The organism is Streptococcus oralis, from assembly GCF_004127215.1.
GTDB classification, from domain to species: domain Bacteria; phylum Bacillota; class Bacilli; order Lactobacillales; family Streptococcaceae; genus Streptococcus; species Streptococcus oralis_BD.
Genome location: NZ_QEWJ01000010.1, coordinates 1 through 57,671, shown reverse-complemented (window position 1 = coordinate 57,671; position 57,671 = coordinate 1). Strand labels below are relative to the sequence as shown.

Genomic DNA, 57,671 nt, shown 5'->3' with positions numbered 1-57,671 from the left:
CCAATATGACCATTCTCTTTTTGCCGCCAGCAGTGGGTATCATGGAAAAGTTTGATGTGATTGCCCCCTATCTCTTGCCCATCGTCTTAATTGTCTTTTTTGCAGCTGTCATCAATATTATCCTCATCGCCCTAGTGGTTCAGTTCATCAAGAGACGATTTGAGGGAGATTATGAGAAAGGAGACGCCAAATGAGTGAATTTGTTTCCAATCCCCTGTTTGGGATTGCTCTGTCTATCCTAGCTTATCTAGTGGGAATGTTGATTTACAGGCGTTTCCCCCATCCATTGACAACACCCTTGCTGTTGTCGGCTATTTTTATCATTATTTTCCTTAAGGTGACGGGTATTTCTTATCAAGATTACTACCAAGGTGGGGTTTATTTGAACAACTTGATCGTCCCATCGACGGTAGCTCTAGGGATTCCGCTTTATAAGAGTTTTCATCTGATGAAGCACCATGCTCGGAGTATTCTCTTTGGTAGTCTGTTAGCAGTAGTTGTCAATACTAGCTTCACTGCCATAGTGGCGAAAATCTTTGGCATGGACTTCTTCCTAGCCATTTCTCTCTTTCCAAAGTCAGTGACAACCGCTATGGCAGTGGGGATCACAGAAAAATTGCAAGGCTTGACGACAGTAACCTTGGTCGTCGTAGTGGCGACTGGGATCTTGACTAGTGTTATCGGACCAACACTTTTGAAGTGGTTGAAGATAGATGATCCGGTAGCTGTTGGACTTTCTCTTGGAGGGACAGGGCATGCTGTCGGAACGGGTACAGCCTTTCGATACGGTTCTGTCGCGGGAGCCATGGGCGGTTTGGCTATCGGTGTCACTGGTATTCTCTATGTCTTTGTCAGTCCTATTGTAGCCAGTTTGATATTGAGTTAAATCAAAACCCAGCTTTTGTACTGACCCCAAAAAGTTAGACGGTTAATTTATCCGAAGGATTTAGTTCTGTATTGCACAGGACTGAGTCCTTTTAGTTTGACTTTAATTCGTTTATTGTTGTAGTAATCAATATAGTCTACAATAACTTGTTCCAATTGCTTAAGCGACTGAAACGACTTCTCATAACCATAAAACATTTCGGATTTCAAAATACCGAAGAAGGACTCCATCATACCATTGTCTGGGCTGTTGCCCTTGCGTGACATGGATGCTTGAATTCCCTTACTCTCTAGGAACCGATGATAAGAATCGTGTTGGTATTGCCAGCCTTGGTCGCTGTGTAAAATAGTATTCTCATAATGTTTCTCTGTGAAGGCCTGTTCCAACATGACTTTTACTTGTTCTAAATTAGGAGAACAAGAAAGATTAAAAGCAATAATTTCACTGTTAAATCCATCTAAAACAGGCGATAAATAGAGTTTCTGTGTGCTATTTGGAATGGCAAACTCTGTCACATCCGTATAGCACTTTTCCATTGGCCTTGATGCTTCAAACTGGCGTTGAATGAGATTCTCTGCTTTCTTGCCAATCTCTCCTTGGTATGAAGAATACTTTCGTTTCCGATGAATTCGGGTACTTAAACCAAGTATCTTCATCAGACGTTGGACCTTCTTATGATTCACTACAAAACCGCGATTTCTTAGTTCAAGATTAACTCTCCGATAGCCATAATTTCCTTTATGGTCATTATAAATGGCCTGAATTTCGGTTTTAAGCTCTTTATCTTTATCAAGCCCATCCAGTTGCTTCAACTGATAATAGTAAGTCGAGCGAGCTAAACGAGCTGTTTCAAGAAGTAAATCTAATCGAAATCCTCCTGCAACCATTTCTCTAACTGTCTCTGCCTTTCTCTCTCTAAGGCTTCGTCCCTTTCCTCTAACTCTTTTAACTTTTTTAGGTAGGCCACCTCAGTCCGTAAGCGTTCATTCTCCTCTTGAAGTCGTTCTAATTCTGTCATCTCTTCCCAAGTTTTCTTCCGTTTACGTCCCATTTTAGCAGGTCTCCCTCTTGTTTTCTCAACAATAGTATACCCGTTTTTCTTGTATTGCGCCAGCCAATTTGTCAACAGCGAACGGTCGGGTAAAGCCTTATCTAAAGCTACACTTCTTTGCGAACGACCTTCCAGCAGAACTTTATCAATCATTTCTTGTTTTAGTTCTGGAGAATAATAACGATTCTTCCCTTTTTTAACGATTTCTATTCCATAACGGTCAATTAATGTCACCATGTACTTTAGACCGGCAACATCCACTCCAAATCTTTTGAAATCTTTTTGAAATCTGTTTGAAGCTTTGTCCTTGCTTTCTTAGTTCATAGATTTGAACTTTATCTTCATAACTCAATTTCATAATAAAACACCCCAAAAGTTAGATTTTTTCTGTCTAACTTTTGGGGTGCAGGCCATTTCTAGCTGGGAATTTTTTATTGCAAATTAACCTTGTTTTTCAAAATGTAGTAGGTACCAAGATAGTAGATAGCTGATAAAAAGAGATCGCGAAGAATTTCTGTACCAGCCATCACGTTAAAGTCATTGTCAACTCTTAAGAAGAGAGAAACATAACCAATAACGATTGAAATGACAATATAGGCTAAAATTCCCATTGCTGTTCGATACTCGTTAAAGAGTTGTCCGATAGAGATGGAGAGGTAAATGGATAAAATCCATGCGATTGAACCGACAAATAGTGATAGGGCATACAGCCAGCCGTAGCTGATGTAATTGGAAATGAAGTCATAGAGGATAGTGAAGTCTTTTTTAACTGGTGTTAAGAAGAAGATAATCAATATACTCAAGATAAAGACGACACAACCTAAGATGTACCAGACAAGGGCACTGAAGAGTTTTGCGGTGATGATTTGGTGCTCAGAGACAGGCAAGGTCAAGGTCAAGTACCCTTGGCGGTCATAAACACTACCCTTGAATCTTCGGATGATTAAAAAGATCGTCGCAATCAAAAGAGTAACGCTGAGCCCACCAAAAACTAGTACTAAAAAGAAGATGAAATAAGCAGCATTGTTAGGATTGTAACTCTGGCTAAGACTGCTAATAAAAGCTCCAATCAAAACTGAAATTGCAAGTACAGCACCGTAGAGTGCCAGATACCATTTATTGACATTTTTAAATTCATAACGAACTAGATTCCAAAACATAATAATCTCCTTTGCTTAGGCTTTAAATTCCTGGCGGAAGAGCTGGTCAATTGATTCGCCTGACTCGTAACGAATATCATCAACATTTCCTTGGCGGACGACTTTTCCGTCTTTGAGGAAGATAATCTCATCCAAGATTGGCTCAATATCTGAAATCAAGTGGGTTGAAATCAGTACCGTAGAAGTTGGTGAGTAGTTATTGATGATGGTATTGAGGATATAATCACGGGCAGCTGGATCCACGCCTCCGATTGGTTCGTCAAGAACGTAGAGGCGGGCTTCACGGCTCATAACCAGAATGAGTTGGACCTTTTCCTTGTTCCCTTTTGATAGTTTCTTGAGGCGACTGTTTTCATCAATACCGAGATCGGCTAAAAGGTGTTGGGCTTTTTCGAGATTGAAATCCTGATAGAAGGTTTTAAAATAGGTTAGAGCATCCTTTACCTTCATTTGCTCATTCAGATAAGTCGTGTCTGGTAGATAAGAGACAATCGCCTTGGTAGCAGGACTTGGCTCCATGCTGTTAATGAGGACACGACCTTGGTCTGGTTGGAGAAGTCCATTGATTAGTTTGATCAAGGTTGTTTTTCCAGAACCGTTTGGTCCAAGGAGACCGACGATTTTCCCAGCGGGAATCTCAAGGGAAATATTGTTGAGGGCTGCTGTAGAACCATAAGATTTGGATACATTTTCAAATGCTAGTAATGTCATACTTTTAAACTCCTTTAATATAACCGCTTAATACAGAGGGTAAGTCTTCACGATTGTAACCGAATTGAAGCATGCCAGTTACAAAATCTTGTAGTTGCTCCTCAGATAGTTGCTTGCGAGTTTGGACAATTAAGTCCCGATCCTCTGTCACAAAGCGTCCGGTTGTACGCTTGCTGTAGACCAAGCCTTCACGTTCAAGATCAGACAAGGCACGTTGGATAGTATTGGGATTGACCCCAGCCTCACTTGCCAGCTCTCTCACGGTTGGGAGCTGTTGGTTGGGTTCCAGTTTATGGGAAACAATATCTAGTTTGATTTTTTCCATAATCTGCAAATAGATTGGTTTTGTATTATCAAAAATCCAGGACATCATAGTCTCCTTTCTTTACCTTTATTGTTCTAATAAAATAATACAATAAAACAAAAAACTTGTCAAGTAAAAATAAGAATTGTTTTGGGAATTGCTCAAAAAATGGTATAATGAAAAGAAAACGACAAGGAGGAAAATGCATGCGTTGTCCAAAATGTGGGGCTAGCAAGTCTAGTGTTGTGGATAGTCGACAAGCCGAAGAAGGAAATACCATCCGTCGAAGACGTGAGTGCGATGAGTGTCAGCATCGTTTTACGACCTATGAACGAGTAGAAGAAAGAACGCTGGTTGTCGTCAAGAAAGACGGTACACGAGAACAATTTTCGAGAGATAAAATCTTTAATGGGATTATCCGTTCAGCCCAGAAGCGTCCTGTGTCAAGTGATGAAATCAACATGGTGGTCAATCGCATCGAGCAAAAACTCCGTAGTCGCAGTGAGAATGAAATCCAAAGTGAATATATTGGGGCTTTAGTCATGGAAGAATTGGCGGAGCTTGATGAGATTACCTATGTTCGTTTTGCCAGTGTTTACCGTAGCTTTAAGGATGTGAGTGAGTTGGAGAGTCTGCTCCAGCAAATCACCCAGTCCTCTAAAAAGAAAAAGGAAAAGTAAATGAAGCCAAATGACCATTTTTCTTTTCTAAAGAATAATCGGGTGTCGCAAGATACCTTTTCTCTGGTGCAGTGCTACCTCCCGATTATCGGTCAGGAGGCGCTGAGCCTCTATCTATATGCCATTACCTTTTGGGATGGCGGGCAAAAGGAACACCTTTTTGCTAACATTCTTAATCATTTAAACTTCGGGATGAATACGCTCCTCCAGTCCTTTAAAATCTTATCTGCTTTGGACTTGTTGACTCTTTATCAAAAGGGAGAGACCTATGAATTGCTAATATATTCTCCCCTCTCCAGTCAGGAATTTCTAAGTCATTCTGTCTATAGCAGGCTATTGGAGAGAAAGATTGGGGATACTGCGTTTGCTTCCCTGAAACAGATTCCAAGCGAGGGAGAAGCACTCTCCGTTTCTTTGAGCCAAGTCTTTCCAAACCTGACCGAAGAAGTGACTCCAACCGAGTCTAAAATCAAGATGAAAAATGATTTTGACTTGGAACATTTTCAGAAGCTGATGGCTCGAGATGGTCTGCGTTTTGAAAATGAGCAGGCAGATGTTTTGGAATTGTTTGCCATTGCAGATGAAAAAAAATGGACCTGGTTTGAAACCTATCAATTAGCCAAGGCGACTACAGTGGCTCAGGTAATTTCAGTCAAACGCATGCGTGAAAAGATAGCACAAAAACCAGTGTCTTCTGACTTTAGCCCCAAAGAAATAACCATTATCAGAGAAGCAAAGAATAAAACTCCCTTGCAATTCTTAGCGGAAATCAAGCAAACACGTAAGGGAAACATCACCCAGAGTGAAAGAGAACTCCTTCACCAGATGGCGTCTTTAGGCTTGCTGGACGAAGTTATCAATATCGTCTTACTTTTAACCTTTAACAAGGTTGATTCGGCCAATGTCAATGAAAAATACGCCATGAAGGTCGCCAACGACTATGCCTATCGTAAGATTCGGACAGCAGAGGAAGCCGTGCTTCGGATTCGAGAACACCAGCAAAAAGGGCAAGAAGAACAGAAAAACAAGGCCAGCTCAACTAAGACAAATGTTCCCAAGTGGAGCAATCCAGAATATAAAAATCAAACCAGCGAGGAAACTCGTTTGGAGCTAGAACGCAAAAAACAAGAAATGTTAGCCCGATTAGAAGAAGGAGGAGACTAGATGGAAAGTGTTGGTGACGTAATCAAACGTCAGTCAAGTCGTTTTCAGTATCAGGACCTAGTCCAGCAGATCATGAAGGACCCCGATGTAGCGGCTTTTATCCAGAAAGAATCCCTCAGCCAAGAGGAGTTAAATCGTAGCATCTCCAAGTTCAACCAATACATCACAGAACGAGATAAGTTTCTTCGTGGGGATACTGACTATATAGCGCGTGGCTACAAGCCTATCTTGGTCATGAATCATGGTTATGCAGATGTATCTTATGAAGAAACACCAGAACTAATCGCGGCTGAAAAAGAGGCAGCAATCAAGAATCGTCTCAAATTGATCAATCTACCAGCAAGTCTCAAGAAAGCGAAATTGGCTCAGATTGATCTGGATGACTTAGGACGTTTGCCTATTTTTGAGAGACTCTATGCCTTTGTTGACCTTTACCCTAGTATCCGAAAAGGTCTTTATCTTTATGGTGATTTTGGTGTCGGTAAGAGTTTCATGATGGCGGCCCTGGCCCATGACCTATCTGAAAAACGAGGTGCTTCAACAACCATTCTCCACTATCCAAGTTTTGTCATTGATGTGAAAAATGCTATTGGTGAAGGATCTGTGAAGACCTTGGTGGATGAGATCAAGTTAGCAGAAGTCTTGGTCTTGGATGATATTGGTGCAGAGCAATCCACCCCTTGGGTGCGTGATGAGATTCTCCAAGTCATTCTCCAGTATCGCATGCAGGAAGATTTGCCGACCTTCTTTACTTCCAACTTTAATTTCCAAGATTTGGAAAAACATTTTGCCAAAGGAAAAAATGGAAATGATGAAACTTGGGAAGCTAGACGGGTCATGGAACGGATTCGTTATTTAGCTGAGGAAACGAGACTAGAAGGAGAAAATCGCCGATGACAGAAACCATTAAACTGATGAAAGCTCATACTTCAGTTCGTCGCTTTAAGGAGCAAGAGATTTCTCAAGAACACTTAAATGAAATCTTGACTGCTGCTCAAATGGCGTCTTCTTGGAAAAATTTCCAATCTTATTCTGTGATTCTTGTACGTAGTCAAGAGAAGAAAGATGCCTTATATGAACTGGTTCCTCAGGAAGCCATTCGCCAGTCAGCTGCTTTCTTGCTTTTTGTCGGTGACTTGAACCGAGCTGAAAAGGGAGCAAACCTTCATACGGATGTTTTCCAACCTCAAGGAGTGGAAGGTCTCCTCATCACGTCTGTGGACGCGGCTCTTGCGGGGCAAAATACCTTGCTTGCAGCAGAGAGTCTGGGATATGGTGGCGTGATTATCGGTTTGGTCCGTTATAAGTCAGAAGAAGTGGCAGCGCTTTTTAACCTGCCTGACTATACCTACCCTGTTTTTGGGATTGCCCTCGGTGTGCCAAATCAACAACATGATGTCAAACCAAGACTGCCTTTGAACCAAGTGGTATTTGAAGAAGAATACCAAGAACAGCCAGTTGAAGCGATTTTGGACTATGACCAAGTACAGGCAGACTATGCTGGTGCGCGTGCGACGACCTCTTGGAGTCAGCGTTTGGCAGAGCAGTTTGGTCAAGCCGAACCTAGTTCAACTCGTAAGAATCTAGAACAGAAAAAGTTATTGTAGAAAGTGAGAAAACATGGCCTTACCAACTGTTGCCATTGTAGGACGTCCCAATGTTGGGAAATCAACCCTATTTAACCGAATCGCTGGCGAGCGAATCTCAATCGTAGAAGATGTCGAGGGTGTGACACGTGACCGTATCTATGCAACGGGGGAGTGGCTCAACCGTTCTTTCAGTATGATTGATACTGGAGGGATTGACGACGTCGATGCTCCTTTCATGGAGCAAATCAAACACCAGGCAGAAATCGCTATGGAAGAGGCAGATGTCATCGTCTTTGTGGTGTCTGGGAAAGAAGGAATCACGGATGCAGACGAGTACGTAGCTCGCAAACTCTATAAAACCCATAAACCTGTTATCCTAGCAGTTAACAAGGTTGATAATCCTGAGATGCGAAATGATATCTTTGATTTCTACGCGCTAGGTTTGGGAGAACCGCTGCCGATTTCGTCTGTCCACGGTATCGGTACGGGTGATGTACTGGATGCCATCGTGGAAAATCTACCACATGAAGTCGAAGAAGAAAATCCAGACGTGATTAAATTTAGCTTGATTGGCCGTCCTAACGTTGGAAAATCAAGTTTGATCAACGCCATTTTGGGAGAAGACCGTGTGATTGCTAGTCCAGTAGCTGGAACAACGCGCGATGCCATTGATACCCATTTTACAGATGCGGATGGACAAGAGTTTACCATGATTGATACAGCTGGTATGCGTAAGTCTGGTAAAGTCTACGAAAATACAGAAAAATACTCTGTCATGCGTGCCATGCGTGCCATTGACCGTTCAGATGTGGTCTTGATGGTCCTCAATGCCGAAGAAGGGATTCGTGAGTACGACAAGCGTATCGCAGGTTTCGCCCACGAAGCTGGTAAAGGAATGATCATCGTGGTCAACAAGTGGGATACTCTTGAGAAAGACAACCATACCATGAAGAACTGGGAAGAAGATATCCGTGAGCAGTTCCAATACCTGCCTTACGCACCGATTGTCTTTGTTTCAGCTCTTACCAAGCAACGACTTCACAAATTGCCTGAGATGATTAAGCAAATCAGCGAAAGTCAAAACACCCGTATCCCATCAGCTGTCTTGAACGATGTGATTATGGATGCCATTGCTATCAATCCAACACCGACAGACAAAGGAAAACGCCTCAAAATCTTCTACGCAACCCAAGTGGCAACCAAGCCACCAACCTTTGTCATCTTTGTCAACGAAGAAGAACTCATGCACTTCTCTTACCTGCGTTTCTTGGAAAATCAAATCCGAAAGGCCTTTGTCTTTGAAGGAACCCCGATTCATTTGATCGCAAGAAAACGTAAATAAAATGATAAAAAGGATTAAGTCCTAGTAATCAGTGATGAAAGAGTAATTGTATATGATTGCTCTTTTTTACTAAACAATATTGAGTATTTAAATAATTTTTAAATTTTTATAGAGGTGGTGACTTTATTGAAAATCATTCTAAAAGAGGACATTGAACTATATCGTTATTTGATTGCAAAGGTAACATTCTTACAGACGCATAAAGAATACCATTTGGTGGAGTCCTATCTCGATAGTAATTGTTTTTTAATTGCTAACCGGGCAACAGAAGAGAAAGTGTTTGTGGCGCTCTTTAAACAACCGACTAGGAAAACGGTAGAGGTAGAGTGTAAGAAGATTATGTTTATTCAAACCAGGAATACTAGGATTCCTGAAGGATTTGATGTAGAAAAGGCGGATAAAGGATTTAATGACCAGCTTGCCGAGAATATTCGACTGGGCTTTTTAGCACCAGATCAGTTAGTCGAGCAGTTTCAAGGAGTATTTAAAGAAGACGTTGAGAGGTATTTTAAAAAGGCAGAAGCAAGGATTCAAGCTGAGCGACAAGTTTTTGTGAAGTACTATGCCAAGGAAACGATTGAGAAGAATCCCTATCATGTGGTGGAAGGGAATGTGTCATTTAGCCATCCGAAGCATTTCAACGACCCGTTTGATTGTAATTGCTACTATGCGGATGGTCATTCGATGATGGATTTCTTCCGTGTGTTTTGTTTTACGCATGCTGCAGATAATATTTTAATGTGGTCCTATTACGCCAATAGCCACGCAGGTTATGCGCTTGAGTATTCGTATGCGAGTCTTTTGGATAAAATTCATTCCTTGAAGGTAGACGGACTCTGTGTATACGGCCCGGTGGAGTATATCGATAAACGTCCTAATACGAGAAGCAATAGCAACCAATTCTCTTATTCGAATCTGAATTTTTATATTAAGGCGACCTTTGCAAAATTCAAAGAGTGGCAACACGAGAGAGAATACCGCTTTGTGTGCATTCTGGATGAAAAAGCGGAAGCCGCGCAAGAAGTTCTTGGAGATTGGGTGCTCATTCCACAAGTGGATGTCGTGCAAGGATACGCTGGCTGTAACAATACAAAAATAAAAGTGAAGGCGCAGTACCCTATCCAAAAATTAGAAAAAGATATTTTAAATTACCAGTTAAAATCTTAATAGAAAAGTAAGTTCAATAAGAAAAAGAAAACACAAGGTCTTCTTTCTCTTATTGGGGTCGAGTTTTGGAAGACTTGTCATTAAATTAACATCAATTTCAGGGTTGCTGTCACAGTTTTGTAATGAAAATGCACTTTCTTTGTAAAAATCAAAATGCTATAATTCCTTAAATCAATTTTCCTTTATCAGGGAGGTTATTATGAAAAGAAGCAGATTATTTAAAAATAGTTTGTTGGTTCGCTTGCTTGGATTGCTGATGGTCTTTCTCTTCTTATCAGCATTCACTGCACCTGAAAAACCTGAGTACGGGATATATGATCCAAATCACTATTTGACTGACGCGACAATTAGTCAGATTCGAGAATTGAATAATGTCAATAGTCAAAAAGCGGAAACATTCCAAATAGGCGTTTATGTTGTGAAAAGCCTAGATGGAGAAACAATCGAAACAGTTGCCAATGAAACAGCTAGAGCTTGGAAGATTGGCTATTCGGGAGATAATCACGGTGTCTTGATTGTGCTTGCAGTTCAAGATAGAAAATCACGGATTGAAACCAGCAATAATGTGGCCAGTAAGATCACAGATTATCAGACTCACAGGTTCTTGACAACAGCACGCCCCTACTTTCAAAATGGTGACTACAACAAGGGAGTTCTCTCTATAGTAAACAATCTCAACTACATGTTCTATAGTGGTTCGAGTACACCTTCTTCAAGTTCTAAAAGTAGTTACGACTATGCTACTAATTCTAGTCGTCTAAGAGAAATTGAAAAGTATACCAGTGAGAGCCAATCTTCGAAACGGCATCGAAAAAGCAGTTCGAGCGACGGAGTTATCGGATTTGGAGCTCTGATTTACTTCATCGTCATGATTATTGGATTTATATTTGGAGGTCGTGGTGGTTCACGTGGAGATGATTCTGGCGGAGGCTGGTGGGGCGGTGACTCATCAGATTCAGGATCTTCTTGGTCAGACTCGGGCTCAGACTCATCTGGAGGCTGGGACGGCGGTGGCTTTGATGGTGGCGGTTCGTCTGATGACTGGTGAGTGACCCTATATAAATCTTAAACCGATTCCTCAAAGCAGTAAGGCAACTCCTTTGCAAAAGTTTACTCCTTAATTTAGAATAAAAAAACAAAGATTGGGAAATTGATTTAAAATCTGAGTCCTATCTCAGAAAAGTTGATAAAAGAAAGTGTTAAGGTTTTGATATGAAACAAAATAAAGTAATTCTCTCTATAGTGGCGATTTTCTTTGGACTACTAGTTTTGGGAAGTTGTTCCGCAGTGACGACCTATAATGGTCTGGTTGGTGAACAGACTAAAGTGGAGCAGGCTCAGGCCGATGTCTCAACAGCCCTCCAACGTCGTTCAGACTTGATTGGTAATTTGGTGGAGTCCGTTAAAGGACAAATGAATCATGAAACCGAAGTCTTTACCAAGATTGCGGATGCTAGAGCTAAAATCGGTAGTAGCTCAGTAACTTCGGAAGAAAACCAAAAGGCTCAGGGAGAATTGAGCTCTGCTCTTTCCCGCTTGATTTCCTTGACGGAGAATTATCCAGAACTCAAGAGCAATCAAAATGTTGAGCAACTGATGGTGGAACTTTCAGGAAGTGAAAATCGTATCTTTGTAGCACGTAAGGATTATAACAAGATCGCAGCCGAGTACAATCAAAAGTTGAGAAGTTTTCCAACCGTGCTTTTTGCAAATATGATGAACTTTAAAGAAGCTGAAACCTTCAAAGAAACAGAAGAAGCCAAGACAGTTCCTAAGGTCGATTTCGGAACATCTTCATCAAGTCAATAAAGTGAATCGACTATGAATAAAGGGATTTCTCTAGTATGACTAGTGATTTTAAACTCAAACCTGGAAAGCCTTTTCCAGGTTTTTTTTTGGTATAATAAAATAAAAAGAAATCTTGGAGAAAGCTATGCTAGGAAGACTTTTTCAACTCTTGGTCTTGTCACCATACTTTTATTTTTTTCATTGGATTGAGAAGGCAGATAAAGATAGTAAATATTTCGTGTTTTTCTATTACTTTTATTGGATTTATCTCCCTTTTTGGGCTTTATTCAGTATCGCTTTTACAATTTTTTCTTTGTTGATTTTCAATTTTATCTTGAAAAATCCCATGGATCTAACAAGATGGGGGATATGGATTATTTTAGTCTTCTTGTCTCTTGTGAATGACTGGAAAGTCTATGTCTGCCTGAAGAGAATGTTCAAGCTGAGACAGATCAATAACAGAGGCTCATCACAGAATAGCTAATTTTTAGAGGAGGTTTAAGATGTCAAAGGTAAGGCAGTTTATGTATAGCTATTACAAAATCTATATTCTTACGATTTGCTTTCTCTGGTTCCTCATGTTCTTTCTTCCTTGGGATTGGCAAATAGGAGGAGTTTCAATTTATTATTTCGTTATGAAAAAACTATTTGTTGTCTTTGGTGTATTGGCAATCTTTTTCTCAGTACTGACTAAAAAGATGAGTCTCTTCCTCTTTGGAGTGATCTTTTGTATGGCCTTCTGGATCAATCTCTTTTTGTACTTTGGCTTATTACCAGTATTTTTAGGAAATTAAACATTAAAAATTGTTGGACTAGATTTGCTTCTAGTCCTTTTTGCTTTCTTGTTAAAATAGTTGGAGATGTAAAAATGATTTTGTTGACGGACTATCTGTATGATATAATAAGTCCCGTAAACAGAAGATTAAGGGATTTGAAAATGGCGAAAAAAGTAAAGGATTATTATGACTTGTCTTATGCTAGGGATTTGAGTCGACGCTTGAAAGAAGCGTCCGTTGCCTTTGATGGACAAAAGTTTAGGCTGTTGTTAGAAAAAGACTTGGAAAATTTGGAGTTTAGCCAGCGTCAAGAACTCTTGGCTAAAAGTATCAAAGATTGCCTCCCCCTATCTTATCAGGACTCTCTCAAGGTTTTTGAGAAAATCTTAGGTCCTGAGTTAGAGGGTGGTTTAGGTATGTTCTCAGAAGGATATTGGCTTTGGCCAATTGGCAAATATATAGAGCTATATGGAGACAAGGAATTTGAATTGAGCGCGGCCTTTAGTAAGGAACTCACCAAGCGATTTACGGGAGAATTTTCCATGAGGCCCTTACTGGCTCGCTATCCTAAGGATACAATGGCTTTGCTGATAGAATGGAGTCAGGATGAAAACTTGCGCGTTCGTAGACTTGCCAGCGAGTGTATGCGTATCCGTCTGCCTTGGGCTAAGAGACAAACCGTGGTGTTAGATTATCTTGAGGATTTCACCACTATTCTGACCAATCTAAAGGAAGATAAAGACAAGTCCATTCAAAAAAGCGTAGCCAATAATCTAAATGATTTATACAAGGAAGACCCCGATAAGTTCGAAAGGATTCTTCAAATCTGGCAGAAGGAGGATCTAAGTCCCAGTTGTGCCTGGATTATCAAGCATGCATCACGAACAAAAAACAAAAAAATGCCGACAGAAGATTAAAAAAAGTGGATTTTAGAGATGTCTTTTTCCTTTGTAAAGTAAGGATTCTTTCTTGAAAAATGAGAGTAAATATGCTACAATTAAAAGAACATTCTAAAATCTTCAGAATTAAAAGTAAGGAAAATAATGGCTAATATTTTAAAAAAAATCATCGAAAATGATAAAGGTGAGATAAGAAAATTAGAAAAAATGGCAGACAAGGTCATGTCCTATGAAGAACAAATGGCAGCCTTGACCGATGAAGAACTGCAAGCAAAAACGGTTGAATTTAAGGAACGCTATGCAAATGGTGAAACGCTAGATCAACTCTTGTATGAAGCATTTGCGGTTGTCCGTGAAGGGGCTAAACGTGTTCTTGGACTCTTCCCTTATAAGGTCCAGGTCATGGGAGGGATCGTTCTTCACCACGGAGATGTACCTGAGATGCGTACAGGGGAAGGAAAAACCCTGACAGCGACTATGCCGGTATATCTGAATGCCTTGTCTGGAAAAGGAGTTCACGTAGTAACGGTCAATGAATACCTGTCTGAGCGTGATGCGACTGAAATGGGTGAACTCTATTCATGGCTTGGTTTATCAGTAGGGATTAACTTAGCAGCTAAGTCTCCGATGGAAAAAAGAGAAGCTTATGCATGTGATATCACCTACTCAACCAACTCAGAGATTGGATTTGACTACCTTCGTGATAACATGGTCGTTCGAGCTGAAAATATGGTACAACGTCCGCTTAACTATGCCTTAGTTGACGAGGTAGACTCGATTTTGATTGACGAAGCGCGTACGCCTTTGATCGTTTCAGGAGCCAATGCTGTCGAAACAAGTCAGCTGTATCATATGGCGGATCACTTTGTCAAATCTTTGGACAAAGATGATTATATCATTGACATTCAGTCTAAGACTATTGGTTTATCTGATTCAGGGATTGACAAGGCTGAAGACTACTTCAAACTGGAAAATCTCTACGATATTGAAAACGTGGCCTTGACCCACTTCATTGATAATGCCCTTCGTGCTAACTATATCATGCTTCTTGATATTGACTATGTGGTCAGCGAAGAGCAGGAAATCTTGATTGTCGATCAATTTACAGGTCGTACTATGGAAGGTCGTCGTTATTCTGATGGCTTGCACCAAGCCATCGAAGCCAAGGAAGGCGTGCCGATTCAAGACGAAACCAAGACTTCAGCTTCTATCACCTACCAAAATCTCTTCCGTATGTATAAGAAGTTGTCTGGTATGACGGGTACTGGTAAGACAGAGGAAGAAGAATTCCGTGAAATCTATAACATTCGTGTCATCCCAATCCCAACTAACCGTCCTGTTCAACGTATTGACCACTCTGACCTTCTTTATGCAAGTATTGAAGCAAAATTTAATGCTGTTGTTGAAGATGTCAAGGTTCGTTACCAAAAAGGACAACCTGTCTTGGTTGGTACTGTTGCCGTTGAAACCAGTGATTATATTTCTCAGAAATTGGTTGCAGCAGGAATTCCCCACGAAGTTTTAAATGCGAAGAACCACTACAAAGAAGCGCAAATCATTATGAACGCTGGTCAACGTGGTGCGGTTACCATCGCAACTAACATGGCCGGTCGTGGTACTGACATCAAGCTCGGTGAAGGTGTTCGTGAATTGGGTGGACTTTGTGTCATCGGTACAGAACGCCATGAGAGCCGTCGTATTGATAACCAGCTTCGTGGACGTTCAGGAAGACAAGGAGATCCAGGTGAGTCTCAATTCTACCTATCTCTTGAGGATGACTTGATGAAACGCTTCGGTTCAGACCGCTTGAAAGGTGTCTTTGAACGCCTCAATATGTCAGAAGAAGCTATTGAGTCCCGTATGTTGACCCGTCAGGTTGAAGCAGCTCAAAAACGCGTTGAGGGGAATAACTACGATACACGTAAACAAGTTCTTCAATACGATGATGTCATGCGCGAACAACGTGAGATTATCTATGCTCAGCGTTATGATGTTATCACTGCTGACCGTGACTTGGCTCCTGAGATTCACGCTATGATTAAACGTACGATCGGACGAGTTGTGGATGCTCATTCACGTTCTAAGGAAGAAGAAAAAATCAAAGCTATCTTGAACTTTGCTAAGTACAATCTGCTACCAGAGGGTTCTATTTCTGAGGAAGATTTGGCTGGTTTGTCAGATCGTGATATCAAAGATGAACTCTTCCAACGTGCCTTAAAGGTCTACGATAGTCAAATCTCAAAATTACGAGACGAGGACGCAGTCAAGGAATTCCAAAAAGTCTTGATTCTGCGTGTTGTGGATAACAAGTGGACAGACCATATTGATGCTCTTGACCAGTTGCGAAATGCTGTTGGACTTCGTGGCTATGCGCAAAACAACCCAGTTGTTGAGTACCAGGCAGAAGGTTTCCGCATGTTTAACGACATGATTGGGTCAATTGAATTTGACGTCACTCGTTTGATGATGAAAGCGCAAATCCATGAACAAGAAAGACCACAGACGGAGATTAATATTAGCACAACGGCTACTCGTAATATCGCAGCCCAGCGTGCAAATCTTCCAGCAGATGTGGACTTGAGCCAAATTGGGCGTAATGAACTTTGTCCATGTGGTTCAGGTAAGAAATTTAAGAATTGTCATGGAAGACGAAACTAATAAGACATAAGAACAGGCGGATACCTGGTGAAAATACATTTTTACTTGGTGTCCGTTTGCTTTATAAGGAGATGAATCATGGTATTTACAGCTAAAAGTCCTAAAATTAACATTGAAGAAGTTCGCGCCTTGTCAAAACTAGATGGTTTGGCTTATAAAAAAAAATACCAGCGTGATCAGGAATTGGAAGCCATCATCCGTGGAGAGGACCAGCGTATTCTCTTGGTGATTGGACCATGTTCATCTGATAATGAGGAGGCAGTCCTCGAGTATGCCAAGCGCTTGTCTGCCTTGCAAGAAGAAGTCAAAGACCGTATCTTTATGGTCATGCGGGTCTATACAGCCAAACCTCGTACCAATGGAGATGGCTATAAGGGCTTGATTCACCAACCAAACGCGACAGAAGCTCCTAGCTTGATCAATGGAATCAAGGCAGTTCGTCAGCTACACTACCGTGTGATTACCGAGACGGGTATGACAACTGCTGATGAGATGCTCTACCCAGAAAACCTTCCTTTGGTAGATGATTTGATTTCATATATGGCTGTTGGGGCTCGTTCAGTCGAGGACCAGCAACACCGTTTTGTAGCGAGTGGAGCAGACTTTTCAACAGGATTTAAAAATCCAACATCTGGAAATCTCAATGTTATGTTTAACGGGATTTACGCAGCGCAAAACAAGCAGAGTTTCCTCTTCCTCGGTAAAGAGGTGGAAACGACTGGGAATCCATTGTCTCATGCCATTCTTCGCGGTGCCTTGAATGAATATGGGAAAAATATTCCCAACTACTACTATGACAATTTAATGGATACCATAGCCCAGTATGAAAAGATGGGCTTGGAAAATCCTTTTATCATCATCGATACCAATCATGACAATTCGGGCAAGCAGTACATGGATCAAATCCGTATCGTTCGCCAGACCTTGATCAACCGTGACTGGAATGAGAAAATCAAAAAATACGTTCGTGGTTTTATGATTGAGTCCTATCTGGAAGATGGACGTCAAAATGAACCTGAAGTTTTTGGCAAGTCTATCACGGACCCTTGTCTAGGCTGGGATAATACAGAAGCACTTGTTCGTGAAATCTACCAAACGCTAGGAGAATAAGATGGCATTTATCGAAAAAGGTCAAGAAATAGATATTGAAGCAATTAAGGCTGCGACCCAGCTGTTACCTGAAGCCTTGCGAAAAAAAGAAGATCGTGATCGAGAATTGGCAGCCATCATCTCAGGTGAGGATGACCGAATCCTTTTGGTGATGGGGCCTTGTTCTTCTGATAATGAAGAGGCTGTTTTGGAATATGCTCGTCGCTTAGCGGACTTGCAGAAAAAAGTTGCGGATAAAATCTTTATCGTCATGCGTGTTTATACTGCCAAGCCTCGTACCAACGGAGATGGCTATAAGGGTATGATTCATCAGCCAAATGCTAGTGAGGCGCCTAGTCTCATCAATGGTTTGCAGGCAGTTCGTCAGCTCCATTACCGTGTGATTACCGAAACGGGCTTGACGACAGCTGATGAGATGCTCTATCCGTCAAATCTCGTTTTGGTTGATGATTTGGTCAGCTATCATGCAGTTGGAGCTCGTTCAGTGGAAGATCAAGAGCACCGTTTTGTGGCGTCTGGGATTGATGCTCCAGTTGGGATGAAAAATCCGACATCTGGGAACCTTGGAGTTATGTTTAATGCTATCTATGCAGCTCAAAACAAGCAAACCTTCCTTTACCATGGTCAAGAAGTGGAAACTTCAGGAAATCCCTTGGCCCACGTTATCCTTCGTGGAGCCATGAATGAATATGGAAAAAACGAACCCAACTTCTACTATGAAACTCTCTTGAATGCAATCAATCGCTATGAGACTATGGGACTTGAAAATCCCTTCATTATCATCGATACCAATCATGACAATTCAGGCAAGCAGTATATGGAACAAATTCGCATTGTTCGTCAAGCCTTGCTGAATCGTGATTGGAATGAAAAGATTAAAAAGACGGTTCGAGGCTTTATGATCGAATCTTACCTAGCAGATGGTCGCCAAAACCAACCAGAAATCTTTGGTTGTTCCATTACCGACCCTTGTCTAGGTTGGGAGAATACAGTAGCCTTGGTAGAAGAAATTTATACTACCTTAACAAAATAAGTGAAAAGGATGGAGTTGGGGGAATCTCAACTCCTTTTGTGAGAATGATAGTTGGACATGGAATTGACATCGAAGAATTGTCTTCGGTAGAAGGCGCAGTTACACGACATGAAGGATTTGCCAAGCGCGTGCTGACCGCTAAAGAAATGGAGCGTTTTACCAGTCTCAAAGGGCGCAGACAAATCGAATATTTGGCAGGTCGTTGGTCGGCTAAGGAGGCTTTTTCCAAGGCTATGGGGACAGGTATTGGCAAACTGACCTTTCAGGATTTGGAAGTCTTGAACAATGAAAGAGGGGCTCCCTATTTTAGTCAGGCGCCATTTTCAGGAAAGATTTGGCTGTCGATCAGCCATACAGATCAGTTTGTGACAGCCAGTGTCATTTTGGAGGAAAATCATGAAAGCTAGTCCACATAGACCAACCAAGGCTCTCATTCAGCTGGGAGCTATTCGAAAAAATATCCAACAAATGGGGGCTCATATCCCTGAAGGAACGCTCAAGTGGGCAGTGGTCAAGGCCAATGCCTACGGACATGGGGCAGTAGCTGTTGCCACAGCTATCCAAGACGATGTCGACGGCTTTTGCGTTTCCAATATTGATGAAGCTATTGAGTTGCGCCAAGCAGGGATAAACAAGAAAATCCTCATCTTAGGAGTTTCTGAGCTAGAAGCCGTTTCTCTGGCTAAAGAATATGACATCACCTTGACAGTGGCTGGACTGGAGTGGATTCAAGCACTCTTAGCTACTGGTGCTGACCTAGATGGCTTGTCGGTTCACCTTAAGATTGACTCAGGAATGGGACGGATTGGTTTTAGAGAGGTCAGTGAAGCTGATCAAGCTCAGGACTTGCTCAAGAAAGAGGGGGTTCGTATTGAGGGAATCTTTACTCACTTTGCGACTGCAGATGAAGCATCAGATGACTACTTTAATAAGCAGTTAGAACGCTTTAAGACTATTTTAGAAAGTATGAAGGAAGTGCCAGAGCTGGTACATGCTAGCAATTCGGCAACGACTCTTTGGCATGCAGAGACTATTTTCAATGCAGTCCGTATGGGAGATGCTATGTATGGTCTCAATCCTAGCGGAGAGGTCTTGGACTTGCCTTATGATCTGACACCAGCCTTGACCCTGGAGTCTGCCCTAGTCCATGTCAAAACAGTTCCAGCTGGAGCTTGCATGGGCTATGGGGCGACCTATCAGGCGGATAGCGAGCAAGTCATTGCGACGGTACCAATCGGCTATGCGGATGGTTGGACACGAGACATGCAGAATTTCTCCGTCTTGGTAGATGGACAAGCTTGCCCAATCGTTGGCAGGGTTTCGATGGACCAAATCACTATTCGATTGCCTAAGGTTTACCCACTCGGAACCAAGGTAACCTTGATTGGCTCCGACGGAGATAAGGAAATCACTGCTACTCAGGTAGCAGTCTACCGTGGAAGCATTAACTATGAGGTGGTTTGTCTCCTCAGCGATCGCATTCCTAGAGAATATTATTAAAACAAAGAAAGGAGGGGGAGCATGAATCTACACCAACCCTTGCATGTCTTGCCTGGTGTGGGACCAAAGTCGGCAGAGAAGTATGCCAAACTAGGAATTGAAAACTTGCAAGACCTCTTGCTCTACTTTCCTTTCCGATATGAAGATTTCAAGACCAAGCAGGTTCTGGAGCTAGAAGACGGTGAAAAGGCGGTTCTTTCTGGTCAGGTAGTGACTCCTGCTAGTGTCCAGTATTATGGTTTCAAGCGTAATCGCCTGCGCTTTAGTCTCAAGCAGGGAGAAGTTGTTTTTGCGGTGAATTTCTTTAACCAGCCCTATCTAGCAGATAAGATAGAGTTGGGAGCAACGTTGGCTGTTTTTGGCAAATGGGATCGGGCTAAGGCCAGTCTGACTGGGATGAAGGTCCTGGCTCAGGTGGAAGATGACCTCCAGCCTGTCTATCGTCTGGCTCAAGGAATCAGTCAGGCTGCTCTGGTCAAGGTTATCAAGACAGCCTTTGATCAGGGGCTGGACCTCTTGATTGAGGAAAATCTTCCCCAGTCTTTACTGGACAAATACAAACTCATGTCCCGCTGTCAGGCAGTTCGTGCCATGCATTTTCCTAAGGATTTGGCAGAATACAAGCAGGCTCTTCGCCGTATCAAGTTTGAGGAACTCTTTTACTTTCAAATGCAGTTACAGACGCTTAAGTCTGAAAATAGAGTTCAGGGAAGTGGTCTGGTTCTGAACTGGTCTCAGGAAAAAGTAACGGCTGTCAAAGAAAATCTGCCTTTCGCCCTGACTCAAGCTCAGGAAAAGAGTTTACGGGAAATATTGACCGATATGAAGTCCGACCACCACATGAATCGTCTCCTGCAAGGAGATGTGGGGAGCGGGAAAACGGTAGTCGCTGGCTTGGCCATGTTTGCTGCAGTGACGGCTGGCTACCAAGCGGCTCTCATGGTACCGACCGAAATCCTTGCTGAGCAACACTTTGAAAGTCTACAGAGTCTCTTTCCAGACTTGAAACTCGCTCTCTTGACAGGATCCTTGAAAGCTGCAGAAAAAAGAGAAGTCTTGGAGACCATAGCGAAGGGTGAGGCTGATTTGATTATCGGAACCCACGCTCTGATACAAGATGGGGTTGATTATGCTCGCCTTGGTTTGATTATCATCGATGAGCAGCACCGTTTTGGTGTGGGACAAAGGCGGATTTTACGGGAAAAAGGGGACAACCCAGATGTCCTCATGATGACGGCGACGCCCATTCCGCGAACATTGGCTATCACAGCCTTTGGCGATATGGATGTTTCCATTATCGACCAGATGCCTGCGGGTCGGAAACCCATTGTGACACGTTGGATCAAACATGAGCAACTGCCTCAGGTGCTGACTTGGTTAGAAGGAGAAATTCAAAAAGGTTCTCAAGCATACGTCATCTCTCCCTTGATTGAAGAATCAGAAGCTCTGGATCTGAAAAATGCCATTGCCTTATCAGAGGAATTGACGGCTCATTTTGCAGGTAAGGCAGAAGTGGCTCTTCTACATGGTAAGATGAAGAGTGACGATAGAGACCAGATTATGCAGGATTTCAAAGAGAGAAAGACGGATATTCTGGTTTCGACGACGGTTATCGAGGTCGGAGTCAATGTCCCTAATGCGACCGTCATGATTATCATGGATGCTGATCGGTTCGGTCTCAGCCAGCTTCACCAGCTCAGAGGCCGTGTTGGTCGGGGAGACAAGCAGTCCTATGCTGTTCTCGTTGCCAATCCCAAGACCGAGTCTGGAAAAGACCGCATGCGCATCATGACAGAAACCACCAACGGATTTGTCCTTGCTGAGGAAGATTTGAAAATGCGCGGATCGGGTGAGATTTTTGGAACCAGACAGTCAGGACTTCCAGAGTTCCAAGTGGCTGATATCATTGAAGATTTTCCGATTTTAGAAGAAGCTAGAAAGGTTGCCAGCTATATTAGTTCTATGGAAGGTTGGAAAGAGGATCCAGAATGGCGCATGATTGCTCTCCATCTAGAAAAGAGAGAACATCTGGATTAAGCCTTTTCTAAGAAATCTATAAGCTAGCTTTTAGATTTAGGTCTTATACTAGAGTCATCAAAAAGAAACGAGGACTCTCATATGACGATTAAAGTGACCTACCAAAAGAAATTTCAAACCTTCAAACAAGAGAAAGGAGCTAGCACTTATTGATTAACAAAGAGCGGAAACGCTCTTTTTGTTTTAAAACTACTTTCAGACGATAGGTTTGAGTGAGGAGAATCTAAAATCACTATCTATTTATACTCAATGAAAATCAAAGAGCAAACTAGGAAGCTAGCCGCAGGTTGCTCAAAGCACTGCTTTGAGGTTGTAGATAAGACTGACGAAGTCAGTTACATATATAATCCAAGGCGAAGCTGACGTGGTTTGAATTTGATTTTCGAAGAGTATTACCCTTCTTTCTTGCATTGCTTTTCTAGATATGCTACAGTTATGATAGCGATTACAAATCAAAAGGAGCATGCTATGAAAAATCCAGCCTTGCTAGAAGAAATCAAGACTTATAAAGGAAGAGATGAGGTCCCAGAAGACTTTGATGCTTTTTGGGATGAGGAATTGAAAAAAGTTTCAGTCCTTCCTACCTACCAGTTGGAAGAAAAGGATTTCCATATTCCCCAGGTCAAGTGTTATGAGCTGACCTTTGAGGGAAGGAATGAAGGAAGAGTCTATGCACGCATCGTCCTTCCAAAGACTGAGGAGAAAGTTCCGCTAATTTTTCACTTTCATGGATACATGGGACGTGGTTGGGATTGGACTGACATGCTGGCCTATACTGTGGCTGGGTACGGTGTTGTTTCTATGGATGTTCGAGGCCAGTCGGGCTATTCACAAGATGGTTTGCGCTCTCCACTAGGAAATACGGTGAAGGGCCACATTATCCGTGGTGCTGTTGAAGGTCGAGATCAGCTCTTTTATAAGGATGTCTATCTGGATATTTACCAGTTAATCGAAATTGTTGCTAGTCTGCCTCAGGTAGATGAGGAAAGACTTTCTAGTTATGGTGCCTCACAAGGAGGAGCTTTAGCTCTGGTTGCAGCAGCGCTCAATCCTCGGATTCAGCGAACAGTTGCCATCTATCCCTTCTTGTCTGACTTTAGACGAGTGCTTGAGATTGGCAATACCAGTGAAGCTTATGATGAACTCTTCCGTTATTTCAAGTTCCACGATCCCTTCCATGAAACAGAGGAGGAAATCATGGCGACTCTTGCCTATATCGATGTGAAAAATCTTGCCCATCGTATCAAAGGAGAGGTCAGGATGATTACGGGCTTGGATGACGATGTTTGCTATCCCATTACCCAGTTTGCGATTTACAACCGTCTGACCTGTGACAAGTCCTATCGCATCATGCCTGAGTATGCTCACGAAGCCATGAATGTTTTTGTCAATGACCAAGTCTACAACTGGCTCTGTGGCAGTGAGATTCCTTTTTCCTATGTAAAAAAATAACTTTGAGAGGGCACTAGCTCTCTTTTTTATCACAAAACCCTGAAAGTACTTTTTGTAAATTTAAAATATTAAATTATTCTTGAAAGTAAAATCTATTCTATATCAATTTAGCTATAAAGTTCAAAGTTTATTGTATAATGGGGGAAAGGTATTATGCGAAAGGAGGAAACTTTCTGCTGCTTGGTTAGAGAGTAAGAGCAGTGGACGTTTGAAGAATGGGAGGTCTCATTCAGTCGGTTACTTTCTTTTTCCTTGTTTAGTTGGAGGAACTAAAAATTTTAAGAAAAAAAGAAAGCGCTTTATTTACAGAGAATATGAAAGGTTAAAAAATGAAGTATAGGGATTTTGATCGAAAACGACGATATGGCATTAGAAAATTTGCAGTTGGAACAGCTTCTGTACTAATTGGTACAGTTGTATTTGGAGTTTCGCCAGTTTTAGCCCAAGAACAGGGAAATGTAGTAGCGCCAAGTACTGAAAATGTGGAAAAAGGCAAAGACCAATCATCAGAAGAGGTACCCAAAGAAGCTGTAGTAGCAAATGCATCTGATGCTGATAAGAATGTAGTTGGGACTGAACTTGATCAAGATAAGCTCAAGAAGCAGGTAGAAGAAAAGACAGAAAATGCAACGGAAACAACGTTAAAAGAAGAGGAAAAATCAACAGATTCGAATGCTATTCCTCGTGATTATTATTCAAGGGATTTGCAAAATGCCAATCCTGTCCTAGAAAAAGAAGATGTTGAAACCAATGCGTCAAATAGTCAGAGAGTTGATTTATCAAATGAATTAGAAAAACTAAAGAAACTTGAAAACGCAACTGTTCACATGGAGTTTAAGCCCGATGCCAAAGCTCCAGCATTCTATAATCTCTTTTCTGTGTCGAGTGCTACCAAAAAAGATGAGTACTTCACTATGGCAGTCTACAATCAAGTAGCTTTGGTTGAAGGGCGCGGTGCCAAAGGGGAACAGTTCTATGATAAATATACGGATGCTCCTTTACAAGTACGTCCTGGCCAGTGGAATTCGGTGACTTTCACAGTTGAAAAACCGACAGCAGAATTGCCAAAAGGCCGAGTGCGTCTCTACGTGAACGGGGTATTATCTCGAACAAGTCTGAAATCTGGTCATTTCATCAAAGATATGCCAGATGTAACGCATGCTCAAATTGGAGCAACCAAGCGTGGCAGCAATACAGTTTGGGGAAGCAATCTACAAGTTCGAAATCTAACCGTCTATGATCGTGCCTTAAGCCCAGAAGAGGTTCAGACGAGAAGTCAACTATTTGAAAGAGGTGATTTGGAGAAGAAACTTCCAGAAGGTGCGAAAATCTCAGAGAAAGAAGACGTCTTTGAAGGCGGAATGAACAATAAACCAAATAAAGATGGAATCAAGAGTTATCGTATTCCAGCTCTGCTCAAGACAGATAAAGGAACTTTGATCGCAGGTGCGGATGAACGCCGTCTCCATTCGAGTGACTGGGGTGATATCGGTATGGTCATCAGACGTAGTGAAGACAATGGTAAAACTTGGGGAGACCGAGTAACCATTACCAACTTACGTGACAATCCAAAGGCTTCTGACCCATCGATCGGTTCACCAGTGAATATCGATATGACCTTGACTCAAGATCCTGAAACCAAACGCATCTTTGCCATTTATGACATGTTCCCAGAAGGAAAGGGAATCTTTGGAATGTCTTCGCAAAAAGAAGAAGCCTATAAAGAAATTGACGGAAAAACCTATCAAATCCTCTACCGTGAAGGAGAAAAGGGAGCTTATACCATTCGAGAAAATGGTACCGTATACACTCCAGATGGCAAGGCGACAGACTACCGTGTTGTTGTAGATCCTGTTAAATCAGCCTATAGCGATAAGGGTGATCTATACAAGGGTGACCAACTACTAGGCAATATCTACTTCACAACAAACAAAACTTCCCCATTTAGAATTGCCAAGGATAGCTATCTATGGATGTCCTACAGTGATGACGACGGGAAGACATGGTCAGCGCCTCAAGATATTACTCCGATGGTCAAAGCCGATTGGATGAAATTCTTAGGTGTAGGTCCTGGAGTGGGGATTACCCTTCGTACTGGACCACATAAAGGTCGGATTGTCGTTCCTGTCTATACGACTAATCGTACCAACCACCTCAATGGTTCCCAATCATCTCGAATCATCTACTCAGACGATCATGGTAAAACATGGCATATGGGTGGTGGTGTCAATGACAATCGTAAACTTTATGATGGTACAGTGGTTGATTCAAGCACCATGAACAATTATTATGCTCAAAATACCGAGGCTTCAGTTGTTCAGTTAAACAATGGGGATCTCAAACTCTTTATGCGTGGATTGACAGGAGATCTACAGGTTGCAACGAGTCATGATGGTGGTCTAACTTGGGACAATCACGTTGATCGCTACGATGTACCAGATGTTTATGTTCAAATGGCTGCGACTCATACGGTTCAAAATGGTAAAGAGTATATTCTCTTGGCAAATGCGAATGGTCCAGGTCGTAAAAATGGTTATATTCGAGTGGCTCGTGTAGAAGAAGATGGACAGTTGACTTGGTTACACCACCATTTGATTCAAGAAGGCGAGTATGCGTATAACTCACTTCAACAAATTGGGCCAGATGAATTTGGACTTTTATATGAGCACCATGCGCCTGGAGGTGTTCCATATACACTTTCCTTCAAGAAATTCAACTGGGATTTCTTGACCAAGGATTGGATTTCTCCTAAAGAAGCAAAAGTGAAATACGCGATTGAAAAATGGCCAGGTATTCTTGCGATGGAGTTTGATTCGGAAGTATTGGTCAACAAGGCTCCAACCCTTCAATTGGCAAATGGTAAAACAGCACGATTCATGACCCAGTATGATACGAAAACCCTCCTATTTACAGTGAATTCAGAGGATATGGGTCAAAAAGTTACGGGTCTGGCAGAAGGTGCTATTGAAAGTATGCATAATTTACCAGTCTCTGTAGCGGGCACTAAGCTTTCAAATGGAATGAATGGAAGTGAAGCTGCTGTTCATGAAGTGCCAGAATATACAGGCCCATTGGGGACATCCGGCGAAGAGCCAGCTCCGACAGTTGAAAAGCCAGAATTTACAGGCGGAGTTAATGCCGTTGAGGCAGCAGTTCATGAAGTACCAGAGTACACAGGCCCACTAGGTACAGCGGGCGAAGAGGCAGCCCCAACAGTTGAGAAGCCAGAATTTACAGGCGGTGTGAATGCTGTCGAAGCAGCTGTCCATGAAGTCCCTGAGTACAAAGGTGGTGTGAATGCAGCCAATGCAGCTGTACATGAACTCGCAGAATACAAGGGAGCTAATTCGCTTGTGACTCTTGCTACAGAAGATTATACTTACAAAGCTCCTCTTGCTCAGCAGACACTTCCTGATACGGGTAACAAGGAGAGTGGACTCCTTGCCACACTAGGATTCACAGCTTTCTTCCTTGGCTTGTTTGCAATGGGGAAAAAGAGAGAAGAATAAGAGAATAATTTTAATCATTTGGCTTTGTAAAATAGAAGGAGATAGTAGGTTTTTCAGCCTGCTATCTTTTTCTTTCGACTCAAGATGTACTAATAAGAAATTCTAAGAAGTCTGAAACTACTTTCAGGATAGTCTGTTCTATAAAATAGTTTTGAAACTGAAATCTATTCTATCACAAGCTATTGAAAGCGCTTAACAAATGATATATAATAAGCCCATAAGAACAAGAAAGGGAGGAAAGAGGATGCCACAGATTAGCAAAGAAGCCTTGATTGAACAAATCAAAGATGGAATCATTGTCTCTTGCCAGGCACTTCCTCACGAACCGCTTTATACAGAAGCGGGAGGAGTCATTCCCTTGCTAGTCAAAGCGGCTGAGCAAGGTGGAGCAGTCGGTATCCGAGCAAACAGTGTTCGCGATATCAAGGAGATCAAGGAGGTTACGAAACTCCCGATCATCGGGATTATCAAACGTGACTATCCGCCACAGGAGCCTTTCATTACAGCTACGATGAGAGAAGTTGATGAACTGGCTGAACTAGATATCGAGGTGATTGCTCTGGATTGTACCAAACGTGAACGTTACGACGGTTTGAAAATTCAGGACTTTATCCGACAAGTCAAAGAAAAGTATCCACATCAACTCTTAATGGCTGATACTAGCACTTTTGAAGAAGGGATAGCAGCGGTCGAAGCAGGTGTTGATTTTGTTGGAACAACCCTATCAGGCTACACCTCTTATAGTCCCAAAGTAGATGGTCCAGACTTTGAACTGATCAAAAAACTCTGCGATGCCGGTGTGGATGTCATCGCTGAAGGGAAAATTCATACACCAGAACAAGCCAAACAAATCCTTGAATATGGGGTGCGAGGCATCGTTGTTGGCGGTGCTATTACTAGACCAAAAGAGATTACGGAGCGCTTTGTTGCCGGTCTTAAATAACACAATCTCAAAAAAGAGGAGAGTGGTCGATGCGTCGGATAAAATGAAAACGTATACAAATAGAAGCTTACTCACTATCCAATATGGACACGCTTATTAATTAGGAGAATACAAATGAAATTTAGAAAACTAGCTTGTACAGTACTTGCAGGTGCTGCGATTCTTGGTCTTGCTGCTTGTGGGAATTCTGGTGGAAGTAAAGATGCTGGAAAATCAGGAAGCGATAGCGGAAAAACAGAAATCACTTGGTGGGCATTCCCTGTCTTCACACAAGAAAAAACTGGTGACGGTGTTGGAACTTATGAAAAATCAATCATCGAAGCTTTTGAAAAAGCAAATCCAGATGTAAAAGTGAAATTGGAAACCATCGACTTCAAGTCAGGTCCAGAAAAGATTACAACAGCTATCGAAGCAGGAACAGCGCCAGACGTACTCTTTGACGCACCAGGGCGTATCATCCAATACGGTAAAAATGGTAAATTGGCTGAGTTGAACGACCTCTTCACAGACGAATTCGTCAAAGATGTGAACAACGAAAATATCGTACAAGCAAGTAAGGCTGGAGACAAAGCTTACATGTATCCAATCAGTTCAGCTCCATTCTACATGGCTATGAACAAGAAAATGTTGGAAGATGCTGGAGTTGCAAACCTTGTAAAAGAAGGTTGGACAACTGATGACTTTGAAAAAGTTTTGAAAGCGCTTAAAGATAAAGGATATACACCAGGTTCATTGTTCAGTTCTGGTCAAGGGGGAGACCAAGGAACACGTGCCTTCATTGCAAACCTTTATGGCGGTTCTGTAACAGATAAAGATGTAACAAAATATACAACTGACGATCCTAAATTCGTCAAAGGTCTTGAAAAAGCTGCTAGCTGGATCAAAGACGGTTTATTGAACAATGGTTCACAATTTGACGGTGGGGCAGATATCCAAAACTTTGCGAACGGTCAAACTTCATACACAATCCTTTGGGCACCAGCTCAAAACGGTATCCAAGCTAAACTCTTGGAAGCAAGTAAGGTAGACGTGGTAGAAGTACCATTCCCATCAGACTCTGGTAAACCATCTCTTGAATACCTTGTAAACGGATTTGCAGTATTTAACAACAAAGACGACAAGAAAGTCGCAGCAGCTAAGAAATTCGTTCAATTCATCGCAGATGACAAAGAATGGGGTCCTAAAGACGTTGTTCGTACAGGTGCCTTCCCAGTTCGTACATCATTTGGCAAACTTTATGATGACAAACGTATGGAAACAATCAGTGGCTGGACTAAATACTACTCACCATACTACAACACTATCGATGGATTTGCTGAAATGAGAACACTTTGGTTCCCAATGTTGCAATCTGTATCAAATGGTGACGAAAAACCAGCGGATGCTTTGAAAGCCTTCACTGAAAAAGCTAACGAAACAATCAAAAAAGCTACAAAACAATAAGCACTAAGTCAGATTGATTCCCCCTTTTCCCTGTGCACTAAGGTGTAAGAAAAGGGGGACTTTTGTTTGAAATGTAAGGAACTGTCACGAAATTAAAATGAAGTTCTTACATAAGCGAATCTTAAAAAATTTCATTTTGATTTTAAAACAGTTCAAGAAAATCAAAAACTATTCTATTTGAAAGAGAGGTGCCGACTGTGAAAGTCAATAAAATTCGTATGCGGGAAACAGTGATTTCCTACGCTTTCCTAGCACCAGTATTGTTCTTCTTTGTTATCTTTGTCTTGGCTCCTATGATTATGGGATTCATTACAAGTTTCTTCAACTACTCCATGACGAAATTTGAGTTTGTAGGCTTGGACAACTACATTCGCATGTTTAAAGATCCTGTCTTTACCAAGTCTTTGATCAATACCGTTATCCTGGTTATCGGGTCAGTACCAATTGTTGTACTCTTCTCACTCTTTGTAGCATCTCAAACCTATCATCAAAATGCTATTGCTCGATCTTTCTATCGTTTCGTCTTCTTCCTTCCTGTAGTTACAGGTAGTGTGGCCGTAACGGTTGTATGGAAATGGATTTATGACCCCCTATCAGGGATTCTAAACTTTGTCCTTAAGTCAAGCCACATCATCAGCCAAAACATTTCTTGGTTGGGTGATAAAAACTGGGCTTTGCTAGCGATTATGATCATCCTTTTGACAACATCTGTTGGTCAACCGATTATCCTTTATATCGCTGCCATGGGAAATATTGACAATTCACTTGTTGAAGCAGCGCGTGTTGACGGTGCGACTGAGTTTCAAGTGTTCTGGAAGATCAAATGGCCTAGCCTCCTTCCAACAACTCTATACATCGCAATCATTACAACCATCAACTCATTCCAATGTTTCGCCTTGATTCAGCTCTTGACATCTGGTGGTCCAAACTACTCAACAAGTACCTTGATGTACTACCTTTACGAAAAAGCCTTCCAATTAACAGAGTACGGCTATGCAAATACCATCGGTGTCTTCTTGGCAGTGATGATTGCCATTGTCAGCTTTGCTCAATTCAAGATCCTCGGAAACGACGTAGAATACTAAAGAAAGGAGACAGTTATGCAACCTACACAAAAGAAACATTTAACAGCTTTCACTGTTATTTCAACGATTATCTTGCTCTTGTTGACCGTGCTGTTCATCTTTCCATTCTACTGGATTTTGACAGGGGCCTTCAAATCACAACCGGATACCATTATGATTCCACCACAATGGTTCCCTAAAATGCCAACCATGGAAAACTTCCAACAACTCATGGTGCAAAACCCTGCTATGCAGTGGATGTGGAACTCTGTATTTATCTCGCTAGTAACCATGTTCCTAGTTTGTGCAACCTCATCTCTAGCAGGATATGTATTGGCTAAAAAACGATTCTATGGTCAGCGCATTCTCTTTGCAGTCTTTATCGCTGCCATGGCTCTTCCAAAACAGGTTGTCCTTGTACCATTGGTACGTATCGTCAACTTCATGGGAATTCACGATACTCTTTGGGCGGTTATCTTGCCTTTGATTGGATGGCCATTTGGGGTCTTCCTCATGAAACAATTCAGCGAAAACATCCCAACAGAATTGCTTGAATCAGCTAAAATCGACGGTTGTGGTGAAATTCGTACTTTCTGGAGCGTAGCCTTCCCTATTGTGAAGCCAGGATTTGCAGCCCTTGCGATCTTTACCTTCATCAATACTTGGAACGACTACTTTATGCAGTTGGTTATGTTGACTTCACGTCAAAACTTGACTATCTCACTCGGGGTTGCGACCATGCAGGCCGAAATGGCAACCAACTATGGTTTGATCATGGCTGGTGCAGCTCTTGCAGCAGTGCCAATCGTAACAGTCTTCCTTGTCTTCCAAAAATCCTTTACACAAGGTATTACTATGGGAGCTGTTAAAGGATAATACTCTTCGAAAATCAAATTCAGACAAGGTCAGCGTTACCTTGCCATACTTAAGTATTGCTTGTGGTTAGCTTCCTAGTTCATTCTTCCATTTTCATTGAGTATAAGAGAATATAGAGTTATAAGTGTCTACAAAATGTTGGGTATTTGTATGCCATAGAGATTTTGTCAGACACTTATAAACTTAATTTATGATTTTGGTTAACTATCAGAAACGAAGGAAATAGTATGATTTTTGACGATTTAAAAAATATCACCTTTTACAAAGGGATTCATCCCAATTTAGATAAGGCTATCGACTATCTCTATCAGCACCGTAAGGATTCTTTCGAACTCGGTAAGTATGAGATTGACGGGGACAAGGTCTTTCTAGTTGTTCAGGAAAATGTCCTCAATCAAGCTGAAAATGATCAATTTGAGTATCATAAGAACTATGCAGACTTGCATTTGCTGGTAGAAGGACATGAATATTCGAGCTACGGTTCACGTATCAAAGACGAGGCGGTAGCATTCGATGAGGCGAGTGACATTGGTTTTGTTCATTGTCATGAAAAATACCCACTCTTGTTGGGTTATCACAATTTTGCGATTTTCTTTCCAAGAGAACCGCACCAGCCAAATGGCTATGCAGGTATGGAAGAGAAGGTTCGCAAATATCTCTTTAAAATTTTGATTGATTAGAAGAATCAGGAGGAGCAAACATGGCACAAAAAGGAGTAAGCCTGATCAAGGCAGCATTTGATACAGATAACTTTCTCATGCGTTTCAGTGAGAAGGTCTTGGATATCGTGACGGTCAATCTTCTTTTTGTCGTCTCTTGTTTGCCCATCGTGACGATTGGAGTGGCTAAAATCAGCCTCTACCAAACCATGTTTGAGATTAAGAGAAGCAGGCGAGTACCTGTTTTCAGAACCTACCTGAGAGCTTTCAAGCAAAATCTAAAACTGGGTTTTCAGTTAGGTTTGCTGGAGTTGGGCGTTGTTTTGCTGAGTCTTTTAGACCTTTATCTCTTCTGGGGCCAGACAGGTTTACCTTTCCAGATTGTGAAAGCTATTTGTTTGGGGATTCTTATCTTCCTCACTCTGGTGATGCTGGCTAGTTATCCCATCGCTGCGCGCTATGATTTGTCTTGGAAAGAAGTGCTGCAGAAAGGGCTTATCTTGGCAAGTTTTAACTTCCCATGGTTCTTCCTCATGTTAGCTATTCTCTTTCTCATTGTGATGGTTCTTTATCTATCCGCATTCACTCTTCTTTTGGGTGGATCAGCCTTTATCCTCTTTGGTTTTGGTTTGCTAGTCTTTCTCCAAGCAGGTTTGATGGAGAAAATCTTCGCCAAATACCAGTAGGATGGTTTGTTTCTGAAACTACTTTCAATCGTTACAGTTTCTAAAATACAAGTAGAAACTAAAATCTAAGTGTATACAAGATATTGAAAGCGATTTTCACAAGGTGTATACTAAACTTGTAAAAAATAGAACTGCTCTCAGCAGAAAAAAGAAATCTTAGGAGAAAATCTATGTCAGATTTGAAAAAATACGAAGGTGTCATTCCAGCCTTCTACGCATGTTATGATGATCAAGGAGAAGTAAGTCCAGAGCGTACGCGTGCCTTGGTTCAATACTTCATTGATAAGGGAGTTCAAGGTCTCTATGTCAATGGTTCTTCTGGTGAATGTATCTACCAAAGTGTAGAGGACCGCAAGTTGATTTTGGAAGAAGTCATGGCAGTTGCTAAAGGTAAATTGACCATTATCGCTCACGTAGCTTGCAACAATACGAAAGACAGTATGGAACTTGCTCGCCATGCGGAAAGTTTGGGAGTAGATGCTATCGCAACAATCCCACCAATTTACTTCCGTCTGCCTGAGTACTCAGTTGCTAAATACTGGAATGACATTAGTGCTGCAGCACCAAACACAGACTACGTGATTTATAACATTCCTCAATTAGCAGGTGTTGCTTTGACTCCAAGTCTTTACACTGAGATGTTGAAAAATCCTCGTGTTATCGGTGTGAAGAACTCTTCTATGCCAGTTCAAGATATCCAAACCTTTGTTAGCCTTGGTGGAGAAGACCACATCGTCTTTAACGGTCCAGATGAACAGTTCCTTGGTGGACGTCTCATGGGTGCTAAAGCTGGTATCGGTGGTACTTATGGTGCTATGCCAGAACTCTTCTTGAAACTCAATGAGTTGATTGCTGAGAAAGACTTGGAAACAGCTCGTGAATTGCAATACGCTATCAATGCAATCATTGGTAAATTGACTGCTGCTCATGGAAATATGTACGGTGTCATTAAAGAAGTCTTGAAGATCAATGAAGGCTTGAATATTGGTTCAGTTCGTTCGCCATTGACACCAGTAACTGAAGAAGATCATCCAGTTGTAGAAGCAGCTGCACAATTGATTCGAGAAACTAAGGAGCGCTTCCTCTAATCCATAAGGAGGTATTTATGACACACTACGTTGCAATTGATATTGGCGGAACCAACATCAAATATGGTTTGATTGACCAAGAAGGCCAACTTGTTGAATCGCATGAAATTCCAACTGAGGCGTTTAAGGGTGGACCCCATATCTTACAAAAGACAAAGGATATCGTAGCCAGCTATTTAGAAAAGGGTCCAGTAGCAGGTGTTGCCATTTCTTCTGCAGGAATGGTGGATCCTGACAAGGGTGAAATCTTCTATGCTGGACCTCAAATTCCTAACTATGCAGGAACCCAGTTCAAAAAGGAAATCGAGACTAGTTTTAATATTCCTTGTGAAATTGAAAATGATGTCAATTGTGCAGGTCTTGCTGAGGCAGTATCTGGTTCAGGTAAGGGAGCGAGTGTGACACTTTGCTTGACCATTGGAACAGGTATCGGTGGTTGCTTGATTATGGATGGGAAAGTTTTCCATGGATTTAGCAATTCAGCCTGTGAAGTCGGTTATATGCATATGCAGGATGGGGCTTTCCAAGATTTGGCTTCTACGACAGCCTTGATAGAGTATGTGGCTTCAGCACATGGAGATCCAGTTGACCAGTGGAATGGCCGTCGTATCTTTAAGGAAGCCACAGAAGGCAATAAACTCTGCATGGCTGGTATTGACCGAATGGTAGACTATCTAGGAAAAGGTCTGGCAAATATTTGCTACGTTGCCAATCCAGAAGTGGTCATTCTAGGTGGTGGTATCATGGGGCAAGAGGCTATCCTCAAACCAAAGATCCGTACATCTCTGAAAAATGTACTTGTACCTAGTCTAGCTGAAAAAACACGATTAGAATTTGCCCATCACCAAAATACAGCAGGTATGTTGGGTGCCTATTATCATTTCAAGACAAAACAATCCTAGTTTGGAACTATAGAATTAAGCAGAACACTTAATCACTACTCGAGTGAAAACTGTTTTGCTTAATTCTTTTTTTGATGATAGAAAAATTGTCCAGTATATGAAAAGTAGCGAAAAGGTCTATCAAGACCATTAGGCGACCTTGCTTCATTGGTATGAGAAAGATAAAGAGAATTACAAAAAAAGAACGATAGGAGCAGATTTCCTACCATCGAAAAATATATGAGAGGAGATACCTTTTAAGATAGCCTTAGAAGACGGTACAAGCACTTTACTTTGTTTCTAAATACTAAGCTAATCCAAGAAGGAAAAAGTGATATAATGAGATGGACGAAAAATTGACAAATTAGAAGTTGTAGAGGTGAAAAAAATGTAATGGGAACCTATTCACCTGAAATCGAAATCATATAAAATTACGAGGAGATTGTAAGATGAACAATTATATAAAATGTAATCAAGATAGATGGAATAATGTAAAAAACGACTATACTGAGCCAGTAACACATGAAGAATTGGAAGAAGTTAGAAAACATCCAATTTCTGTTGCGTTAACTGTTGGGGAAAAAGTCCCCACAGAATGGTTTGAAAAAGCCAAGGGAAAAAAGATATTAGGTTTAGCATGTGGTGGTGGACAGCAGGGACCAGTTTTTGCTGCAAAAGGTTATGATGTAACCATAATGGATTTTTCTGAGTCACAATTACAAAGGGATGAGATGGTTGCTAAAAGAGAAGGTTTAAAAATCACTACCGTTCAAGGCGATCTTATAAAACCTTTCCCATTTGAAGATGAAACGTTTGATATTATTTTTAATCCAGTTTCAAATGTATATATAGAAGATTTAGAAAATATGTATAAAGAGGCCGCTCGCGTATTGAAAAAGGGTGGACTCTTAATGGTTGGATTTATGAATCCTTGGATATACATGTATGATGCGGATATTGTATGGGACAAACCCGATGAGGAATTACTGTTACAATTTTCACTCCCTTTTAATTCAAGAGAGTTGGAGGAGCAAGGCAAAATAAGCATAGATCCAGCATATGGATATGAATTTAGCCATACCTTAGAAACTCAGATTAGAGGACAACTGAAGAATGGTCTCGCTATGATCGATTTTTATGAATCCTGTGATCAAAGAAATCGTTTATCCCACTATGGAAATGACTATATAGCGACACTCTGCATTAAACTATAATGTTACAGAGCATACTTCAGGAGAATAGCCCGTTTTATTTTCCTGAAGGGTTAAAATCTAAATCTCACTTTGTCGAAGCAAAATAATTAAATAAAATTAGAGAGAGGAAGTAAAAGCAGCAAATAGTTGAAACTTCCTTTTTTTGATGTCAAACATTCAAAAATGGAAAGGAGATTTAAGGAAGAACTGAAAATACAGATAAAAATGGCATTAGCACAAAGAGAAAGATTGGAAAAACCACCTATGGGCCTATTATCATTTCAAGACAAAACAATCCTAGTTTGGTTGAACCAAACTAGGATTTTCTAGCGCGTTTTTGTCTACGATAGCCGTTGAGTTTTTTATTTTCCCAATAGCTGTTAAAGATTTTTTCCTTGCTATCGCGATTAATTTCCAAAAAGTAGGCATAAATCAAATCTATAAAGAAAAGCATAGGAAGTTGAGCGGAAATACGCTGGATGTAAGATGATTGACTGTGACTAGCAACAAGAACAGTTTCGGTATAAGCCTGACTATTTTTGTTTGGAGCGCTGGTAAAGAGAATGGTCTTGGCGCCCATTTCCTTGGCATCCAACAAACTATCTAGGACGGATTGGGTAGTGCCTGAGAGGGAAAAACCAAGTACCAAACAATTTTCATCCATGATACTGGTTGTCCATGCAAAGCCATCCTGATCGGTCAAAGCTTCACAAACCACACCTAGACGCATAAAACGTAGTTTCATCTCACGGGCAATCAGACCGGAACTCCCTGTTCCAAAAAAGTAGACCCGTTCAGCATTTTCAATTAAATGAGCTACACGTTCAAGCTGCGCTTCATCAATCAAATCCTGTGTTTGTTCTCGTAGGTTGCTGTAGCTTCGAAGCACACGTTTGGTCAAAGGACTGTGTTTGTGTGAATGAGTGTCCTGTTTACTAGCCTGGTGCTGGTATTGAAAAACAAATTCTCGATAGCCAGTAAAGCCACATTTTTTTGCAAAACGAGTAAGGGCAGCTTGAGAAACATGAAGCTTTTGAGTAACCTGTTGAGATGATAAATCATCCACAATCGTATCTACCTGCAAGAAATAACGAGCGATTTCTTGCTCGAGCTCGGTTAATTCTTCAAAATGGAGATCAATTATAGTTGCGATGTCTGGCTTGTTCATAAGGCTCCTTTTTATGAGTCAAAGTCTTAAAAGTTGACGCTTTCCTAACTATTACTATCATTATATCATAGAAAATAGGATAACCAAATAAAAAGGCATTTTCAGTTAAAAGTCAAAAATTGCTTAGACTTTTCCAAGTCTTTCTTCGTAAAATATGGTACAATGAAAAGTACTGAACTTCACCTATTTACTCTGTTATTTTAGGGATAAATACGGGTGAAAATCGGAATTTTTTCTAGAAAAGAGTCTTAGTTGTATGAGAAAATTCAATAGCCATTCGATTCCGATTCGGCTTAATTTACTATTTGCGATTGTTATCCTGCTGTTTATGGCCATTATTGGTCGATTGTTATATATGCAGGTACTGAATAAAGATTTTTATGAAACAAAATTGGCATCAGCCAGCCAGACTAGGGTGACAACCAGTTCGGCTCGTGGACAAATTTACGATGCATCAGGAAAACCCTTGGTAGAAAATACTGTCAAGCAAGTTGTTTCTTTCACGCGAAACAATAAGATGACGGCAGCTGAATTGAAGGAAACAGCCAAGAAACTTCTCACATATGTAAATGTAACCTCCCCTGATCTGACAGATCGTCAGATTGCAGACTATTATTTGGCTGATCAGGACATTTACAAAAAAACAGTCGAGGCTCTTCCAAGTGACAAACGCCTAGATTCAGATGGAAATCGCTTATCAGAAGCAACCCTCTACAATAATGCGGTTGAGAGTATCGACGTGAATCAGCTCAACTATACAGATGATCAGAAAAAGGAAATCTATCTGTTTAGTCAGCTCAATGCAGTTGGAAATTTCGCAACCGGAACCATTTCAACAGATGCCTTGGATGATACTCAAGTTGCTCTTGTGGCTTCTGCATCCAAGGAATTACCGGGCATTAGCATTTCAACCTCATGGGATCGAAAAGTACTGGACACTTCTCTATCGTCTATCGTCGGTAGCGTTTCCAGTGAAAAGTCAGGTCTTCCAGCAGAGGAAGTTGACGCTTATCTCAAGAAAGGATACTCTCTCAATGACCGAGTGGGAACTTCTTATCTTGAAAAGCAATATGAAGATGTCCTCCAAGGTAAACGCTCTGTCAAAGAAGTGCATCTCGACAAACACGGAAATATGGAAAGTGTGGAAAATGTCGAGGAAGGAAGCAAAGGGAACAATATCAAATTAACGATTGACCTAGCTTTCCAAAATGGAGTGGATGACCTACTTAAGAGCTACTTCAACTCCGAGTTGAGTAATGGTGGCGCCAAATATTCTGAAGGAGTCTATGCAGTCGCTCTTAATCCTAAAACAGGTGCAGTTCTAGCCATGTCAGGTATTAAGCATGATGTTGAATCAGGTAAACTGAGCTCAGACTCCCTAGGAACAGTCACTAACGTCTTTGTGCCAGGGTCTGTTGTCAAGGCGGCAACCATTAGCTCTGGCTGGGAAAACGGGGTCTTGTCAGGCAATCAAACCTTACTTGACCAGCCCATAGTCTTTCAAGCTTCCTCTCCTATCAATTCATGGTACACCTTGTCCTACGGATCCTTTCCTATCACAGCAGTGGAAGCACTAGAGTACTCCTCTAATACCTACATGGTGCAAACAGCACTGGGAATCATGGGACAGACTTACCAACCCAATATGATTGTAGCAACGAGCCAATTAGAGACAGCAATGGGCAAATTGCGATCAACCTTTGGAGAATACGGACTAGGAGCTTCAACAGGGATTGACCTTCCAGATGAATCAACAGGTTTTATACCAAAAGAGTTTGATTTGGCCAACTATCTAAATAATGCTTTTGGTCAGTTTGATAACTACACACCGATGCAGTTAGCCCAGTATGTCGCAACAATCGCAAACAATGGTGTGCGTTTGGCTCCCCACATCGTTGAAGGGGTTTATGGTAACAATGATCAAGGTGGACTAGGAAGTCTGGTTCAGGAGACAGCCGCCAAGGAACTGAACAAGATCAATATATCAGAAGCAGATATGGCTATCTTGCAGCAAGGTTTCTATCAAGTTTCGCATGGAACGAGTGCCCTTACGACAGGTCGTGCCTTTTCAAATGGCGCAGCCGTATCCATCAGTGGGAAAACGGGGACGGCCGAAAGTTACGTTAATGGCGGTCAAAAAGCTAATAACACCAATGCCGTCGCCTATGCACCGTCGGATAATCCCCAAATTGCGGTCGCAGTCGTCTTTCCTCATAACACCAACCTTACAAACGGTGTCGGACCTTCGATTGCACGTGACATTATCAATCTTTATCACCAACACCATCCAATGAATTAGAAAGGAACTTATGCTGTATCCAACACCTATTGCCAAGCTGATTGATAGCTATTCAAAGCTTCCGGGTATCGGGATTAAAACGGCTACCCGCCTAGCCTTCTATACCATTGGAATGTCCGATGACGATGTCAATGAATTTGCCAAAAACCTCCTATCTGCTAAGCGGGAATTGACCTATTGTTCCATCTGTGGCCGCTTGACGGATGATGATCCTTGCTCGATCTGTACGGATCCGACTCGAGACCAGACAACCATCTTAGTGCTAGAAGATAGTCGCGATGTGGCTGCTATGGAAAACATCCAAGAATACCACGGACTCTATCATGTCTTGCATGGACTCATTTCTCCGATGAATGGCATTAGCCCAGATGATATCAATCTCAAGAGTCTCATGACTCGTCTCATGGATAGTGAGGTTTCAGAGGTGATCGTGGCGACCAATGCGACAGCAGATGGAGAAGCGACCTCTATGTATCTCTCTCGCCTCCTCAAGCCAGCTGGTATCAAGGTCACTCGTTTAGCACGAGGCCTAGCCGTGGGAGCAGATATCGAGTATGCGGACGAAGTCACACTCTTACGAGCCATTGAAAATCGGACAGAGTTGTAAGTGTCAGTAAAAGCTTAGTTTATTTTGACGTATAAGACAAGCCCTAGGAATTTTTCTAGGGTTTGTCTTTTTCTATTTCTAATGAGAGGAGGATAAACCTTGCTAATAAGAATGTTCCCAGTAAACACAAAATATAAGGTATCAGAAAACGGACCTCCAAAATCACTAGTGCCGTCTCTATCAAACTCATTAACCAAATGATAGAGTTTAACCTAAGGTGATAGGCGCATTAGTTCCTTATGATTTGTTTTGAAATTATGCTATTTTTGTGTTATGATATGCTCAATATATAATTAATAAGGGGAGTTTGAGGTATGGGTGGAAAGATAAAATCTAGTACGATAGCAGCAGAGGCGGCTATTAATGAGTTGGTTGGGTATGACACGAGTGACAAGCAAAATCAGCAGGTAGAATTTTCATATACTTCTGAAATCGCTGGGATGGAAGCTGGACGTCAGGCCTGCAATCAAATGCTTCAGGCGGTCAGTGATTTTAGTTCAGCTGTTTTGACCCAAGCAAATAAGTTTCCAGGAATTGCTCATAGGATTGAAAAACGTGATATAGAGCAAGCTAAGAGATGGAGTCACTAAGAAATGGCAGATAAGAACGAAGAAAAGCGCTACAAACTTTGGCGAGAGATTGTCAAGATTGACGATAAGGCAGAAAGTCTTCAGACTCTAAAAAGACAATATGAACAGCAGCTAACTCACTTTCACTCAGAAATCCAGAGTATCCACCATCGTATGGCGACTCTATTGTCTCACTCACCCAATTCTCGTCAGGTGATAGAGCAAATTGAAAGTGAAAATAGAACCATTCAGCGACAGGTCAACTCTTATGTAGATGAGGAACTGGATGCCTTGGAAAAACAAACGAAGAAGGCTCGTCGAACTTTCGATGAAGCTAGAGAAGAACTGATAGCGGAAAGGAATCGGCTACCATGGGAGTAAAATACAGCGCACAAGAATCCCAAGAATTGATTCAGGCCATGACTAATAATCTCCAAGTCGCAAATGAAGTCACGGACCGCTTATCTAGTGGATGTGACCACCTGATTTTCTCTTTAGACTCAGGTGAGCTGACAGGAGCAGCTTACACAGCTGGGAAGGGTCTCTTTACAGAGATTATCATCCCCAGCATCAAGAAGTTACAAGCAGCGATAGATGATATCCAACTAGAGTTGACCTCCTACAAAAATGCAGATGCTCAGGTCTCAGGATATGGAGATTTGGACCTGGACCAGCTCAAGGAACTGAAAAAATTGAGGGAAGAGCAGTTAGCTATCGTAGAAGCTCAGATTCAAGCGAGGGAGAATTGGTTAAATCAAATCAAAGATTTCTTTAGTCTCAATTGGGGGAAAGCCTTCTCTGAGAAGACCATCCTCTACAATACCAAGTCTCAAATCGAGTCAGGTATTCAGGATTTGGATGATAAGATTGAAAAACTAGAATTCTTTGTCTCACAGGTTTCCCAGTATTTCAACGATAGCCTAGAAGTCCTTAGCTTAGCCATCAAAGGAGCTACGCAACTAAGTAAAGTCATTGTCGATAGCGATGGTAACTACTATGCGGACGGTCTGGACATGAGCTGGGTGCAAAAGATGAAGGATGTGAAGATTGAGAGTGCAAAATATGATTCTTCTAAGAAAACTAAGGATTTGCATAAAGAATACCAGAAAATCTTAGATAAGTTGGAAAATGGAAAAGAACTTAGCGATAAGGAGTTCCAAATTTTAGAATCTTATGTACATCACCATCCTCAAATACAATTTCCTCAAGTTGTAACAGAAAAATTGAAAGCGGAGGCTACCAATAGAGCTAATCCAGAGAAACTACAGGAAAAGGTTGAGAAAATTAAAAAGAGTGATAAAATTTCGACCGAAAAAGCAGACCTAATCGTTAAGGCTTATGAGGATTATCTGTTTTATAATAATAGAGAAGCGTTTGAGGAGTATTGGAAGAAGAGAAAAAAGATGGGTGATGATTGGGGAAAAGAAGATCCAATAATCCAGGATAAGATGAATGATATAGAAAAAGAATTTTACAAATCGTTAACATCAAAAATTAATATAAAAGTAGTAACGCAAAATATGGGAAACGATGTATTAGATGTTAAAAATTTAGAGGATGTAAAAAAGGGTGAATTAATTCAGAGAGGTAGAAGTATATGGAAAAGCCCTGGTGATAATGGAAGAATTGATAGTTCGATTGCTATAGGAAATAAGATTGGAGATAATGGAACATTTATAGATTTAGTTAATTCTAATAAACCCCTAGACCTAAAAAATCGAGTTTATAGAGAAGATTACCCTTTTTCAATTTGGGGTCGACAATGGGAAGAAGGAATGGAGTCTGATTACCTTGGAAATTATCTTTTTGGCTATGTTGGTAAAGGTTATTTAGAATCTAGTGATGAGTACTTGAAAATAGGAGCCGGAGCAGCTCAAGGGCTGTCTGATAAAGATGCTATAAAATATATAAACAATGTTATCAATGGAAATTATGGAGATAATCCAGGAGATGCTAAGATGATTCAAGACGGAATTAACGACTATAAGGAGAGTTACAAATGAGCATGACGAAAAAATCGAATTGGAATTTAGGTTGTAGTTTAGTACTTGTTGTAGTCCTAGCAGCTAGTTTTCTATTTTATCTATGGGCACAAAATCTTGGTAAGTATACTCTGCAACCAGGAGAGTCGGCTAACTTTACAGTAAATCCTCGGACACATGATGTAGAATACTACTCAGAATTAATCTTGAAAAAAAATGATACTAATAAGCTTAAATTATCAGGTAAAAAAGTTTGGTTTGAGATGCATGGCGATATTTTTTATGATGTTGAAGGGCAAAAACTTGTTCGAAGCCATCATTCAGAAGATGTTGATGAAGAGTTACCCAATAATCAAAAAGATATCCATTTAGTCCAGGATGGAATTGTTGTCAGTTACCAGGGGGAAAAAGTTTTTAATGTAACTAATAACAAGTCCTATACAATAACCATCACTAATGTAGACGACAAGCCAGCGCACTTTGAAGCTCAAGTGGTGGATCGGTAAAATTTCAGCTCTCAAATGAGGGCTTTTTTAGATACAAGTTTCAAAAAAGACGTAAATATGATATACTAAAGGATGAGTATTCTATTAGAATTAGGACAAGCAATATGAAACAAACGATTATTCTTTTATACGGTGGGCGTAGTGCAGAGCGTGAAGTCTCTGTCCTTTCAGCTGAGAGTGTCATGCGTGCGGTCAACTACGATCGTTTCACAGTCAAGACTTTCTTTATCAGCCAGTCAGGTGATTTTATCAAAACGCAAGAATTTAGCCAGACTCCAGGTCAAGAGGATCGTCTTATGACCAATGCAACCGTTGATTGGGACAAGAAAATCGCACCAAGTGCCATCTATGAAGAAGGTGCGGTGGTCTTTCCAGTTCTTCATGGTCCGATGGGAGAAGATGGTTCAGTTCAAGGATTCTTAGAAGTTTTGAAAATGCCTTATGTTGGTTGTAATATCTTGTCATCAAGTCTTGCTATGGATAAAATCACTACTAAGCGTGTTTTGGAGTCTGCTGGGATTACCCAAGTTCCTTATGTGGCCATTGTCGAAGGGGATGATGTGACTGCTAAAATAGCTGAAGTTGAAGAAAAACTGACTTATCCAGTCTTCACGAAGCCGTCAAACATGGGTTCAAGTGTCGGTATTTCTAAGTCTGAAAACCAAGAGGAACTCCGTCAAGCTTTGGAACTTGCCTTCCAATATGACAGCCGTGTCTTGGTAGAGCAAGGGGTGAATGCTCGTGAAATTGAGGTTGGTCTCTTGGGCAACTACGAAGTGAAGAGCACGCTTCCTGGTGAAGTGGTCAAGGATGTTGCCTTTTATGACTACGATGCCAAGTATATCGACAACAAGATTACCATGGACATCCCAGCCAAGATTAGTGATGATGTAGTAGCTGTCATGCGTCATAATGCAGAAACAGCCTTCCGTGCAATCGGTGGCCTCGGTCTGTCTCGTTGTGATTTCTTCTATACGGATAAGGGCGAGATTTTCCTAAACGAGCTTAATACCATGCCAGGTTTTACCCAGTGGTCCATGTATCCACTACTTTGGGACAATATGGGAATCAGCTACCCAGAACTAATCGAGCGTTTGGTTGACCTTGCTAAGCAAAGTTTTGACAAGCGCGAAGCGCATTTGCTATAAAATGAAAGAGAGGGTAGGAGCCAGAACCATCACCGCAAGGTGACTAGAGTTCTCGGACTTCAACCCTTTTTAAAGGAGTAGAAATGAAATTAACAATCTATGAAGTGGCTCAAGTTGTCGGAGCTAAAAATGATATCAGCATTTTTGAGGATACCAAGTTAGAAAAGGCCGAGTTTGATAGTCGTTTGATTGGGACGGGAGATTTGTTTGTGCCACTCAAAGGTGCGCGCGATGGTCATGACTTTATCGAAACAGCTTTTGAAAATGGTGCAGCAGTAACCTTGTCTGAGAAAGAGGTTGCAAATCATCCCTACATTCTAGTAGACGACGTGTTGACTGCCTTTCAAGCCCTCGCAGCCTACTATCTTGAGAAAACGGCTGTTGATGTCTTTGCCGTTACGGGTTCAAATGGCAAGACGACGACCAAGGATATGTTGGCGCATTTACTGTCAACAACCTACAAGACCTACAAAACTCAGGGCAATTACAATAACGAGATTGGCCTTCCCTACACAGTTCTCCACATGCCTGAAGGGACAGAAAAGTTGGTCTTGGAGATGGGGCAGGATCACTTGGGAGATATTCATCTCTTGTCTGAATTGGCTCATCCAAAAACAGCCATCGTGACCTTGGTTGGAGAGGCTCATTTGGCCTTTTTCAAAGACCGTTCGGAGATTGCTAAAGGGAAAATGCAAATTGCTGATGGTATGGCACCAGGTTCTTTGCTTTTGGCACCAGCTGACCCGATTGTAGAGGACTACTTGCCTACAGATAAAAAAGTGATCCGTTTTGGGCAAGGAGCTGAGTTAGAAGTCACAGACTTGATTGAGCGCAAGGATAGTCTGACCTTTAAGGCGAATTTTTTGGAACAAGCCCTCGATTTGCCAGTGACAGGTAAGTACAATGCCACCAATGCTATGATTGCTGCTTATGTGGCTCTACAAGAAGGAGTTTCAGAGGAGCAAATTCGTCAGGCCTTTCAGAACCTAGAATTGACCCGCAATCGTACTGAGTGGAAGAAGGCAGCCAATGGAGCAGATATTCTGTCTGACGTATACAATGCCAATCCAACTGCTATGAAGCTGATTTTGGAGACATTCTCTGCCATTCCAGCCAACGAAGGAGGCAAGAAAATCGCTGTCTTGGCAGACATGAAGGAACTTGGTGACCAGTCTGTTCAGCTCCATAACCAGATGATTTTGAGCCTATCGCCAGATGTGCTGGATACCGTTATTTTCTATGGAGAAGACATTGCCGAATTAAGCCAACTTGCTAGTCAAATGTTCCCAATCGGTCACGTTTTCTACTTCAAGAAAACAGCTGACGAGGACCAATTTGAAGACCTAGTCAAGCAGGTTAAGGAAAGCCTTGGAGCCAATGACCAAATTTTGCTTAAAGGCTCTAACTCCATGAATCTAGCCAAGTTGGTAGAAAGTTTAGAAAATGAATGCAAGTGATTTTACCAAGTATCTGCAAAGAATGCTAGCCATTACGGATATTGGATTAACCTTTACAAAAGATCCTTTCGACCGTGAGCGCTACGAGGACTTGCGAAGTCTGTTATCTGAAATGTTGAATCAGGTATCAGACCTCGATGCAGAAGAAGTGGCAGAAGTCATGAAACCAACTTCCGCTTATGCAACTCCTCTGATGGACGTCCGTGCTTGGATTGTTGAGGATGAAAAAGTCTGTTTAGTTAGAGGAAAAGGAGAGGATAGTTGGGCTTTGCCAGGTGGTTTTGGTGAAGTTGGCTATTCTCCAACCGAGAATATTCTCAAGGAAATTGAAGAAGAAACCGGCTTTACAGCAAAAGCTGAAAGGTTACTTGCAGTTTTTGACACCAATCGTTTCCAACTACAGAGCAAACAATATGCAAAGTTTGTCTTTGAATGCCAACTTCTTGACGGACAATTTCAAGAAAATCAAGAAATTGCTGAGCTTCAATTTTTTGCCATTGACCAATTGCCAGTCTTATCTGAAAAACGCATCACCAAGGAGCAAATGGAGATTCTTTGGCAGGTTTATAAAGGACAAAGAGACCAATATGTTGATTAGTTTATGCTAGAGAAGTTGACAAATCAAAAAAGGGTGTCTGTAAGGTGCATTTCTGCGACACAAATGATATAATAGGTTGCGAATTTAAGATGCAAGTATTCTATACTTAGTATAGAATCAAGCTTTTTCAAAAAAATTTAAAAGCTAGAATAGTGAGCTTTCTACTACTCTGGCTAGATGAACGAGGAATAGAATATGAATTTGTGGGAACAATTATTTACTACACAGATATCAGAACCGCCCCAGTTTGAACTCCACTGGTATATTGGTTTGTTAAGTTTACTGGCTCTTACTTTCTATATTTCTTATCGTTACCGCGACAAGGTGGCTTACCAGCGCTTTATTCAGATCCTTCAGTCACTTCAACTGATTGTTCTGTATAGCTGGTATTGGGGCAATCAAATGCCCCTATCAGAAAGTTTGCCCTTCTATCATTGCCGTATCGCCATGTTTGTTATGCTCTTGATTCCAGGGACTTCCAAGTACAAGCAATACTTTGCCCTTCTAGGAACTTTTGGAGCAACCGCTGCTCTGGCATACCCACTCTTTGACCCTTATCCGTTTCCGCATGTGACCATCCTGTCCTTTATCATCGGGCATGTGGCACTTTTGGGGAATGCGCTCCTATACTTGTTTAAGAATTATGAAGCTTCCCTGCTCAACTTGAAAAATGTGACAGTGATTACATTTTCTCTAAATGCCTTGATAGGTGTTGTCAACTTGGTTGTAGGTGGAGATTATGGATTTTTAAATAAACCACCGTTAGTGGGGAATCATGGACTATTGGCGAATTACATCATCGTGTCCAGTGTGTTGGTAGCAGCTATCAGCTTGACTGCAAAAGTGCTAGAGGTCTTTTTGCAACAAAGAGCAGAAAAAATGATTCAAGAGAAAGCCTAAGAAGGTCTTCTCTTTTTTAATCAACTACAGAGAATCACTCTCTTGATAATAGTAAGGTCGAGAAGTGAATTCTAGGAAAATAGTAAAAACGATTTTCACAAAAAACCTTGAGGAAATTTATGAAAAACTAAGCACGATTGGATTTTTTGTGTTATAATATTCTGTGAATAGCTATGCCCAAACATAGTTATTAAAAATAGAAGTGAGAAACTTGGAAGACAGAGAGGACGCAATGTAATGACTAGAGATGGTTTTTTTACAGGCTTAGATATCGGAACTAGCTCCATCAAAGTGCTGGTTGCCGAACATAGAGATGGTGAAGTAAATGTAATTGGTGTTAGCAATGCCAAAAGTAAAGGAGTCAAAGACGGAATTATTGTTGATATTGAAGCTGCTGCTTCAGCAATTAAATCAGCAATTTCCCAAGCTGAAGAGAAAGCTGGTATTTCTATTAAGTCTGTTAATGTTGGGCTTCCAGCAAACCTCTTGCAGGTTGAACCAACACAAGGAATGATTCCTGTTACTTCAGATACAAAAGAAATCACAGATCAGGATGTTGAAAATGTTGTCAAATCAGCTTTGACTAAGAGCATGACCCCTGATCGTGAGGTTATTACTTTTATTCCAGAAGAGTTTATCGTAGATGGTTTCCAAGGTATTCGTGATCCTCGTGGAATGATGGGAGTCCGTTTGGAAATGCGTGGTTTGTTATACACAGGGCCTCGCACCATTCTTCACAACCTTCGTAAAACGGTTGAACGTGTAGGAGTTCAGGTAGAAAATGTCATCATTTCTCCACTAGCAATTGTGAACTCAGTTCTCAATGAAGGTGAACGTGAATTTGGTGCGACAGTGATTGATATGGGTGGTGGGCAAACTACAGTGGCAACCATCCGCAATCAGGAATTACAATTTACGAATATCTACCAGGAAGGCGGAGATTATGTTACAAAAGATATCTCTAAGGTCTTAAAAACTTCACAACGGATTGCGGAAAGCCTCAAATTAAACTATGGTGAAGCTTATGTACCATTGGCAGGGAATGAGACTTTCCAAGTTGAAGTAATCGGTGAAGTCGATCCTGTTGAGGTGACAGAAAGCTACCTAGCAGAAATTATTTCAGCACGCATTAAGCATATCTTCGATCAAATAAAACAAGAGCTGGATAGACGCCATCTGTTGGAGTTGCCTGGTGGAATTGTTTTGATTGGTGGTAATGCCATCTTGCCAGGTATTGTTGAATTGGCCCAAGAAGTATTTGGGGTACGAGTGAAACTCTATGTGCCAAATCAAGTTGGTATTCGTAATCCTGCTTTTGCACATGTGATTAGCTTGTCTGAATTTGCAGGTAAATTGACAGAGGTAAATCGTCTTGCCCAAAAAGCGGTTAAAGGAGATGAATTCCTTCGCCAAAAACCAATTAGTTTTGGAATGCCTACTCAGAATGTAACTCCGATTTCACAACCTACTCCTGTGCAACCGACTACGACAGTAGCTGAAAATGCTCAGGAAAGTACAGCTACTCCTAAAGATGAGTTCCAAGTTAATTCTCAAAATAAACCGAAATTGACAGAGCGTTTCCGTAGCTTAATCGGAAGCATGTTTGACGAATAAAAGAGGAAAAGAAATTATGACATTTTCATTTGATACAGCAGCTGCTCAAGGTGCAGTCATTAAAGTAATTGGTGTCGGTGGAGGTGGTGGTAACGCCATTAACCGTATGATCGACGAAGGTGTTGCAGGTGTTGAATTCATCGCAGCTAACACGGATGTACAAGCCCTTAGCAGTACGAAAGCAGAAACAGTTATCCAACTTGGTCCAAAATTGACTCGTGGTTTGGGTGCTGGAGGTCGTCCAGAAGTTGGACGTAAGGCTGCAGAAGAAAGCGAAGAAGCTTTGACTGAAGCAATCAGCGGTGCAGATATGGTTTTCATCACTGCTGGTATGGGTGGAGGATCTGGAACAGGTGCTGCCCCAGTGATTGCACGTATCGCTAAAGATCTTGGTGCTCTTACAGTAGGTGTTGTGACACGTCCTTTCGGATTTGAAGGAAGCAAACGTGGTCAGTACGCTGTAGAAGGAATCAACGAGCTTCGCGAGCATGTTGATACTCTATTGATTATCTCAAACAACAACTTGCTAGAGATTGTTGACAAGAAAACACCACTTCTTGAAGCACTTAGTGAAGCAGATAACGTTCTTCGCCAAGGTGTTCAAGGAATTACAGACTTGATCACTAACCCGGGGTTGATCAACCTTGACTTTGCCGACGTAAAAACTGTCATGGCAAACAAAGGAAATGCCCTTATGGGTATCGGTATTGGAAGTGGAGAAGAGCGTGTCGTTGAGGCGGCTCGTAAAGCGATTTACTCACCACTTCTTGAAACAACTATTGACGGTGCTGAAGATGTCATCGTTAACGTTACGGGTGGTCTTGACTTGACATTGATTGAAGCAGAAGAAGCTTCAGAAATCGTCAACCAAGCAGCTGGTCAGGGAGTGAACATCTGGCTTGGAACATCAATCGATGAAAACATGAAAGATGAAATCCGTGTTACTGTTGTAGCAACAGGTGTTCGCCAAGAACGTGTAGAAAAAGTTGTTGGTTCTCCAGTTAAGCAAGCAGCTCGTAGAGAAGCTTCTAGAGCTCCGCATTCACACACATTTGATCGTCATTTTGACCTAGAAGATACAGCAGAATTACCAAAGCAAAGCCAACGACGCTTTGAAACAAGTCAATCTTCTGCTTTTGGTGATTGGGACTTGCGTCGTGAATCGATTGTTCGTCAAAGTGATTCAGTTGTATCTCCTGTAGAGCGATTTGAAGCACCTGTTTCTCAAGACGAAGATGAGTTGGATACACCTCCATTTTTCAAAAATCGTTAAGAAATGAATTTAAAAAACAATACGGAATTAATTTTTCAGCAGATTGCGGAGGCTAGTCAAAAAGCAAATCGTGATTTGGATTCAGTTTCAGTGATTGCTGTAACAAAATATGTAGATGTAGAAACGGCGGAAGCATTGCTTCCGCTTGGTGTTCATCATATTGGTGAAAATCGTGTTGATAAATTTTTAGAAAAATATCAGGCTCTGAAAGATCGACCTGTTACCTGGCATTTGATCGGAACGCTCCAGAGACGTAAGGTGAAGGATGTCATCTCTTTTGTTGACTATTTCCATGCTCTAGATTCTCTAAAGCTTGCTCAGGAAATTCAAAAAAGAACGGATCATGTTATCAAGTGTTTCCTACAGGTCAATATTTCTGGTGAGGAATCCAAACACGGTTTTTCCAAAGAAGCCTTGCTGGAGCAGTTGGCGGACTTAGCTCAGTTAGATCAAATTGAATATGTTGGTCTAATGACAATGGCTCCTTTTGAGGCAGATACTGATGAATTGAGAACGATTTTCAAAAAAACGCAAGAACTGCAAGCAGAAATTAGAGAAAAACAAATCCCCAACATGCCTATGACAGAGTTGAGTATGGGAATGAGTCGCGATTATGAAGAGGCGATTCAGTTCGGCTCGACTTTTGTTCGAATTGGTACAGCTTTTTTTAAATAGGAGAGACTCATGTCTTTAAAAGATAAATTTGATAAATTTATAGATTATTTTACAGAAGATGGAGAAGAAACAACACCTTACTATGAATCTCAACAAGAGGAAGTAGTTGCTTCACCAATTTCAACTTCCAAGGAATTGCCAGTACAACCCCAAGCAAGCACATCAAAAGATGCCAATATCACTCGCTTGCATGAACGCCAAAAGGAACTAGCCATGCAAAATCACCGTAAAGACGGAAAAGTAATCATTGATGTTCGTTATCCTAGAAAGTATGAGGATGCAACAGTCATTGTAGACTTATTGACTGGAAATGAAAGCATTTTGATTGATTTTCAGTATATGACAGAAGTTCAAGCACGTCGTTGCTTAGACTACCTTGACGGTGCCCGTCACGTTTTAGCGGGTAATATGAAAAAGGTTGCGAGTACGATGTATTTGTTGACACCTGTCAATGTCGTCGTAAATATCGAAGATATTAAATTGCCAGATGATTCTCAAAATGCTGAATTTGGTTTTGATATCAAGCGAAATAGAGCAAGATAATGATTTTTTTAATCCGCTTAATCCAGAATGCTGTGAATATCTATTCCTTCATTCTACTAGCTTTTGCTTTACTTTCTTGGTTTCCTAATGCCTACGATAGTTCCCTAGGTCGTTTAATCATTAGTCTTGTTCGTCCAGTTATTGAGCCACTTCGTAAATTAAATTTACAATTTGGTGGTCTTGATTTTACTGTATGGGTGGCTCTTGTTCTGATTCAATTTATAGGAACTATCCTAACACGGTTAGTACTTTTTCTATGACAGAAGACCAAGTTTTTTATCAGCATTTTTCACAGGACGATATTCCCTTTATTGATAAGGGGTTGGAGTGGATCAAGAGAGTGGAAGATACTTATGCTCCTTTTCTCACTCCCTTTATTAATCCGCATCAGGAGTGGATACTTCATGTTTTGACTGGAACATATAGTTTAAATTGTATGAGTAGTGGACAATTTGTCCAAACAGAATATGTTCGTGTCCTCTTGTATCCAGACTATTTTAAACCTGAGATAGCAGATTTTGAGATAGCCTTATTGACTATTTCTTATCCGAGTAAGTTTGAACAGTTGTCTCACGCAAAAATTTTGGGAACAATTATCAATAGACTGGGAATTGATCGTAAACTTTTTGGTGATATCTTAGTAGATGAAAAGAGAGCACAGATTTTTGTCAATCGTGACTTTATTCCCCTTTTTCAGGATGGGATAAAAAAGATTGGCAGACTTCCTGTATCGCTAGAGGAGAGTCCTCTCATCGATAGAATAAATTCTGAAATCAATTATAAAGAACAAGAGATTCTGATTTCAAGCTTTCGACTGGATGCCCTCTTATCAAGTGCTTTGAAATTATCTAGAAAGCAAGCTAGTCAGCTTATAGAAAAAAAATCTGTCCAGGTAAACTATCATCTGGTTGAAAAAAGTGACTACCAGGTTGCAGTTGGGGATTTGATTAGTGTGAGGAAGTTTGGTCGTCTGACAGTTATCAAGAATAATGGCCAGACAAAAAAAGATAAGATAAAATTAACAGTGCAGTTACTATTAAGTAAGTGAGGAACAATATGTCGATTAGACCACAAGAAATTATTGATAAAGCTTTCTCGATTAAATTCAGAGGTTATAATAAGGAAGAAGTGGACGAATTTTTAGACAAGATTTATTTTGACTATGAAGAATTAATCCGCTACAAGGATGAAACTGAACTCTATATCAAAAAACTAGAAGAACGTCTTTCCTATTATACGAATGATATTCCTAAGAGAACAGTAACAAACAACCAAGAGCAAGAACCAGAGGCAATGAATGATTCTATTTTTTATTAAGTAAGTGAGGAAAAGTATGCCAATTACATCGTTAGAAATTAAAGATAAAACCTTTGGTACAAAATTTAGAGGTTTAGATCCAGAAGAAGTTAATGAATTCCTTGATATTGTTGTACGTGATTATGAGGAGTTAGTTCGTAGCAATCATGATAAGGAAAGACAGATTAAAAGTTTAGAAGAACGCTTATCTTACTTTGATGAGATGAAAAATTCTTTGAGTCAATCTGTTTTGATTGCTCAAGATACAGCTGAAAGGGTGAAACAGGCAGCTCAGGAACGTTCAAATAACATTATTAAACAAGCTGAACAAGATGCAGAGCGTCTTTTAGATGAGGCTAAGTATAGAGCTAATGAAATTTTACGCCAAGCAGCAGATAATGCTAAAAAAGTAGCTGTAGAGACAGAAGAATTGAAAAACAAGAGTCGTGTCTTCCATCAACGTCTCAAATCAACAATTGAAAGTCAGTTGGCAATTGTTGAATCACCGGATTGGGAAGATATTTTGAAGCCTACGGCAACTTACCTTCAAACAAGTGATGAAGCTTTCAAAGAAGTTGTGAGCGAAGTTTTAGGCGAAAAGCTTCCTTCTCAACCTGAAGAAGACCCAATTGATGTGACACGTCAATTTTCTCCTGAGGAAATGGCGGAATTGCAAGCTCGTATTGAAGCGAGCAGTAAAGAATTAGCTGGATTAGAGGAAGAACAAAAAGAGGATGTGGATGTTAGCACATCTTCTATAGAAGACTCTATAGAGGCAATTGTTGAAGCCAAGTCAAATTCTAAAGAAAAAAAATCAAAAAAAGAATCTATTTCGATTTTATAAGTTTAAAATGTGAGAACAAGATCTAACTAACTATATTTTCAGCGAGCGGGAGATGGTGTGAGTCCTGCAATCCCTAGTGGTTAGATTATCCTCTCTCTGTATCAAATCTGAAGAAAGTAAGATTTGACGTTTCCCACGTTACGGGAAAAGAGGAAAAGAGACTAGGTCTTTTTTCGAACAAAGGTGGTACCACGATTTTCGTCCTTTTTAGCGAATCGTGGTTTTTATTTTGTCAATTTAAATTAAAGGAGTAACAATGAAACTTAAAGAAACTCTCAATCTAGGAAAAACAGACTTTCCTATGCGTGCTGGACTTCCTACTAAAGAGCCACTATGGCAAAAAGAGTGGGACGAAGCAAAACTTTACCAACGTCGTCAAGAATTGAACCAAGGGAAACCACATTTCACCTTGCATGATGGACCTCCATATGCAAATGGAAATATCCATGTTGGACATGCCATGAACAAGATTTCCAAAGATATTATTGTTCGTTCTAAGTCTATGTCAGGTTTTTATGCGCCTTATATTCCAGGTTGGGATACACATGGTCTGCCAATCGAACAAGTTTTGGCGAAACAAGGTGTCAAACGCAAAGAAATGGACTTGGTTGAGTACTTGAAACTTTGCCGTGACTATGCTCTTTCTCAAGTAGATAAGCAACGGGAAGACTTTAAACGTTTAGGTGTTTCTGGTGACTGGGAAAATCCTTATGTGACCTTGACTCCAGACTATGAAGCGGCTCAAATCCGTGTCTTTGGTGAAATGGCTAAGAAAGGCTATATCTACCGTGGTGCCAAGCCAGTTTACTGGTCATGGTCATCTGAGTCAGCCCTTGCCGAAGCGGAAATTGAATATCATGACTTACTTTCAACTTCCCTTTACTATGCTAACCGCGTCAAAGACGGAAAAGGTGTGCTAGATACAGATACCTACATCGTTGTTTGGACAACAACTCCATTCACCATCACTGCTTCTCGTGGTTTGACAGTTGGAGCGGATATTGATTATGTATTGGTACAACCTGCTGGTGAAGCTCGTAAGTTTGTAGTTGCTGCAGAATTGTTGAACACCCTGTCTGAGAAATTTAGCTGGGCTGATGTTCAAGTTTTGGCGACTTATCGTGGTCAAGAATTGAACCACATTGTGACAAAGCATCCGTGGGATACAGCTATAGATGAGCTGGTAATCCTTGGTGACCACGTTACGACTGACTCAGGTACTGGTATCGTCCATACAGCCCCTGGTTTTGGTGAGGACGACTACAATGTCGGTGTTGCCAATGGTCTTGAAGTTGCAGTAACGGTTAATGAACGCGGGATCATGATGGAAAATGCTGGTCCTGATTTTGCGGGTCAATTCTATGACAAGGTAGTTCCAACTGTTATCGAAAAACTTGGTAATCTTCTCCTTGCTCAAGAAGAAATCTCTCACTCATATCCATTTGACTGGCGTACCAAGAAACCAATCATCTGGCGTGCAGTGCCACAATGGTTTGCTTCTGTATCAAAATTCCGCCAAGAAATCTTGGATGAAATTGAAAAAGTGAAGTTCCATTCAGAATGGGGTAAAGTGCGTCTTTACAACATGATCCGTGACCGTGGTGACTGGGTTATCTCTCGTCAACGTGCTTGGGGAGTTCCTCTTCCTATCTTCTACGCTGAAGACGGAACACCAATTATGACAGCTGAAACTATCGAGCATGTGGCTCAACTCTTTGAAGAGCACGGTTCTATTGTATGGTGGGAACGTGATGCTAAAGACCTCTTGCCAGAAGGATTTACCCATCCAGGTTCACCAAATGGCGAATTCAAGAAAGAAACAGATATCATGGACGTATGGTTTGACTCAGGTTCTTCATGGAATGGAGTTGTAGTAAACCGTCCAGAACTCAAATATCCAGCTGACCTCTATCTGGAAGGTTCTGACCAGTACCGTGGTTGGTTCAACTCATCTCTTATCACATCTGTTGCCAACCATGGCGTGGCTCCTTACAAACAAATCTTGTCACAAGGTTTTGCCCTTGACGGTAAAGGTGAGAAGATGTCTAAATCTCTTGGAAATACCATTGCGCCAAGCGATGTTGAAAAACAATTTGGTGCGGAAATCTTGCGTCTCTGGGTAACCAGTGTAGACTCAAGCAACGACGTGCGTATCTCTATGGACATCTTGAGCCAAGTCTCTGAAACGTACCGTAAGATTCGTAACACCCTTCGTTTCTTGATTGCCAATACCTCTGACTTTAATCCAGCGGTGGATGCTGTGGCTTATGAAGAACTACGTTCAGTTGATAAATACATGACTATCCGCTTTAACCAACTTGTCAAGACTATTCGTGATGCTTATGCGGACTTTGAATTCTTGACAATCTACAAGGCCTTGGTGAACTTTATCAACGTTGATCTGTCAGCCTTCTACCTTGACTTCGCCAAAGATGTTGTCTACATCGAGGGTGCTAAATCACTGGAACGTCGTCAAATGCAGACTGTCTTTTATGACATCCTTGTGAAAATCACGAAACTCTTGACACCAATCCTTCCTCACACAGCGGAAGAAATCTGGTCATATCTTGAGTTTGAAGCTGAAGACTTCGTTCAATTGTCAGAATTACCAGAAGCGGAAACTTTTGCGAACCAAGAAGAAATCTTGGATACATGGGCTGCCTTCATGGACTTCCGTGGACAAGCTCAAAAAGCCTTAGAAGAAGCTCGTAATGCAAAAGTAATCGGTAAATCACTCGAAGCACATTTGACGGTCTATCCAAATGAAGTGGTGAAAACTTTGCTCGAAGCAGTAAACAGCAATGTAGCCCAACTTTTGATCGTGTCAGAATTAACCATCGCAGAAGGTGCAGCTCCAGAGAGTGCAGTTAACTTTGAGGATGTGGCTTTCACAGTTGACCGTGCGGCTGGTGAGGTTTGTGACCGTTGCCGTCGTATCGATCCAACAACGGCAGAACGTGGCTACCACGCAGTCATCTGTGACCACTGTGCAAGCATCGTAGAAGAAAACTTTGCGGATGCAGTTGCCGAAGGATTTGAAGCGAAATAATTTACCAAAAATACAGGAGGTTCTCCTGTATTTTTTTAAAAAATAAAAAACTTTGGTAAAAATATGGTATAATATACCTTATTAACATAAAAGGAGATATTTATGAAGACAAAAACACTAGCGCAAGTAGATGGCTTTATTGGTGTTATTGCAGGAGCTTTTTTAGCTTTATCACCTATTTTTATGCTTGTTCTTATAACTATTTCTCGAGATGAAGATGTTGTAGGATTTGTATTAGGCGTTATTTTCATTGTGTTTTCTTTAGTGAAAATTGCAACCCTTATTCTTGGAATCCTCTCGCTTGTCTATTATAAGGACGATAATCGTATTTCATTAGCGCCATCCATTCTATTTATTGTTGGATCTGTAGTTGGCTTGATTCCTTTGCTTGGATGGATTGGTGGAATCGTCCTTGTCATCGGAGGAGCTTTGTACCTGTCAAGTTTGAAACAGTTCAAAATTGAAGGATAAGAGATATTTTAGGGGGAAGAGTCAGAGAGCCCTTCTCTTTTTCGTTGATTTTAACTAGCTTTTTTGTGAAAAATTGTGTAAAATAGAATAGATAAACGAGGGCAACCTCGAAAAATTAAAGGAGAATCCATCTAATGGTAAAATTGGTTTTTGCTCGCCACGGTGAGTCTGAATGGAACAAAGCTAACCTTTTCACTGGTTGGGCTGATGTTGATTTGTCTGAAAAAGGTACACAACAAGCGATTGACGCTGGTAAATTGATCAAAGAAGCTGGTATCGAATTTGACCAAGCTTACACTTCAGTATTGAAACGTGCGATCAAAACAACAAATTTGGCTCTTGAAGCTGCTGACCAATTGTGGGTTCCAGTTGAAAAATCATGGCGCTTGAACGAACGTCACTACGGTGGTTTGACTGGTAAAAACAAGGCTGAAGCTGCTGAACAATTTGGTGATGAGCAAGTTCACATCTGGCGTCGTTCATACGATGTATTGCCTCCAAACATGGACCGTGATGATGAGCACTCAGCTCACACTGACCGTCGTTACGCTTCACTTGACGACTCAGTTATCCCAGATGCTGAAAACTTGAAAGTGACTTTGGAACGTGCCCTTCCATTCTGGGAAGACAAAATCGCTCCAGCACTTAAAGATGGTAAAAACGTATTCGTAGGAGCTCACGGTAACTCAATCCGTGCCCTTGTAAAGCACATCAAACGCTTGTCAGACGACGAAATTATGGACGTGGAAATCCCTAACTTCCCACCATTGGTATTCGAATTCGACGAAAAATTGAACGTGGTTTCTGAATACTATCTTGGAAAATAATCTATAAATAGAAAGCTTAGGATTCTGAACTGCACCCCAAAAGTTAGACAGAAAAAATCTAACTTTTGGGGTGTTTTATTATGAAATTGAGTTATGAGGATAAAGTTCAGATCTATGAACTTAGAAAACAAGGATATAGCTTAGAGCAACTTTCAAATAAGTTTGGGATAAACAATTCTAATCTTAGGTACATGAT

At 41.2% G+C, this 57,671-nt stretch carries 55 protein-coding genes and 2 pseudogenes (1 of these 57 running past the window's edge); 52 read left to right on the top strand and 5 right to left on the bottom strand.

The features are described from left to right. Together DF216_RS08125 and DF216_RS08120 are read left to right on the top strand one after the other, a co-directional pair. Window positions 1-194, top strand: the 3' portion of a protein-coding gene (locus tag DF216_RS08125) for a CidA/LrgA family protein (RefSeq protein ID WP_000781325.1). 181 nt of this gene lie to the left of the window's left edge; the window shows 194 of its 375 coding nt (coding positions 182-375); its start codon lies beyond the left edge, outside the window; the stop codon is at window positions 192-194. Beyond that, on the top strand, window positions 191-886 hold the full coding sequence (locus DF216_RS08120; RefSeq protein ID WP_001288937.1) for an LrgB family protein: 696 nt from the start codon (window positions 191-193) through the stop codon (window positions 884-886). Before DF216_RS08125 ends, DF216_RS08120 begins: the two co-directional genes overlap by 4 nt. A gap of 47 nt (window positions 887-933) precedes the next feature. Here DF216_RS08120 and DF216_RS08115 read toward each other — a convergent pair. The 4 genes and pseudogenes from DF216_RS08115 to DF216_RS08095 form a co-directional block, all read right to left on the bottom strand. Next, window positions 934-2,295 (bottom strand): annotated as a pseudogene (locus DF216_RS08115) (IS3 family transposase). Between the two features lie 73 nt (window positions 2,296-2,368). Next, window positions 2,369-3,097, bottom strand: a complete 729-nt coding sequence (locus tag DF216_RS08105; RefSeq protein WP_125827520.1) for a hypothetical protein — start codon at window positions 3,095-3,097, stop codon at window positions 2,369-2,371. Window positions 3,098-3,112: 15 nt separating this feature from the next. Continuing rightward, window positions 3,113-3,808, bottom strand: coding sequence for an ABC transporter ATP-binding protein (locus DF216_RS08100; protein WP_125827519.1), 696 nt, complete (start codon window positions 3,806-3,808; stop codon window positions 3,113-3,115). Window positions 3,809-3,812: 4 nt separating this feature from the next. Further along, a complete protein-coding gene (locus DF216_RS08095) occupies window positions 3,813-4,178 on the bottom strand; it encodes a GntR family transcriptional regulator (RefSeq protein WP_061454347.1) in 366 nt (121 codons plus the stop codon). 140 nt (window positions 4,179-4,318) lie between these two features. Here DF216_RS08095 and nrdR point away from each other — a divergent pair, with 140 nt between their 5' ends. The 28 genes from nrdR to DF216_RS07945 all read left to right on the top strand — a co-directional run bounded on the left by nrdR (window position 4,319) and on the right by DF216_RS07945 (window position 35,670). After that, on the top strand, window positions 4,319-4,792 hold the full coding sequence (gene nrdR, locus DF216_RS08090) for a transcriptional regulator NrdR (RefSeq protein ID WP_125827518.1): 474 nt from the start codon (window positions 4,319-4,321) through the stop codon (window positions 4,790-4,792). Continuing rightward, window positions 4,793-5,956 (top strand): DnaD domain protein, encoded by a 1,164-nt coding sequence (locus DF216_RS08085; protein ID WP_129326518.1) that lies wholly within the window; start codon window positions 4,793-4,795, stop codon window positions 5,954-5,956. After that, the gene (dnaI, locus tag DF216_RS08080) at window positions 5,957-6,853 is read left to right on the top strand and encodes a primosomal protein DnaI (protein ID WP_129326517.1); all 897 of its coding nucleotides are present in this window, start codon (window positions 5,957-5,959) and stop codon (window positions 6,851-6,853) included. Beyond that, window positions 6,850-7,563, top strand: a complete 714-nt coding sequence (locus DF216_RS08075) for an NADPH-dependent oxidoreductase (RefSeq protein WP_129326516.1) — start codon at window positions 6,850-6,852, stop codon at window positions 7,561-7,563. Before dnaI ends, DF216_RS08075 begins: the two co-directional genes overlap by 4 nt. Before the next feature lie 13 nt (window positions 7,564-7,576). Beyond that, complete coding sequence (gene der / locus DF216_RS08070) at window positions 7,577-8,887, top strand: ribosome biogenesis GTPase Der (protein ID WP_084971241.1); 1,311 nt, start codon at window positions 7,577-7,579, stop codon at window positions 8,885-8,887. Window positions 8,888-9,004: 117 nt separating this feature from the next. Continuing rightward, window positions 9,005-10,054 (top strand): DUF2971 domain-containing protein, encoded by a 1,050-nt coding sequence (locus DF216_RS08065; protein ID WP_240659324.1) that lies wholly within the window; start codon window positions 9,005-9,007, stop codon window positions 10,052-10,054. 199 nt (window positions 10,055-10,253) lie between these two features. After that, complete coding sequence (locus DF216_RS08060) at window positions 10,254-11,102, top strand: TPM domain-containing protein (RefSeq protein ID WP_129326514.1); 849 nt, start codon at window positions 10,254-10,256, stop codon at window positions 11,100-11,102. 164 nt (window positions 11,103-11,266) lie between these two features. Next, window positions 11,267-11,863, top strand: a complete 597-nt coding sequence (locus DF216_RS08055) for a LemA family protein (RefSeq protein WP_071851266.1) — start codon at window positions 11,267-11,269, stop codon at window positions 11,861-11,863. A 124-nt stretch (window positions 11,864-11,987) separates the two neighbouring features. Then, on the top strand, window positions 11,988-12,326 hold the full coding sequence (locus tag DF216_RS10975; protein ID WP_129326513.1) for a hypothetical protein: 339 nt from the start codon (window positions 11,988-11,990) through the stop codon (window positions 12,324-12,326). Window positions 12,327-12,345: 19 nt separating this feature from the next. Then, complete coding sequence (locus DF216_RS08045) at window positions 12,346-12,636, top strand: hypothetical protein (protein ID WP_129326512.1); 291 nt, start codon at window positions 12,346-12,348, stop codon at window positions 12,634-12,636. 143 nt (window positions 12,637-12,779) lie between these two features. Continuing rightward, complete coding sequence (locus DF216_RS08040; RefSeq protein WP_129326511.1) at window positions 12,780-13,535, top strand: DNA alkylation repair protein; 756 nt, start codon at window positions 12,780-12,782, stop codon at window positions 13,533-13,535. A 126-nt stretch (window positions 13,536-13,661) separates the two neighbouring features. Next, a complete protein-coding gene (secA, locus tag DF216_RS08035) occupies window positions 13,662-16,175 on the top strand; it encodes a preprotein translocase subunit SecA (protein WP_129326510.1) in 2,514 nt (837 codons plus the stop codon). A gap of 78 nt (window positions 16,176-16,253) precedes the next feature. Beyond that, window positions 16,254-17,285: a 3-deoxy-7-phosphoheptulonate synthase gene (locus DF216_RS08030; RefSeq protein ID WP_129326509.1), complete on the top strand. Its 1,032-nt coding sequence runs from the start codon at window positions 16,254-16,256 to the stop codon at window positions 17,283-17,285. 1 nt (window position 17,286) lies between these two features. Beyond that, window positions 17,287-18,318, top strand: a complete 1,032-nt coding sequence (locus tag DF216_RS08025; protein ID WP_129326508.1) for a 3-deoxy-7-phosphoheptulonate synthase — start codon at window positions 17,287-17,289, stop codon at window positions 18,316-18,318. Window positions 18,319-18,362: 44 nt separating this feature from the next. Beyond that, entirely contained in the window at window positions 18,363-18,725 is a 363-nt protein-coding gene (gene acpS / locus DF216_RS08020; RefSeq protein ID WP_129326507.1) for a holo-ACP synthase, read from the top strand. Beyond that, the gene (gene alr, locus DF216_RS08015; protein ID WP_129326506.1) at window positions 18,715-19,818 is read left to right on the top strand and encodes an alanine racemase; all 1,104 of its coding nucleotides are present in this window, start codon (window positions 18,715-18,717) and stop codon (window positions 19,816-19,818) included. The genes acpS and alr overlap by 11 nt, the downstream gene beginning before the upstream one ends. 21 nt (window positions 19,819-19,839) lie before the next feature. Beyond that, window positions 19,840-21,855: an ATP-dependent DNA helicase RecG gene (gene recG, locus DF216_RS08010; RefSeq protein ID WP_129326505.1), complete on the top strand. Its 2,016-nt coding sequence runs from the start codon at window positions 19,840-19,842 to the stop codon at window positions 21,853-21,855. 468 nt (window positions 21,856-22,323) lie between these two features. Beyond that, window positions 22,324-23,307 carry an acetylxylan esterase gene (locus DF216_RS08000; RefSeq protein WP_129326504.1) on the top strand — a complete coding sequence of 328 codons (984 nt, stop codon included), beginning with the start codon at window positions 22,324-22,326 and terminating at the stop codon, window positions 23,305-23,307. Window positions 23,308-23,636: 329 nt separating this feature from the next. Further along, window positions 23,637-26,816, top strand: coding sequence for an SIALI-17 repeat-containing surface protein (locus tag DF216_RS07995; protein WP_129326503.1), 3,180 nt, complete (start codon window positions 23,637-23,639; stop codon window positions 26,814-26,816). A 244-nt stretch (window positions 26,817-27,060) separates the two neighbouring features. Next, window positions 27,061-27,759, top strand: a complete 699-nt coding sequence (locus tag DF216_RS07990) for an N-acetylmannosamine-6-phosphate 2-epimerase (RefSeq protein ID WP_057489326.1) — start codon at window positions 27,061-27,063, stop codon at window positions 27,757-27,759. Between the two features lie 114 nt (window positions 27,760-27,873). Continuing rightward, window positions 27,874-29,202 (top strand): ABC transporter substrate-binding protein, encoded by a 1,329-nt coding sequence (locus tag DF216_RS07985; protein WP_084945866.1) that lies wholly within the window; start codon window positions 27,874-27,876, stop codon window positions 29,200-29,202. A gap of 218 nt (window positions 29,203-29,420) precedes the next feature. Next, a complete protein-coding gene (locus DF216_RS07980) occupies window positions 29,421-30,287 on the top strand; it encodes a carbohydrate ABC transporter permease (RefSeq protein WP_162279145.1) in 867 nt (288 codons plus the stop codon). A gap of 15 nt (window positions 30,288-30,302) precedes the next feature. Continuing rightward, the gene (locus tag DF216_RS07975) at window positions 30,303-31,142 is read left to right on the top strand and encodes a carbohydrate ABC transporter permease (protein ID WP_129326502.1); all 840 of its coding nucleotides are present in this window, start codon (window positions 30,303-30,305) and stop codon (window positions 31,140-31,142) included. A 227-nt stretch (window positions 31,143-31,369) separates the two neighbouring features. After that, window positions 31,370-31,822, top strand: coding sequence for a YhcH/YjgK/YiaL family protein (locus tag DF216_RS07965; protein WP_129326501.1), 453 nt, complete (start codon window positions 31,370-31,372; stop codon window positions 31,820-31,822). Window positions 31,823-31,842: 20 nt separating this feature from the next. After that, a complete protein-coding gene (locus tag DF216_RS07960; RefSeq protein WP_129326500.1) occupies window positions 31,843-32,487 on the top strand; it encodes a YesL family protein in 645 nt (214 codons plus the stop codon). 170 nt (window positions 32,488-32,657) lie between these two features. Further along, the gene (locus tag DF216_RS07955) at window positions 32,658-33,575 is read left to right on the top strand and encodes a dihydrodipicolinate synthase family protein (RefSeq protein ID WP_129326499.1); all 918 of its coding nucleotides are present in this window, start codon (window positions 32,658-32,660) and stop codon (window positions 33,573-33,575) included. Window positions 33,576-33,592: 17 nt separating this feature from the next. Next, the gene (locus tag DF216_RS07950) at window positions 33,593-34,477 is read left to right on the top strand and encodes an ROK family protein (protein ID WP_129326498.1); all 885 of its coding nucleotides are present in this window, start codon (window positions 33,593-33,595) and stop codon (window positions 34,475-34,477) included. 428 nt (window positions 34,478-34,905) lie between these two features. Then, window positions 34,906-35,670, top strand: coding sequence for a class I SAM-dependent methyltransferase (locus DF216_RS07945; RefSeq protein WP_129326497.1), 765 nt, complete (start codon window positions 34,906-34,908; stop codon window positions 35,668-35,670). 295 nt (window positions 35,671-35,965) lie between these two features. Here the strand turns inward: DF216_RS07945 and DF216_RS07935 are convergent, their stop codons facing one another. Continuing rightward, the gene (locus DF216_RS07935) at window positions 35,966-36,817 is read right to left on the bottom strand and encodes a MurR/RpiR family transcriptional regulator (protein WP_125837637.1); all 852 of its coding nucleotides are present in this window, start codon (window positions 36,815-36,817) and stop codon (window positions 35,966-35,968) included. 256 nt (window positions 36,818-37,073) lie between these two features. Here DF216_RS07935 and pbp2b point away from each other — a divergent pair, with 256 nt between their 5' ends. The 22 genes and pseudogenes from pbp2b to DF216_RS07825 all read left to right on the top strand — a co-directional run. Beyond that, window positions 37,074-39,116: a penicillin-binding protein PBP2B gene (pbp2b, locus tag DF216_RS07930; RefSeq protein ID WP_125837635.1), complete on the top strand. Its 2,043-nt coding sequence runs from the start codon at window positions 37,074-37,076 to the stop codon at window positions 39,114-39,116. 10 nt (window positions 39,117-39,126) lie between these two features. Beyond that, window positions 39,127-39,723, top strand: a complete 597-nt coding sequence (gene recR / locus DF216_RS07925; RefSeq protein WP_000966754.1) for a recombination mediator RecR — start codon at window positions 39,127-39,129, stop codon at window positions 39,721-39,723. A 314-nt stretch (window positions 39,724-40,037) separates the two neighbouring features. Then, window positions 40,038-40,313 (top strand): TIGR04197 family type VII secretion effector, encoded by a 276-nt coding sequence (locus tag DF216_RS07920; protein WP_125837633.1) that lies wholly within the window; start codon window positions 40,038-40,040, stop codon window positions 40,311-40,313. A gap of 3 nt (window positions 40,314-40,316) precedes the next feature. Then, a complete protein-coding gene (locus tag DF216_RS07915) occupies window positions 40,317-40,673 on the top strand; it encodes a hypothetical protein (protein WP_038805558.1) in 357 nt (118 codons plus the stop codon). Beyond that, window positions 40,664-42,295, top strand: coding sequence for a polymorphic toxin type 44 domain-containing protein (locus tag DF216_RS07910; protein WP_038805557.1), 1,632 nt, complete (start codon window positions 40,664-40,666; stop codon window positions 42,293-42,295). Before DF216_RS07915 ends, DF216_RS07910 begins: the two co-directional genes overlap by 10 nt. After that, window positions 42,292-42,780, top strand: coding sequence for a hypothetical protein (locus tag DF216_RS07905; protein ID WP_038805556.1), 489 nt, complete (start codon window positions 42,292-42,294; stop codon window positions 42,778-42,780). Before DF216_RS07910 ends, DF216_RS07905 begins: the two co-directional genes overlap by 4 nt. Before the next feature lie 104 nt (window positions 42,781-42,884). Continuing rightward, window positions 42,885-43,928 (top strand): D-alanine--D-alanine ligase, encoded by a 1,044-nt coding sequence (locus DF216_RS07900; RefSeq protein WP_129326495.1) that lies wholly within the window; start codon window positions 42,885-42,887, stop codon window positions 43,926-43,928. Between the two features lie 83 nt (window positions 43,929-44,011). Further along, window positions 44,012-45,385, top strand: a complete 1,374-nt coding sequence (locus DF216_RS07895) for a UDP-N-acetylmuramoyl-tripeptide--D-alanyl-D-alanine ligase (RefSeq protein ID WP_129326494.1) — start codon at window positions 44,012-44,014, stop codon at window positions 45,383-45,385. Continuing rightward, window positions 45,372-45,983, top strand: coding sequence for an NUDIX hydrolase N-terminal domain-containing protein (locus DF216_RS07890; protein ID WP_125828373.1), 612 nt, complete (start codon window positions 45,372-45,374; stop codon window positions 45,981-45,983). The genes DF216_RS07895 and DF216_RS07890 overlap by 14 nt, the downstream gene beginning before the upstream one ends. Before the next feature lie 195 nt (window positions 45,984-46,178). Further along, complete coding sequence (locus DF216_RS07885; RefSeq protein WP_125828372.1) at window positions 46,179-46,883, top strand: YwaF family protein; 705 nt, start codon at window positions 46,179-46,181, stop codon at window positions 46,881-46,883. Window positions 46,884-47,120: 237 nt separating this feature from the next. Continuing rightward, window positions 47,121-48,497, top strand: coding sequence for a cell division protein FtsA (gene ftsA / locus DF216_RS07880; RefSeq protein ID WP_129326493.1), 1,377 nt, complete (start codon window positions 47,121-47,123; stop codon window positions 48,495-48,497). A 16-nt stretch (window positions 48,498-48,513) separates the two neighbouring features. Beyond that, window positions 48,514-49,770 (top strand): cell division protein FtsZ, encoded by a 1,257-nt coding sequence (gene ftsZ / locus DF216_RS07875; RefSeq protein WP_084971188.1) that lies wholly within the window; start codon window positions 48,514-48,516, stop codon window positions 49,768-49,770. Window positions 49,771-49,773: 3 nt separating this feature from the next. Beyond that, a complete protein-coding gene (locus DF216_RS07870; protein WP_061454378.1) occupies window positions 49,774-50,445 on the top strand; it encodes a YggS family pyridoxal phosphate-dependent enzyme in 672 nt (223 codons plus the stop codon). 9 nt (window positions 50,446-50,454) lie between these two features. Beyond that, window positions 50,455-50,988 carry a cell division protein SepF gene (locus DF216_RS07865; RefSeq protein WP_061454379.1) on the top strand — a complete coding sequence of 178 codons (534 nt, stop codon included), beginning with the start codon at window positions 50,455-50,457 and terminating at the stop codon, window positions 50,986-50,988. Further along, window positions 50,988-51,248, top strand: coding sequence for a YggT family protein (locus tag DF216_RS07860; RefSeq protein WP_125828370.1), 261 nt, complete (start codon window positions 50,988-50,990; stop codon window positions 51,246-51,248). The genes DF216_RS07865 and DF216_RS07860 overlap by 1 nt, the downstream gene beginning before the upstream one ends. Beyond that, the gene (locus tag DF216_RS07855; protein ID WP_129326492.1) at window positions 51,245-52,036 is read left to right on the top strand and encodes an RNA-binding protein; all 792 of its coding nucleotides are present in this window, start codon (window positions 51,245-51,247) and stop codon (window positions 52,034-52,036) included. The genes DF216_RS07860 and DF216_RS07855 overlap by 4 nt, the downstream gene beginning before the upstream one ends. Window positions 52,037-52,044: 8 nt before the next feature. Beyond that, window positions 52,045-52,305: a DivIVA domain-containing protein gene (locus DF216_RS07850; protein ID WP_129326491.1), complete on the top strand. Its 261-nt coding sequence runs from the start codon at window positions 52,045-52,047 to the stop codon at window positions 52,303-52,305. 16 nt (window positions 52,306-52,321) lie between these two features. Next, a complete protein-coding gene (locus tag DF216_RS07845; protein ID WP_084971180.1) occupies window positions 52,322-53,128 on the top strand; it encodes a DivIVA domain-containing protein in 807 nt (268 codons plus the stop codon). Between the two features lie 256 nt (window positions 53,129-53,384). Beyond that, entirely contained in the window at window positions 53,385-56,177 is a 2,793-nt protein-coding gene (ileS, locus tag DF216_RS07840; protein WP_129326490.1) for an isoleucine--tRNA ligase, read from the top strand. 102 nt (window positions 56,178-56,279) lie between these two features. Beyond that, on the top strand, window positions 56,280-56,648 hold the full coding sequence (locus DF216_RS07835) for a hypothetical protein (protein ID WP_061417181.1): 369 nt from the start codon (window positions 56,280-56,282) through the stop codon (window positions 56,646-56,648). A 134-nt stretch (window positions 56,649-56,782) separates the two neighbouring features. Continuing rightward, entirely contained in the window at window positions 56,783-57,475 is a 693-nt protein-coding gene (locus DF216_RS07830; protein WP_000240126.1) for a phosphoglycerate mutase, read from the top strand. An 80-nt stretch (window positions 57,476-57,555) separates the two neighbouring features. Next, window positions 57,556-57,671, top strand: a pseudogene (locus DF216_RS07825) (transposase); the annotation flags it as partial.

Bases quoted from the DNA above. Each gene is read 5' to 3' on its own strand.
- DF216_RS08000 (WP_129326504.1), top strand. From the start codon at position 22,324: ATGAAAAATCCAGCCTTGCTAGAAGAAATCAAGACTTATAAAGGAAGA.
- DF216_RS07995 (WP_129326503.1), top strand. From the start codon at position 23,637: ATGAAGTATAGGGATTTTGATCGAAAACGACGATATGGCATTAGAAAA.
- DF216_RS07850 (WP_129326491.1), top strand. From the start codon at position 52,045: ATGTCGATTAGACCACAAGAAATTATTGATAAAGCTTTCTCGATTAAA.
- DF216_RS07905 (WP_038805556.1), top strand. From the start codon at position 42,292: ATGAGCATGACGAAAAAATCGAATTGGAATTTAGGTTGTAGTTTAGTA.
- DF216_RS07990 (WP_057489326.1), top strand. From the start codon at position 27,061: ATGCCACAGATTAGCAAAGAAGCCTTGATTGAACAAATCAAAGATGGA.
- der (WP_084971241.1), top strand. From the start codon at position 7,577: ATGGCCTTACCAACTGTTGCCATTGTAGGACGTCCCAATGTTGGGAAA.
- DF216_RS07975 (WP_129326502.1), top strand. From the start codon at position 30,303: ATGCAACCTACACAAAAGAAACATTTAACAGCTTTCACTGTTATTTCA.
- ftsA (WP_129326493.1), top strand. From the start codon at position 47,121: ATGACTAGAGATGGTTTTTTTACAGGCTTAGATATCGGAACTAGCTCC.
- DF216_RS07895 (WP_129326494.1), top strand. From the start codon at position 44,012: ATGAAATTAACAATCTATGAAGTGGCTCAAGTTGTCGGAGCTAAAAAT.
- DF216_RS07885 (WP_125828372.1), top strand. From the start codon at position 46,179: ATGAATTTGTGGGAACAATTATTTACTACACAGATATCAGAACCGCCC.
- DF216_RS10975 (WP_129326513.1), top strand. From the start codon at position 11,988: ATGCTAGGAAGACTTTTTCAACTCTTGGTCTTGTCACCATACTTTTAT.
- pbp2b (WP_125837635.1), top strand. From the start codon at position 37,074: ATGAGAAAATTCAATAGCCATTCGATTCCGATTCGGCTTAATTTACTA.
- secA (WP_129326510.1), top strand. From the start codon at position 13,662: ATGGCTAATATTTTAAAAAAAATCATCGAAAATGATAAAGGTGAGATA.
- DF216_RS07910 (WP_038805557.1), top strand. From the start codon at position 40,664: ATGGGAGTAAAATACAGCGCACAAGAATCCCAAGAATTGATTCAGGCC.
- ftsZ (WP_084971188.1), top strand. From the start codon at position 48,514: ATGACATTTTCATTTGATACAGCAGCTGCTCAAGGTGCAGTCATTAAA.
- DF216_RS07890 (WP_125828373.1), top strand. From the start codon at position 45,372: ATGAATGCAAGTGATTTTACCAAGTATCTGCAAAGAATGCTAGCCATT.
- dnaI (WP_129326517.1), top strand. From the start codon at position 5,957: ATGGAAAGTGTTGGTGACGTAATCAAACGTCAGTCAAGTCGTTTTCAG.
- DF216_RS08100 (WP_125827519.1), bottom strand. From the start codon at position 3,808: ATGACATTACTAGCATTTGAAAATGTATCCAAATCTTATGGTTCTACA.
- DF216_RS07920 (WP_125837633.1), top strand. From the start codon at position 40,038: ATGGGTGGAAAGATAAAATCTAGTACGATAGCAGCAGAGGCGGCTATT.
- DF216_RS08085 (WP_129326518.1), top strand. From the start codon at position 4,793: ATGAAGCCAAATGACCATTTTTCTTTTCTAAAGAATAATCGGGTGTCG.
- ileS (WP_129326490.1), top strand. From the start codon at position 53,385: ATGAAACTTAAAGAAACTCTCAATCTAGGAAAAACAGACTTTCCTATG.
- DF216_RS07865 (WP_061454379.1), top strand. From the start codon at position 50,455: ATGTCTTTAAAAGATAAATTTGATAAATTTATAGATTATTTTACAGAA.
- DF216_RS07960 (WP_129326500.1), top strand. From the start codon at position 31,843: ATGGCACAAAAAGGAGTAAGCCTGATCAAGGCAGCATTTGATACAGAT.
- DF216_RS07935 (WP_125837637.1), bottom strand. From the start codon at position 36,817: ATGAACAAGCCAGACATCGCAACTATAATTGATCTCCATTTTGAAGAA.
- DF216_RS08105 (WP_125827520.1), bottom strand. From the start codon at position 3,097: ATGTTTTGGAATCTAGTTCGTTATGAATTTAAAAATGTCAATAAATGG.
- DF216_RS08095 (WP_061454347.1), bottom strand. From the start codon at position 4,178: ATGTCCTGGATTTTTGATAATACAAAACCAATCTATTTGCAGATTATG.
- DF216_RS08040 (WP_129326511.1), top strand. From the start codon at position 12,780: ATGGCGAAAAAAGTAAAGGATTATTATGACTTGTCTTATGCTAGGGAT.
- DF216_RS07915 (WP_038805558.1), top strand. From the start codon at position 40,317: ATGGCAGATAAGAACGAAGAAAAGCGCTACAAACTTTGGCGAGAGATT.
- alr (WP_129326506.1), top strand. From the start codon at position 18,715: ATGAAAGCTAGTCCACATAGACCAACCAAGGCTCTCATTCAGCTGGGA.
- DF216_RS07985 (WP_084945866.1), top strand. From the start codon at position 27,874: ATGAAATTTAGAAAACTAGCTTGTACAGTACTTGCAGGTGCTGCGATT.
- acpS (WP_129326507.1), top strand. From the start codon at position 18,363: ATGATAGTTGGACATGGAATTGACATCGAAGAATTGTCTTCGGTAGAA.
- DF216_RS07870 (WP_061454378.1), top strand. From the start codon at position 49,774: ATGAATTTAAAAAACAATACGGAATTAATTTTTCAGCAGATTGCGGAG.
- DF216_RS07845 (WP_084971180.1), top strand. From the start codon at position 52,322: ATGCCAATTACATCGTTAGAAATTAAAGATAAAACCTTTGGTACAAAA.
- DF216_RS07950 (WP_129326498.1), top strand. From the start codon at position 33,593: ATGACACACTACGTTGCAATTGATATTGGCGGAACCAACATCAAATAT.
- recR (WP_000966754.1), top strand. From the start codon at position 39,127: ATGCTGTATCCAACACCTATTGCCAAGCTGATTGATAGCTATTCAAAG.
- DF216_RS08025 (WP_129326508.1), top strand. From the start codon at position 17,287: ATGGCATTTATCGAAAAAGGTCAAGAAATAGATATTGAAGCAATTAAG.
- nrdR (WP_125827518.1), top strand. From the start codon at position 4,319: ATGCGTTGTCCAAAATGTGGGGCTAGCAAGTCTAGTGTTGTGGATAGT.
- DF216_RS07955 (WP_129326499.1), top strand. From the start codon at position 32,658: ATGTCAGATTTGAAAAAATACGAAGGTGTCATTCCAGCCTTCTACGCA.
- DF216_RS07860 (WP_125828370.1), top strand. From the start codon at position 50,988: ATGATTTTTTTAATCCGCTTAATCCAGAATGCTGTGAATATCTATTCC.
- DF216_RS07855 (WP_129326492.1), top strand. From the start codon at position 51,245: ATGACAGAAGACCAAGTTTTTTATCAGCATTTTTCACAGGACGATATT.
- DF216_RS08055 (WP_071851266.1), top strand. From the start codon at position 11,267: ATGAAACAAAATAAAGTAATTCTCTCTATAGTGGCGATTTTCTTTGGA.
- DF216_RS08060 (WP_129326514.1), top strand. From the start codon at position 10,254: ATGAAAAGAAGCAGATTATTTAAAAATAGTTTGTTGGTTCGCTTGCTT.
- recG (WP_129326505.1), top strand. From the start codon at position 19,840: ATGAATCTACACCAACCCTTGCATGTCTTGCCTGGTGTGGGACCAAAG.
- DF216_RS07945 (WP_129326497.1), top strand. From the start codon at position 34,906: ATGAACAATTATATAAAATGTAATCAAGATAGATGGAATAATGTAAAA.
- DF216_RS08120 (WP_001288937.1), top strand. From the start codon at position 191: ATGAGTGAATTTGTTTCCAATCCCCTGTTTGGGATTGCTCTGTCTATC.
- DF216_RS07835 (WP_061417181.1), top strand. From the start codon at position 56,280: ATGAAGACAAAAACACTAGCGCAAGTAGATGGCTTTATTGGTGTTATT.
- DF216_RS07830 (WP_000240126.1), top strand. From the start codon at position 56,783: ATGGTAAAATTGGTTTTTGCTCGCCACGGTGAGTCTGAATGGAACAAA.
- DF216_RS08045 (WP_129326512.1), top strand. From the start codon at position 12,346: ATGTCAAAGGTAAGGCAGTTTATGTATAGCTATTACAAAATCTATATT.
- DF216_RS07900 (WP_129326495.1), top strand. From the start codon at position 42,885: ATGAAACAAACGATTATTCTTTTATACGGTGGGCGTAGTGCAGAGCGT.
- DF216_RS08075 (WP_129326516.1), top strand. From the start codon at position 6,850: ATGACAGAAACCATTAAACTGATGAAAGCTCATACTTCAGTTCGTCGC.
- DF216_RS08030 (WP_129326509.1), top strand. From the start codon at position 16,254: ATGGTATTTACAGCTAAAAGTCCTAAAATTAACATTGAAGAAGTTCGC.
- DF216_RS07980 (WP_162279145.1), top strand. From the start codon at position 29,421: ATGCGGGAAACAGTGATTTCCTACGCTTTCCTAGCACCAGTATTGTTC.
- DF216_RS07965 (WP_129326501.1), top strand. From the start codon at position 31,370: ATGATTTTTGACGATTTAAAAAATATCACCTTTTACAAAGGGATTCAT.